Below are 55,914 nucleotides of genomic sequence, written 5' to 3' on the forward strand. Positions count from 1 at the left end.
GTCACCCTGCCCAACACCCAGGCCCTCGCCCTGATGCGGGTACGTCACGCCGCGGGTTCCGCGTCGGCGCTGCTGGGTACCTCGTCCTTCCTGATCGGCGCGATAGCGTCCCCCCTGGTCGGCGTCGCCGGCGAGGACACGGCCGTTCCCATGGCCGTCGTCCAGGTGACCGCGACACTGGTGGCCGCGGTCTGCTTCGTGGCACTGTGCCGTCCCTGGAACAGGCGTACGACGGTGGCTACTTCGAAGGACTTGAAGGACTCGAAGGACTCGAAGGGAACGACGGGCTCGAAGGGAACGACGGGTTCGACGGTGGAGGGAGCGGAGAGCTGAGCGCGCCGAGACTGCGCACGGACACCCCGGAACGGGCCGGACTCGACCCAGCGGAACTGCGCCATCTCACGCGAGAGGTGCGCGCGCTGACGGAGGGCGACACCCCCCGGGCCCCCGCAGCCGTCGTCCTCGCCGGACGCGGCCCCGTCGTGGCCGTCGAGGAGGCCGCGGGCTGGGCCGTCCGCTACGAGGCCTACGACGAGCATGCCGACGCCGGAGTGGAGCTGCCGCCCGACTCCCGGGTCCCGGCGCGGCCGGACACCCCTTTCGACCTGGCCTCCCTCACCAAGCTCTTCACCGCCGTGGCCGCCGTCCAACAACTGGAGCGCGGCACCCTCGGCATCGACGCGAAGGTGGCGGCGTTCCTCCCCGACTTCACGGGCGCCGCCGCGCACGGCCTCACCGTCCGCCACCTCCTCACCCACACCTCCGGGCTGCGCCCCGAACTCCCGCTGTACGACTGCCCGTCGCCGGCCGCCCGCCTGGCGATGCTTCGCGCGGAGGCCCCGACGGCGGCCCCCGGCACGGCCCACGTCTACTCCGACCTGAACCTCCTGCTCCTCCAGCACGTCCTGGAACGCCTCACCGGCCGGACCCTCGACGCGCTGATCCGCGACGGCATCACCCACCCCCTGGGCATGGCGTCGACGACCTTCGGCCCCTGCCCGGCCGCCGCGGCGACGGAGGACCAGCGCCGGCCCTGGGCGAAGGCGGAGCGGGGCATGATCCGCGGCCGGGTCCACGACGAGAACGCCTGGTCCCTCGGCGGGGTCGCCGGTCACGCGGGTCTCTTCTCCACCGCCCGTGACCTCGCCGTCTTCTGCCGCACCCTGCTGGCGGGCGGCTCCTACGGCCCCGCCCGCATACTCGGCCCCGACTTCGTCGAGCTGATGCTGACCCCACCGGGCCTCGGCTTCGCCGTCGACCAGCCCTGGTTCATGGGCGAGCTGGCGGGCAGGGGAGCGGCGGGCCACACCGGCTTCACGGGCACGTCCCTGGTCCTGGACCGGGCGACGGACACCTTCCTCATCCTCCTCACCAACGCGGTCCACCCCCGCCGCCGCGACCCGATCAACAGGGCCCGCGCGTCAGCGGGCACCCGCCTGGCCCGTGCGGTAAGGGGGATGTGACGGGGCGGCGCTCGGGGCTGGGCCCCGGCGCCGCAGCCGCCGGCACCCTGGGGCCCGACCCGGGCGGGGGCCGGCCCCGAGGCGCCCGCCGTACTCGCGCCCGCTCGTAGAATCACCCCGTGAACGCCCCCGCCTCCACCCCCTCCTCGCCGTCCTCCTCGGCCGACACCCTCCGCACCGCCCTCGCCGGCCTGCTCGACGGGTTGCCGCCGAAGTCGGCCACGCAGGCGGTCGAGCGGCTGATCGCGAACTACCGGGGGCGGACGCCGACGGACGCGCCCGTGCTGCGGGACCGCTCGGACGTCGTCGCGTACGCGGCCTACCGGATGCCGGCGACGTTCGAGGCCGTGTGCTCGGCGCTGGAGGCGTTCGCCGCGGCGGTGCCCGGGTGGGCGCCCGGCGGTCATGTGGACGTCGGCGGGGGCACGGGCGCGGCGACCTGGGCGGTGAACGCGACCTGGGAGGGCACGCGGCCGGTCACCGTGCTCGACTGGGCGGAGCCGGCGCTCGCGCTCGGGCGGGAGATCGCCGCGGCGAACCCGGAACTGAAGACCGCCGAGTGGCAGCGCTCCCGCATCGGCTCGGCGCTCACCATCGAGGACACCGACCTGGTCACCGTCTCCTACGTCCTGGGCGAGCTGACCGCGGCCGACCGCACGGCCGTCGTCGAGGCGGCCGCGACCGCCGCCAGGGCCGTCGTGATCATCGAGCCCGGCACCCCCGACGGCTACGCCCGTGTCATCGAGGCCCGCGACCGGCTGATCGCCGCCGGTTTCCACATCGCCGCGCCCTGTCCGCACAGCGCCGCCTGCCCCATCGTCCCCGGCGAGGACTGGTGCCACTTCTCGGCCCGGGTCAGCCGCTCCTCCCTGCACCGTCAGGTCAAGGGCGGCTCCCTGCCGTACGAGGACGAGAAGTTCAGCTACGTCGCCGCCACCCGCTTCCCCCCGGCCCCGGCCCCCTCCCGTGTCGTCCGCAGGCCCCAGATCCGCAAGGGCCAGGTCCTCCTCGACCTCTGCCAGTCCGAGCCGTCCCTCAGCCGCACCACCGTCACCAAACGCCACGGTCTCCTCTACCGTGCGGCCCGCGACGCGGACTGGGGCGATGCCTGGCCACCGGCCGTGGGCGACGACGACCAGGTGTCCTGAGGCCCACCACAGGGGCCCCGCGATCGAAAAACAGTTGCGCCGTCCATGCGGCCTCCGGCTATGTCTTCGATCATGTCCACCACCCCGCACCTGGCCGAGATATCCCCCGCCAACCTCGACGCCGCGCTCGGCGTACGCGTCCGCCCCGACCAGGAACACCTGGTCGAGCCGGTCGTGCAGTCTCTTGCCGAGGCGTACGTCCACCCCGGGGTCGCCTGGCCCCGGCTCATCATGGACGGCGACCGCGCCGTCGGCTTCCTGATGGCCTTCCTCGACATCGACTGGAAGGGCGACGGCTCGGGCACCGACATCCGCTCCGGGCTCTGGCGGCTCAACATCGCCGCCGACGAGCAGGGGAGGGGCTACGGCCGCTTCGCCGTCGAGTCCGTGGCCGCCGAGATCCGCCGCCGAGGCGGAGACCGCGTCCACGTCACCTGGCACCCCGGCCCCGACGGCCCGGAGCCCTTCTACCTCGGCCTCGGCTTCCGCACGACGGGGGAGACCAGCGGGGGCCAGACGGTCGGTGTGCTGGAGATGGCCGGACCTGAGCCGACCGCACCGGAGCCGACCGCGTCTGAGTCGACGGCGCCCGAGTCGACCGGACCGGAGTCGACGGCAGCCAAGTCGAGCGGACCCGAGCCGACCGCACCGGAGTCGAGCGGATGACCGCCCGTCCCGGTTCCCCCGGCGGTTTCTGCTGGATGGACCTCAAGACCCGTGACCTGCCCGGCACCGCCGCCTTCTTCGCCGCCACCCTCGGCTGGCAGTTCGCGGTGGACGAGCAGGACTCGCGTCGGTCCACGAAGATCACCACCGGGACCGGCCATCGGATCGGCGGTGTGAGCGACCTTGCGCATCCCGTTTACCCGCCGGAGACCCCGGCCCAGGTCGCCCCGCGTTGCGGCTGACCAGCCCGGAAGGGCTCACCCTCCGGGCCGTCCAGCTCCACCACCGCCTCGGGGACCGCTGAGACAGCGGTCCCCCGGCCGGTTCACGACGACTCGTCGGCCGTACGGTCCTCCGCCGTACCGTCCGTAGCCGTAGCCGCCCGTCCTTCCTGCCGTTTCTCCTGCAGCTTGCGCAGCAGTTCCCGCTTCTGGGCCTGGGGGTCGAGGCCACCGCCGACGCGGCCGCCCGCGGGGCCGCCGCGCAGGGCCTCGCGGCCCAGGTGCCGACGGGCGCCGCCCACTCCCAGCATGTTTCCTGCTCCACCTCGGGTCATGACGGTCTCCCTTCCAGAGACGAGACGGTGCGTCTCGTCGACGTTCCACCACCATGCGGCGAGACGCACCGTCTTGTCAACCTGATAAATTCGCGGCATGGCCAAGAAGACCGCCCCTGATTCCGCCCGGCGCAGCGAGAAGTCGCGTCGCGCCATCTACGACGCCGCCCTCGCCCTCGTCGGGGAGGTCGGATACCAGAAGACGACGATCGAGGGCATCGCCGCCCGCGCCGGCGTCGGCAAGCAGACGATCTACCGGTGGTGGTCCTCGAAGGCGGAGGTCCTGCTGGAGGCGTTCCTCGATCTGAGCAACCAGGCGGCGGAGGCGGCCGCCCGGCCCGAGGTGATCGGTGAGCACGCCGAGTACGAGATCCCGGACACCGGGGACCTCGAAGCCGACCTCAAGGCCGTCCTGCGTGCGACCGTCGACGAACTCCTCGACCCCAAGTTCGAGGTCCCCTCCCGCGCCCTGGCCGCCGAGGGGGTGGTCAACCGGGAGCTCGGCGTCGAGTTCGTCGGCAAACTGCTGGAACCCCAGCTCCAGTTGTATGTGAAGCGCCTGCGCGCGGCCCAGGAGCAGGGCGCCGTGCGCCCCGACATCGACCCGCGGATCGCCCTGGAGCTCTTCGTCTCCCCGCTCGCCCAGCGCTGGCTGCAGCACACGGGCCCCATCTCCCACGCGTACACGGACGCCCTCGTCGAGTACGCCCTGCACGGCCTCGCGCCCCGCTGAGCCGGCGACCCCGCCCGGGTGTGACCAAGGCGACCCGGTGCCGATCGGGCGGGGCCGGCACGTGGACGGTAAATCACCTCAAAGCACGGGATAACCCGTCATCCCTGTCCGCGCTCCGGCATCGCCCCACGTACCCCGGATGTGGGCTCCGGCCACCCGCGGCGCAGGATGGTGGGACCATGGGGACATGCTGTCCGCACCACAGCGAGGCGAGGCGATAGATGAGCGCGACGTTCGGCGGCCGGACCGGTCGGCAGGGCAGGTTCTCCGAGTGGCTGCGTGCCCGGCGTACCGGCCGCCCGCTCGACCAGGCCGCCGACGACACCGGCCGTGAGGAGCTGCTGCTCGCCGCGGCCTCCGCCGGACTCCCGCTCGCGCCCGCCGCGTACCCCTCGGGCTTCCGGTGTTCGTGCGACCGCGTCGGCTGTCCCACCCCCGCCCGGCACCCGGTGTCGTTCGCCTGGCAGACGCAGTCCACCACCGACCGCGGCCAGATCGAGCGCTGGGCCCGGCACCAGCCGCAGGCCAACTTCATCACCGCGACGGGCATGGTCCACGACGTGCTGGACGTCCCGCTCGCCGCCGGACGCGAGGCCCTGGAGCGGCTGCTCGCAGCCGGGATCGAGGTGGGCCCCGTAGCGGAGTTCGAGTCCGAGTCCGACGACGGACGGCTCCTCTTCTTCACCCTCACCCGGGGCACCCCCGAGGACGAGGACGAATGGTGGCCCTGCGAGCTGGACTGCCACCCCGAGACCATGGACGAGCACCCGGGCCTGCGCTGGCACTGCCGGGGGTCCTACGTCCTCGTCCCGCCGGCCCGGCTCCCCGGTGACCTCGGCGTCCACTGGGTACGCGGCCCCGAGCACCCGCTGCCGGACCCGCTCAGCCTGCTGGAGATCCTCACCGACGCCTGCTCACGCCATGTGGGCGAGCAGCCCGACCACGCGAACACGGCCTGGCCCTCCCGCGGTTGACACCCGGACCGCCGGCGGTGCGCCGCCCGGGGCCCCGCGGTCACTCGCCCTTGGCGCCCGTCAGCCCGCCCACCTGGCTCACGACCCGCACCTGCTGGTCGGACTCCGTCTTCGCCGGGTCGAGCACCGCCTGGTTGTACACGAACTCCAGGGTCAGGGACTGCTTCGGCTCGCCCGTCATCAGGGCCCGCACGGCCGCGTCGTTGACGGGGATGCTCACCCCCGGCGCGGCGGTCTGCTTCTGGTAGGTGCGGGTGGTGAAGAAGACCAGCGCCCCGCCGTCCGTGGTGCGCAGCCCCACCGGCGCGTAGTCACCGTTGGTGAGGGCCTCGTCGATGTACTGCCGCGCCAGGCCCGGCTTCTCCGCGTTCCGCTGGCGCCGCGCGCGCTCCTCGGAGGTGTACGGTCCGTCCGCGAAGAGCGCGCTGTCCTCCTCCAGGTACGTCACGTACCGGTCGGGCAACTGCGCCGGTTCCACGGAGAGTTCGGCGTCGTCGGGCCGCACCGCCTGGGCGTAGCCGTCCTCGTCCTTCTTGAACTCGGGCATGTCGGCGGCCGGCACGATCGTGAGGAAGGAGACCTCCCACAGATCGGTCAGCCCGTCCCGGGTGAACACGAACAGCCAGCGGTCCGTCGCGTTGCCCTTGTTGGCGGTGGCGTCGACGACGAACCAGCGCGGCCACGCCGCCTTCTCCGGGATCGTGTACGTGACGTCGGCCAGCTTCAGCGGCACATGGTTCGGATTGCCGCCCGGGTTGAGCTTCGCGCCCGAGCGGAGCTTGCCGCCGTCGATGTCGGCGAGCGCGCCGGTGACCCGGGAGGCGTCCTGGGACTGGTCGTTGGCCTTGTCCGCCTTGTTGTACGCGGTGGTGAAGTCCTGCAGCGCGCGCTCCGCCTCCGCCCGGGTCGCGGCGGGAAGGATCTCCAGGTCGCCCCGGACCACCACGCACCCGCTCGCCGTCAGCGACAGCGCGGTCACCGCCGTGGTCACCAGCGCGCCACGCCCGTACGCGCGAAGCCCGCCCCGGTGACGAACCCCGCCCCGGAGACGAAGCCCGAGGAACCTCCCGACCGTACGAACCGGACGAACCTCACGAAGCCTCAGTGGGCTCCGAACCCCGCGCACCCTGCTCATCAGGAATCTTCACCTTCCCCTTCCCGGAGGCGAACCCTACCGGGGCCAGGAACAGCGCGAGCGTCGGGACCGGATAGAGGACCCAGACCGTGACTTGGAGGACCGTCGGTCGGGCTGGAAGGTGAACACACCCTTCAGGAGCGTGCCGTACCAGCTGTCCGGCGGGATCGTCCCGGGGATGTCGAACGCCTTGTCGGTCAGGCCGGGGACGAAGTCGGCCTCCTGGAGGCCGTGGGAGCCGTACGCGAGGACGCCGGCCGCGCCCGCGCCGCTCTTCTCGGTGCAGCCGGTGACGGCGGCCAGGGCCGCCACGGTCGGTCAGGAACCCCGTCTCGGTGTGATCAGGACAGCACCGGTCCGCGGATGCGGGAACACCTCCACCGGCTGCCGGTACACCTCCGACAGCAGCCCCTCCTCGAAGACGTCGGCCGGCGGCCCGTCCGCCGCGATCCGCCCGTCGCGCAGCACCGCCACCCGGTCCGCGTACGCCGCCGCCAGCCCGAGGTCGTGCAGGACGACGACCACCGCGTCCCCGGCCCCCGCCCGCTCCCGGCACACCCGCAGCACCAACTCCTGGTGCCGGAGGTCCAGCGCGGCCGTCGGCTCGTCCAGCATCAGCAGCGGCGCCCGCTGCGCGAGCACCCGCGCCAGCGCCACCCGGGCGCGCTCGCCGCCGCTCAGCGCGGAGAAGGGCCGCGCCGCGAACCCGGCCACCTCGGTCACCGCCATCGCCTCCGCCACGGCCACGTCGTCGGAGTCCTTCACGCCGCCTCCGCCCGGTTGCCGCGCCCAGGGGGCCCGCCCCATGCGGACGACCTCCTCCACGGTGAAGGGGAACGACAGGGTGGCGGACTGCGGCAACACGGCCCGGCGCAGGGCCAGTTCGGGCGCCGACCACTCACGCACCGGCCGCCCGTGCACCCGTACGACTCCACCGGCCACCGGCAGGTCCGCCGCCAGCGCGCCCAGCAGCGTCGACTTGCCCGCGCCGTTGGGCCCGACCAGCGCGAGCACCTCTCCCGCGCGGGCCGCGACGGACACGCCGCGCAGGACCTCGCGCGCCCCGAGGCGGACGGCGACAGCGTCGGCCTCCGCGAGGACGTCACCGGGGCGGGACGGGGGCGGGGGAGTGGGCGCCCCCGGGCCGAAACGCCCCCGGAGGAGCCGGCGGACGTACCCCGTGCCTGTCGTGGACCCCGCGTCCGATGCCGCCCTCATGCCCAGCCTCCCTGCCTGCGACGGGTCCTGCGGAGCAGCCAGAAGAAGAACGGGCTGCCGATCAGGGCGGTGAGGACGCCCAGGGGCAGCTCGGCCGGCTGGACGATCGTGCGGGCCGCGAGGTCCGCCGCCAGCAGGACGACCGCCCCGGCGAGCGCACTGCCCGGGATCAGGAACCGGTGCCCCGGCCCCGCCGCCATCCGCAGCAGATGCGGCACGACGAGCCCCACGAACCCGATGACGCCCGACACGCTCACGGCGGCGGCGGTCAGCAGCGCGACGACCAGGATCAGCACGACCCGCAGCCGCTCCACGTCCACCCCGAGATGCCGCGCCGGCCGCTCACCGAGCGCGAGCAGGTCCAGCCTGCGGGCGTAGAACGGTGCCACGGCCAGCCCGATCACCGCGCACGGCAGCACGGCCAGCACCTTCGGCCACGTCGACTGCGCGAGCGAGCCCAGCTGCCAGAACGTGATCTGGTTGACGGCCGCCGTGTCCTCCGCGAGGAAGATGAACAGCCCGATCGTGGCACCGGCGAACGCGTTCACCGCGATACCCGTGAGGATCAGCGTCACGACCTCGGTCCGGCCCCCCGACCGCGACATCGCGTACACCACGAACACGGTGATCAGCCCGGCGACGAACGCGAGGACCGAGACCGTCCAGTTCCCGAGGAACGTCATCCCGAACGCGATCGCCGCGACCGCGCCCACCGCCGCGCCCAGCGAGACCCCGATGACACTCGGCTCCGCCAGCGGGTTGCCGAAGACGCCCTGCATCAGCGCCCCCGCGCACCCGAGCGACGCGCCGATCAGCAACGCCAGCACGATCCTCGGGAACCTCACGTTCCACAGCACCGACTCGGGCACGCGTGCCAGCTCCGCCCCGCCGAGCCCGATCCGATGGGCGACCGAGGAGATCACGTCCCCGGTGGGGATCGGGTAGGCCCCGAGCCCGCCGGCGACCGGGATCAACACGAACAGCGCGGCGACGAGACCGACGGTGAGGAGCAGCGGGGCACGCCGACGCCGGGCCCCGTCCGAGTCGCCGGTGTCATCGGTGTCATTGATGCCGTCGGTGTCGTCGGATCTCTCCGGATCAACCGGCTTGTCCAGTACGGTCACTTGGTCCTCTCACGGGTGGGTTCGGGGCTGCCGGTCGTTCCGGCGACGGCGCGGTGACCTGGTACGACCCGGGGCCCGGTTGATGTTTCAATGCGGGGGTGACCGACTTCGATGTGCTGCGGGTGTTCTGCGGACCCCGCGGCGGATACGGCAACGAACTGGGCGTCGTCCGTGAGGGCTCCGTCATGCCCGACCGCACCGAGCGCCAGGAGTTCGCCGCCAAACTCGGCTTCAGCGAGACCGTGTTCGTGGACGACCCCGAGCGCGGTGTCATCGACATCTACACCCCCTCGCAGCGCCTGCCCTTCGCCGGACACCCCTGCGTGGGCGCGGCCTGGCTGCTCGACGCGCCCGAGCTGGTCACCCCGGCCGGACTCGTCGGCGCCCGGCTGGACGGCGAGTTCAGCTGGATCGAGGCCCTGCCGGAGTGGGCCCCGCCCCGCACCTTCCGCCAGTACGCCTCCGCCGCCGAGGTCGACGACCTGCGCATACCGCCCCCCGGCGAGTGGATCTACGCCTGGGCCTGGGAGGATGAGGCCGCCGGCCGTATCCGCGCCCGCGCCTTCCCCGGCCGCGACGACGGCATCGAGGAGGACGAGGCCACCGGCGCCGCGGCCCTCCAACTCACCGCCCACCTCGGCCGAGCCCTGAACATCACCCAGGGCACAGGCTCCCAACTCCTCACGGCCCCGCAGCCGCACGGCTGGGTGGAGGTCGGGGGCAGGGTGTTCTTGGAACGCTAGGGGCGCTCTGGGGAGCTAGGTGGCACCCCCGTTTTTCAGGGGCGCGGGGAACTGCGCGACCAGCCCCCACTCAGCCGCACTGATCCCACGACCTCAGTGCCCCCCGCCCCAGCGAGCGCCGCGCTCACGCACTCAACCGAAACTCGTCCCCCAAGGCAAGAAAGACCGCGGTGTTGAGCGCGAACGCCCGCTTGCACTCACCCACGATCCGCTGCTTCTCCAGCTCGTCGGCCCGCACCCGGTCCAGCAGCTCCCGGTACCCCCGCTTGAACGCGGCCGGGTTGGTGATCTCCTCGAAGACGTAGAACCGCACCCCGTCGCCCTTCTTGGCGAACCCCCACGTCTTCTCGGCCCGGTCCCGGATGATCTGCCCACCCGACAGGTCCCCGAGATACCGCGTGTAGTGGTGGGCCACATACCCGCCGGCCCAGGTACGCGCGCACTCCGCGACCCGCGCCGCGTACTCCTCGGTCGCCGGCAGCGCCGTGAGCGTCGACCGCCAGCCGGGGCCGCGCAGATGCTCCAGGTCCCGCTCCAGCGCGCCCAGCCGCATCAGCTCGGGCTGCACGAACGGTCCCGCGACCGGGTCGTGGGCCAGCCCGGGTGCGGCGCTCTCCAGCGCCTCGTACACGAACCACAGCTGCTCGGTGTAGCGCGTGTACGCCTCGACGCCGAGTTTGCCGCCCAGCATGTCGGCCATGAACGTCGTGCTCTCCGCCTCGGTGTGCTGCTCGTGCGAGGCCGTGCGGATGAGCGTGGAGAACGCCGTGTCCGATGTGACCGACGCGTTCATGGAGGCCTCCGGTGCCGATGGGGTTGGACGCGAACCTGTTGCCAGTTTCTATGGTTAGGCTTACCTAAGTCAACAGGTTCCCGACTCCCTGTCGGTAAAAACGCTACCCCGAATCCCCGCCACTCCCACATGGAATCCGCGCAAGAAAGAACCCGCCGCACGGCGGGAGCCGGCGGCGGGTTGCGTACAGGGCGAAGCGGGGGCGGGGTCCGCAGCGGAGCCGGGACCGGTGGCTCTACGGCAGCGTGAGGATCTCCGCGCCGGTCTCCGTGACCACCAGCGTGTGCTCGAACTGCGCGGTCCGCTTGCGGTCCTTGGTCACGACCGTCCAGCCGTCGTCCCACATGTCGTAGTCGTACGACCCGAGCGTCAGCATCGGCTCGATGGTGAAGGTCATCCCGGTCTGGATCAGGGTGGTGGCGTGCGGGGAGTCGTAGTGCGGGACGATCAGCCCGGAGTGGAACGACGAGTTGATCCCGTGCCCGGTGAAGTCGCGCACGACCCCGTACCCGAACCGCTTCGCGTACGACTCGATGACGCGCCCGATGATGTTGATCTGCCGTCCCGGCTTGACGGCCTTGATGGCACGGGCGAGCGACTCCCGGGTCCGCTCGACGAGCAGTTTCGACTCCTCGTCGACCTCGCCGACCAGGTAGGTGGCGTTGTTGTCGCCGTGGACGCCGCCGATGTACGCCGTCACGTCCAGGTTCACGATGTCGCCGTCGTTCAGCACGGTCGAGTCGGGGATGCCGTGGCAGATGACCTCGTTGACCGAGGTGCACAGCGACTTGGGGAAGCCGCGGTAGCCGAGCGTCGAGGGGTAGGCGCCGTGGTCGCACATGTACTCGTGCGCGACCCGGTCCAGCTCGTCCGTGGTGACCCCGGGGGCGATGTGCTTGGCGGCCTCGGCCATCGCCCGGGCCGCGATCCGGCCGGCGATCCGCATCGCCTCGATCGTCTCCGGGGTCTGCACCTCCGGCCCGGTGTACGGAGTCGGGGCGGGCTTGCCCACGTACTCGGGACGGCGGATGTTCCCCGGTACGGGGCGGGCGGGGGAGAGCTTCCCCGGTGCGAGCAGCGACTGGCCAGACATGCCAGCGAGTTTAACCAGCGGTGGTGGGGGACCATGTCGGTGAGGACTGGCGAAGGGAACTCAGCTCATGCCCCTGTTCAAACGGCGTACGGCCGGCAAGCCCGGTGAGTGGTTCTACTGCCTGGAGCACAAGAAGGTCGAGGAGGGCCCCGACTGCCCCGGCAAGGACCGCATGGGTCCCTATGCCTCCCGCCAGGACGCCACCCGGGCCATGGAGACGGCCCGGGAGCGCAACGAGGAGTGGGAGACGGACCCGCGCTGGCACGACGCCCCGTCCCCGGGGCCGGACGCCTGATCCCGCGGCCCCCTCCTCACCACTCGGTGGGGGCGGAGGTCCTGCCGCCGTGCGGGACCTGGTGCGGTGCGGGGGCGCCGACGCCACCCTCGCGCGGCGCGCGAGCCGCGTGCTCCCAGTCGGCGTCGCCGAGCACCATGTCGGGGTCGAACATGACGACGACGGCGGCGACCAGGAGGACGACGAGCGGGCCCGCGAGCATGGCAAGGAGGAACGACAGCAGGTCGGCGGAGGACTGCGAGACGTCGGACCGGCCCGTCAGGTGGACGGAGACCGAGGCCATGCCCGTGTAGTGCATCCCGGTCACGGCCACACCCATGACCACGCTCGCCCCGATGCTGGCCCACAGCGTGTGGATGGAGACGGCCGCCCACAGGGCGGCCGTGGCCGCCACGACGGCGATCGCGACGGACAGGACCACCGTCGGGATGTCGTAGTGGAGGGTGCCGTTGGTGTGCACGGCGGCCATGCCGAGGTAGTGCATGGCCGCGACACCGAGCCCGGTGACCGTGCCGGCCGTCGCCAGGGTCGGCGCCGAGCCGCCCCGGTAGCCGACGAGGAACACGCCGACCGCGACGACGACGATGGCGACGGCCAGGCTGAGCAGTGTCTTCGACATGTCGTAGTTGACCAGCGCGCCCTGGACGTTGAAGCCGATCATGGCGATGAAATGCATGGTCCAGATGCCGCAGCCGATCGATACGGCCCCCAGGGTCAGCCACCCGGCTCTGTGGTGCGGGCGTCTCAGCGACCGCGTCGCGCACCGCAGCCCGAGCGCCGCCCCGAGGCAGGCCATCAGGTACGCGGCGACCGGGGTCGTGGCGCCGTAGTAGAAGTTGGAGACGGTGGCGTTCATGTAGGGCCCTCCCCTGGCGTACATGAGCTGCGCCTCGGTCCGGTGCGCGTGGGGGCGCGCACGACACCCCCGTTCTGCCGAGGGCGGGGCGCAGGAGACCAAGAGGCGGAAACAAGCCACCTGGCCGAGTTGACGCGATTCAATCACACGGTGCTCACACTTCCTACACACAGGGGTGAAGGTTCGTTGAAACAGGGATCACTGAGGCCCGTGTGGCGAACCGAGGCTCGTGGGGCGACCGGCGTCACCAGTGGGTGGGAGGCGGTGACGTCAGCCGGTCGGTGAGGCGGGAGAGGCGGTCACGGAAGCGGCGCCGCCCCCTCGGCTCCGGCACCGCGTCCTCCCCGGCGGCCGCGCTCACCAGGTGCTGCACGGTGTCCAGGTCGACGACCGGCTCGGCGGGCGCCGCCAACGCCTCGTGGGCCAGCGCGTCGAGCTCCCGGTCGCCGGTGTTCAGCGACAGCACCGTCGCCCCGGCCCGCCGCGCGTCGTGCACCCGCTCCAGCAGGGCGGCTCCCGGCGCGGACGGCGCGACCACCAGCAGGGTCTCGCCCCGCCGCGCCGCCGACACCCGGCCGAGCCCCACCGCCAGGTGCGCGGGGTCCGAGGGCCGCGCGGAGTGCCGTACGAGCGTCGGGGCGAGTTCCGGCGTACCGGACCAGGCCGCCTCGTCGACCAGATGCGCCGCGAGGTGCCACGGCTCGTACTCGGCCGTACCGACGAGCAGCAGCCCACCGCCGTACGACACCACGGATCCCCGCAGCGCCCCCGCGAACCGCCGCGTGGCCCCCAGCCACTCCGTCCCGGCGAGCACCTCACGCAACAACGCGACCCGTACGGCATCCATGCGCCCGCATCCTGCCGCAACCGGAGACTCGTGACCCGGTGTTCACCCCGAATTGGCCCCAGCCGGGCACGCAGGCCGAACAGCGACCGCCACGGACGCACCGCACCACCACCCCACGAGCCGCCCCCCACCCCAGGAGCCCCTCATGACCCCCACGCCCCAGTCCAGCGTCCCCTTCCGGGCCGGCCGCGAAGGCTATGCCAGCTTCCGGATCCCGGCGGTCGTCGCCACCCCCTCCGGCGCCCTGCTCGCCTTCTGCGAGGGACGGGTCGGCGGACGGGAGGACTTCGGGAACATCGACATCGTGGTGAAGCGGTCGACGGACGGCGGCCGGACCTGGGGCCCGCTCCAGGTCGCCGCCGGCAACGGCGACGCCCTCGCCGGCAACCCCGCCCCCGTCGTCCTCGACACCGGCCGGATCCTGCTGGTCCACGTCCGCAACGCCGCCCACGCCACGGAGGACGCCATCCGCCGCGGCGAGGTGAGCGCGGCGGACGGCCGTCGGGTCTGGGTGCGACACAGCGACGACGAGGGACGGACATGGTCCGACCCCAGGGAGATCACCCGGCAGACCAAGAAGCCCGAGTGGCGGTGGTACGCCACCACCCCCGGCCACGCGCTCCAGCTCACCACCGGCCGCGTGGTCGTCCCCGCCAACCACTCCCTGCCTCCCGCCGGCGCGGACGACGGCACGGAGGGCAGGTACAACGGCGGACACTGCCTGCTGAGCGACGACGCGGGCACCACCTGGCGCATCGGATACGTCGACGACAACACCGACGGCTACATCAACGCCAACGAGACCACCGCCGCCGAACTCCCCGACGGTCGGATCTACTTCAACACCCGCAACGACTCCCCGTCCCCCGGCACCCGCGCCGACGCCCACTCCGCGGACGGCGGCGAGAGCCTGGTCAAGCCGTTCCGGCCGCAGGCGGGCATCGTCGGCCCCGTCGTCGAGGGCAGCGTCCTCCAGCTCCGCGACCCCGACCTGCTCCTCCACTCCGGCCCCGCCGACCCCGGCTTCCGCGCACTGATGACCGTCCGCGCCAGCGACGACGGCGGCGTCACCTGGCGCCCCGTCCACACCGTCGACGGACTGCCCGCCGCGTACTCCGATCTCGTACGCGTCGACCGGGACACCGTGGGACTCCTCTACGAGACGGGCGACTTCAGCGCGTACGAGACGATCACGTTCCGCCGGATCCCCCTGACCGCACTCACCTGACCGTCGTCCACGCCGGCCCCGCACGTAAAGTCGGCCCATGACCTCTACTGACAGTGCACAGCAGTTCGCCGCGCAGACCCCCGCGAAGGCCCCCGCCAAGGACCCCTGGGACCTGCCGGACGTCTCGGGGCTCGTCGTCGGCGTGCTCGGCGGCACCGGTCCGCAGGGCAAGGGCCTCGCCTACCGTCTCGCCAAGGCCGGCCAGAAGGTGATCATCGGCTCCCGGGCCGCCGACCGCGCGCAGGGCGTCGCCCAGGACCTCGGGTACGGCGTCGAGGGCGCCGACAACGCCGAGACCGCCCGCCGCAGCGACATCGTGATCGTCGCGGTGCCGTGGGACGGGCACGGCGACACCCTCACGTCGCTGCGCGAGGAACTGGCCGGCAAGCTCGTCGTCGACTGCGTCAACCCGCTCGGCTTCGACAAGAAGGGCGCCTACGCGCTGAAGCCGGAGGAGGGCAGCGCCGCGCAGCAGGCCGCCGCCCTGCTGCCGGACTCACGGGTCACCGCCGCCTTCCACCACCTCTCCGCCGTCCTCCTGGAGGACCCGGAGATCGAGGAGATCGACACCGATGTGATGGTCCTCGGCGAGGAGCGCGCCGACGTCGAGATCGTGCAGGCGCTGGCCGGCCGCATCCCCGGGATGCGCGGCATCTTCGCCGGCCGGCTGCGCAACGCCCACCAGGTCGAGTCCCTGGTCGCCAACCTGATCTCCGTGAACCGCCGCTACAAGGCCCACGCGGGCATCCGCCTCACGGACGTGTAGCCGACGCACGCGGCCCCGGGGCATGGGGGACACTGGACGACGCACAACCTCGTCCGACCGCCTTCCAAGGAGCCGACCCCCATGCCCCCCTTGCTCCCTCCCGGCCCGGCCCGGCGCCTCGCCCTCTACGCGCTCGTCGTCTGTCTCCTCGCGATCACCGCGGCCGTGGTCTCGTTCAGCCGGGGCAGCTGGCTGGGTGTGGTGTGGGTGCTGATGGCAGGGCTGTCGTCCAACATGACCTGGTACTACGTCCGCAAGGCCAGGCAGGGGCGCGAGGCCGTCACATCCCGGTGAGGCAGATGTCGCTGTCCTCGCGCCAGAAGCGGTAGAGCCAGTAGCCGCAGTCGGAGAGCTGGTCCTCGATGCCGAGGCCCCGCATGAACGCGTCGATCACGTCCCAGAACACGCCGTTCACCGCCGGGATCCACAGCACCGCGAAGACCAGCAGCAGCCCGAAGGGCGCCAGCGGCTCCACCTGGCGACGGATCTTGTACGACAGCCAGGGCTCGATGACGCCGTAGCCGTCCAGGCCGGGCACCGGCAGGAAGTTCAGGATCGCCGCCGTGACCTGGAGCATCGCCAGGAAGGCGAGGGCGAAGAGGAAGGCCATCGGCACGCCGTCGGTGACGCCCAGCCAGAAGGGCGCGGTACAGACGGCCGCGAACAGCACGTTCGTCAGCGGGCCCGCCGCCGAGATCAGACTGTGCTTCCAGCGGCCCTGGATCCGGCCCCGCTCGATGAACACGGCACCACCGGGCAGACCGATCCCGCCCATGATCACGAAGACGACGGGCAGCACGATGCTGAGCAGGGCGTGCGTGTACTTCAGAGGGTTGAGGGTGAGATAGCCCTTCGCGCCGATGGAGATGTCACCGCTGTGCAGCGCGGTGCGGGCGTGCGCGTATTCGTGCAGACACAGCGAGACGATCCACGCCGAGGTCACGAACAGGAAGACGGCCAGCCCGGGCTGCTCGGCGAACCCGGTCCACGTGGCCCATCCCGTGACCGCCATGACGGCCACGATTCCCACGAACACAGGGCTGATCCTCCGGTCGCTCCGGCGGGTCGCGGCGGTGGTCATGGGACTCCTAGCTGTGTCGATGCAGACTCGATCACTCGTATGGACGCCCCGACGGTACCGGGACACGGCGAAAACGTCTCGCGATCGCCTTCGAGTTCCTAGCAAGGTGGGGGAATGGCGGGGCATACCCGAACCCCGCCCGGAACTCGAACCCGATTCCGATCCCGACAGAGACAATGGACCTCGTGCGCTACCGCATCCTCGGCACCACCCAGGCCCTGCAGTCCGACGGCACCCCCGTCCCCGTCGGGGGCGCACGCCTGCGTGCCCTGCTGACCGTGCTCGCGCTGCGGCCGGGACGCACGGTGCCCGCGGCCGTCCTCGTCGACGAGGTGTGGTCCGACGACCCGCCCGCCGACGCGCCCGGCGCACTGCAGGCGCTGGTCGGCCGGCTGCGCAGGGCGCTCGGCCCGGACGCGGTCGCCTCGGTGAACGGCGGCTACCGGCTCACGGCCACCCGGGACGACGTCGACCTGCACTGCTTCGAACGCCTCACGGACGAGGGCGCCCGCGCGCTCGCCGACGGTGACCCGGCCAAGGCCGCCGACGTCCTCGACGACGCGCTCGCCCTCTGGCAGGGCCCGCCCCTCGCCGACCTCCCCGACCGCGCCGCCGAGGCGGCCCGCTGGGAGACCCGCCGCCTCGACGCCCAGCGCACCCGTCTCACCGCAGCTCTGGCCCTGGGCCGCCCCGACACCGCCCTCCCCGACCTCACCGCCCTCTGCGACACCCACCCCCTCGACGAACCCCTGCAGGCCCTGCGCCTGCGCGCCCTCCGCGACACCGGCCGCACGGCGGAGGCCCTGGCCGCGTACGAACGGGTACGCCGCCTCCTGGCCGACCGCCTGGGCACGACCCCCGGCCCCGCCCTGCGCAAACTCCACGCGGAACTCCTGAGATTCGACCAACCAGCGCCCCGTCAGGGGCGCGGGGAACTGCGCGACAACCCCCACGAACCGGCACCCGACAACGCACCCATCAACGCACCCCGACACCCCCACCCCACCCGCCCCCCGGGAAACCTCCGCGCCCGCCTCACCTCCTTCGTGGGCCGCGACACCGACATAGACACGATCCGCGACGACCTCACGACCACCCGCCTCGTGACCCTCCTCGGCCCCGGCGGCGCGGGCAAGACCCGCCTCTCCCAGGAGGCCGGCGAGGCACTCGCCCCGGCCCTGCCGGACGGCGTCTGGCTCGCCGAACTCGCCCCCGTCGACGACCCCGCGAACGTCCCGGAGGCCGTCCTCACCGCCCTCGGCGCCCGCGAGACCGTCCTGCGGGGCGCCGGCGCCGAGGAGATGCGCGTCGCGGCGGACCTCCCGGACGACCCCCTGGTCCGCCTCGCCGAGCACTGCGCCGGCCGCCGCATGCTGCTGATCCTCGACAACTGCGAACACGTCGTGGACGCCGCCGCCCACCTCGTCGACCAGCTCCTCCAACGGTGCCCGGGGCTGACCGTCCTGGCCACCAGCCGTGAACCCCTCGGCGTACCGGGGGAGTTGCTGCGCCCGGTGGAACCGCTGACGCAGCCCCACGCGCTGCGCCTGCTCGCCGACCGGGGAGCGGCCGCCCGGCCCGGTTTCACCGTCGAGGCCGACCCGGAGGCCGCCGCCGAGATCTGCCGGCGCCTCGACGGACTGCCGCTCGCGATCGAGCTGGCGGCGGCCCGGCTGCGGATGCTGACGCCCCGCCAGATCGCCGACCGGCTCGACGACCGCTTTCGGCTGCTCACCTCCGGCAGCCGCACCGTGCTGCCCCGGCAGCAGACCCTGCGCGCGGTCGTCGACTGGTCCTGGGAACTCCTCGACGAGGACGAACGGGACGTCCTGCGGCGGCTGTCGGTGTTCGCCGGTGGCTGCGACCTGGCCGCCGCCGAGGCCGTCTGCGGCCCCGCCGCACTGGAGGCGCTCGGCTCCCTCGTGGACAAGTCCCTTGTCGTGGCCGCCCCTTCGGCCGCCACCGACGGCTCCGGCGGCGAGATGCGTTACCGCCTCCTGGAGACCGTCGCCGAGTACGCCGGCGAACGGCTCGACGAGACGGGCACCCGCCCCACCGCCGAACGCGCGCACCTCACCTACTACCGCGAACTCGTCCGCCTCACCGACCCGTTGCTGCGCGGCTCAGGCCAGCGCGCCGCGATCGAGCTGCTGGAGCTGGAGTACGAGAACATCCGCACCGCGCTCAGGCACGCCGTCGCCGAGCGGGACGAGCAGGAGGCGCTCTGCCTGATCCTCTCGCTGTGCTGGTACTGGCAGATGCGCGACCTGAAGACCGACGCCCGGCACTGGTCCGCCCAGGTCAAGGAACTCGGCCCGAACCCGTTCACCGCGCCCGCGCGCCCCGTCCCGGACCTGCGCGAACGTCTCGTCGACCAGCCGCCCCCGATGAGCCCGGCAGTCCTCGACGAGGCCCGGCGCGGGGTGCACCTCGTCCATCTGGCCTGCATGGACATGGAGTTGCCCGCCTGGCAGACCTCCGAGGCACAGGAGAAGCTGCGGGTCATCAGCGCCACCTACCGGCCGGGCCAGCCGCAGACCTGCCGCTTCCCCGGCTTCATGTGGTTCTACGCCGTCCTGCTGACCGGCGACATGGACCGGCTGCGCGCCATCCTGGACGCCAACATCCGTACCTGCCGCGACCTCGGCTACACCTGGGAGCTGGCGCAGACCCTGCAGCTGCGGGCCAACCTCCTGGCCAACCGCTCCGACTGGGCGGGCGACGCGATCACGGACGCCGACGACGCGCTGGAGATCTTCGACCGGCTCGGGGACGCCTGGGGCGCTGCCGAGGCGCTCTCGGCGCGCGGTGAGTCGCTGGAACGCCGGGGCGAGTTCGCGCTCGCCGCCACGGACTACGAACGTGCCATCGAGTACGCCGAACGGCTCGGTGCCAACGCCCAGCTGGGTGTCCTCGGCGTCCGGCTCGGCGGTGTGTACATCGAGAGCGGCGACCCGGAGCGCGGCGAGAAGATGCTGTTCGACGTGCTGGATTCGGGGCGCCGTGCCGCCGCCCGCGAGGCGGTGCCCATCGCCCGCCTCTACCTCGCCGCCCGGCTCGGCCGCACTGGGCGCACGACCGAGGCCAGGGAACAGCTCACCCTGCTGCGCCAGGACTTCCACGCCGCCGACTACGTGCTCTTCGCGGGGTACGTCATCGGCGTCGAGGGCTGGTTGGAGGCGGTGTCCGGACACCACGAGGAGGCGCTGCGGCTGATGCGCAGGGCGCTGGAGCGGAGCCTGGACCGGCTGTCCCTGACGGTCGCGCCCTATATGCCCGCCGTCCATCTGGTGACCGCCGCCATATCCGTCGCGGGCGTCGACGGCGGCGACCGCGCCCGTGAGGCGGCCCGGCTCCTCGGCGCGGCCGACGCGTTGCTGCCGTCCGGACACTTCTCCAGCCCGATGGAGGCCGAGGCCCGGGCCATGGCCGAGGCGATGACCCGGGCCCGGCTGGACGACGAGGTCTACGACACCGCGTACGCCGAGGGCGGCTCCCTCACCCTGGAGGAGGCCGTCGCCCTCGTCTGACCCCTCTGCCGTACCCGTACGGGCCCGGTGGTCAGCTCTTCGTCTTGAACTTGTGGATCGCGATGGGTGCCATCACCGCTGTCAGCGCCACCGACCAGCCGAGGGTGACCAGCAGGTCGTGGGCGATGGGCCCGCCCGTCATCAGCCCGCGCGCGGCGTCCGCGAGGGACGACAGCGGGTTGTAGTCGGTGAACGTCTGCAGCCAGCCCGGCATGGACTGGGTCGGCGCGAAGATCGACGAGCCGAACTGCAGCGGGAACAGCACCAGGAAGCCCATGGCCTGCACGGACTGCGCGTTCTTCATCGTCACGCCGAGCACCAGGAAGATCCACATCAGGGACGAGCCGAAGACGACGGCCAGCCCGACCGCCCCGAACAGCCCGGGCCAGTTGGTGATGTCGAAGCCGATGAGGACACCGACGGTCAGCAGAATCGTCGTGGCGACCAGCATGCGCAGCAGTTCGACGGAGATCTTCGCGAGCAGCACCGAGGACCGGCCGATCGGCAGGGACCGGAACCGGTCCATGACGCCCTTCTGGAAGTCCTCGTTGAAGCCCGTGCCGACGCCCATGGCGATGTTCATGCCCATCATCGCCATCAGGCCCGGCACCACGTACTGCACGTACTGCTCCTGGCCGCCGCCCAGCGCCTGCCCGATGGAGCCGCCGAAGACGTAGACGAAGAGCAGGGTGAACACGATCGGCATCAGCACCGCGTCGAACATCGACTCCGGGTCCTGCCGGATCCACAGCAGATTGCGGCGGACGAGCGCCCCGGTGTGCCGGGCGTGGGCCCGCAGCCCGATCCGGCCGTCGGCCTCGCCCGTGGTGGGCAGGGTGGTGGCACTCATACGGCGGCCTCCTCGTACGCGGGGGTCGGGGTGGTGTCCTGCGGGGCACTGGCCTTGTGACCGGTGAGCGACAGGAACACCTCGTCCAGGCTGGGCAGTTCGGTGCTGATCGAGGCGATGGTGACGCCGCGCGCGGTGATCGCGCCGACGACGGCGGTCAGTTGCTCGTCGCTGAGGATCGGCACGTGGAGGGTGCCGGTCCCGGTGTCCACGGTGGTGGTGGCGAGCCCGGTGATCCCCAGGTCGTCCAGCTTCGTGGCCAGTGGACGCAGGTGCACAGGGTCGGCCGTCCGGACCCGCAGAGTACGGCCGCCGACCTGGGCCTTCAGCTCCTCGATCCGGCCGCCGGCGATCACCTTGCCCCGGTCGATCACGGTCAGCTCGGAGGCCAGCTGCTCGGCCTCCTCCATGTACTGGGTGGTCAGCAGCACGGTCACACCGTCACTGACCATCCGCTTCACCTCGGCCCACACCTCGTTGCGGGTGTGCGGGTCCAGGCCGGTCGTCGGCTCGTCCAGGTACAGCACGGCCGGGCTGCCGATCATGGACGCGGCCAGGTCGAGCCGCCGCCGCATACCGCCGGAGTACGTCCCCGCCGGGCGCCCGGCCGCCTCGGTGAGCGAGAACCGCTCCAGCAGACCGGTAGCGCGGCTCTTCGCCTCCTTGCGGGGCAGGTCGAGCAGACGGCCGATCATGTACAGGTTCTCGAAGCCGGAGAGCTTCTCGTCCACGGACGCGTACTGGCCGGTCAGGCCGATGACCCGACGCAGCTGGCGCGGCTGCCGTACGACGTCGTACCCGGCCACGATCGCGTGTCCCGCGTCCGGTGTGATCAGTGTGGACAGGCACCGTACGAGCGTGGTCTTGCCGGCCCCGTTCGGGCCGAGCACGCCCATCACCGTGCCCTCCCGCACATCCAGGTCGACACCGTCCAGCGCCCTGGTCTCCCCGTAGTGCTTGACCAGCCCCCGCACGGCGACAGCGCCCTTCGCGCCGCTGGCGTTCTTGTCGATTCGTGTCATGAGAACGACGGTCCCAGCCCTCACCGACAAACCACCGACAGGTCGCCGACACGGGGGTAGGGGGCCGGGCGCGGTAGGGGGTGGGGGGTTCGGTTCGTCAGCGGGTGCGGGTGAGTGGGGGCCGTTCGCGCAGTTCCCCGCGCCCCTGAAAAGCAGGGGCTGCGCCCCGTGCTTTTCATCCCGCAGCCCCGTCGCCTTTCAGGCCCGCAGGGCCATGGTCTTTCAGGCCCGCAGGGGCCTGGTCTTTAGGGGCGCGGGGAACTGCGCGAGAAGCCCCACTCACCCGCACCCGCCGACGAAACCGCACCCCCACCCCGCTGGGCCCCCGGCCAAAAACAAAGCTGCGGCCCGCCGACGGGGGAAGATCGGCGGGCCGCAGTCGTACCGCTATGGCTCAGTGAAGTCTCCGCGCCTAGTGGACGGAGTGCTCCTCCAGCGGGAACGTCCCACCCACGACGTCCTCCGCGAACGCCTTCGCCGCGTCGCCCATGACCGTCCGCAGGTCCGCGTACTTCTTGACGAACTTCGGCACCCGCCCACCCGTCAGCCCGAGCATGTCGGTCCACACGAGCACCTGCGCGTCGGTCTCGGGCCCGGCGCCGATGCCGACCGTCGGGATGTGGAGCACCCGGGTGACCTCCGCCGCCAGCTCCGCCGGGACCAGCTCCAGGACGACCGCGAACGCGCCCGCGTCCTGGACGGCCTTGGCGTCGCGCAGCAACTGCTGCGCGGCCTCCTCGCCGCGTCCCTGCACGCGGTAGCCCATCGCGTTGACGGACTGCGGCGTGAGGCCGATGTGGGCCATCACGGGGATGCCCGACTCGACCAGCAGCTCGATCTGGCGGTGCGAGCGCTCGCCGCCCTCCAGCTTGACCGCGCCGACCCCGGCCTCCTTGACCAGCCGGGTCGCCGAGCGCAGCGCCTGCACCGGGCCCTCCTGGTAGGAGCCGAAGGGCAGGTCGCCCACGATCAGGGCGCGGCTGGTGCCCCGTACGACGGCAGCGGACAGCATGGTCATCTCGTCGAGGGTGACGGGCACGGTCGACTCGTACCCGAGGTGGCAGTTGCCCGCCGAGTCGCCGACGAGCATCACCGGGATGCCGGCCTCGTCGAAGACGGACGCGGTCATCGCGTCGTAGGCGGTGAGCATGGGCCACTTCTCGCCGCGCTCCTTGGCGAGGGCGATGTCCCGGACGGTGATACGGCGTGTGCCCTTGCCCCCGTACAGCGCCTTGCTGCCGTCGGAGGGCTTCGTCTGGGCAGCCGAAAGCTGCGTCATCGCTCAGCTCCTTCATGTCATCTCGAGGCACCCTGACGGCGTCCCCGGACCACATCCATGGTGGCACCTAGGACAAGGGAGGGCTAGGGCGGGTACCTGTGACCGTTCAGGCACCGGTGCGGCCGCATGGCGGCGCGGGGGAGCCGGGTGCAAGATTTACGATACGAGACGGTCCCGTATCGAAATAGGTCTAGAGTCGACGACATGACTACCGCAGTCCCTGACTCCCGCATACCGGCGGCCGTGCACCGTCGCCGCTGGGTGATCCTCGGTGTACTGATGCTGAGCCTGCTGATCGTGGTGCTCGACAACTCGATCCTCAACGTCGCCATCAAGACGATCTCCACCCCGGCTCCCACCGGGCTGGGCGCCACCCAGAGCGAGCTGGAGTGGGCGATCAACGCCTACACGCTGGTCTTCGCGGGGCTGTTGTTCTCCGCCGGTCTCCTCGGCGACCGCCTCGGCCGCAAGAAGGTGCTGCTCGGCGGACTCGTCGTCTTCGGCGTCGGCTCGGCGCTGGCCGCCCTGTCGGGCTCCCCGGGCGAGCTGATCGCCTTCCGCGCGGTGATGGGTCTCGGCGCCGCCTTCGTGATGCCCGCCACCCTCGCCGTCCTGATGAACGTCTTCGAGCGCGACGAGCAGCCGAAGGCCATCGGTATCTGGGCGGGCGGCGTGGGCCTCGCCATCGCCATCGGCCCGATCACCGGCGGCCTCCTGCTGGACCACTTCTGGTGGGGCTCGGTCTTCCTGGTCAACGTGCCGATCGTCGTCCTCGCCCTCGGCCTGATGCTCTGGCTGGTCCCCGACTCGCGCGACCCGGACCCCGGCCGGATCGACCCGATCGGCGTCCTGCTCTCCGTCGTCGGTCTCGTCCTGCTGGTCTACGGCATCATCCGCGGCGGTCAGCTCGCCGACTTCACCGACGTCACGGTCCTCGCGACCAGCGCGGCCGGCCTCGCGGTCCTCGCCGCCTTCGTCGTCCACGAGAAGCGCAGCGACCACCCGTCCATCGACATGTCGTTCTTCAGGAACAAGGTCTTCTCGACCGCCATCGGCGTCATCGGCGTGGTCTTCTTCGCGCTGATGGGCGTGACCTTCTTCTCCGTCTTCTACACCCAGACCGTACGCGGCTACTCCCCGCTCCAGACCGGTCTGCTGATGCTCCCGCTGGCCGTCGCGCAGCTCGTCTTCGCGCCCCGCGCACGCCTCGCCGTCGACCGGTTCGGCGACAGCGCGGTGTGCACGGCGGGCATGACGCTGATCGCCGCGATGCTGGCCGCGTTCGCCGTGCTCGACGCGGACACCCCGATCTGGATCCTCGAAGTCGTCTTCTTCCTCATGGGGGTCGGCATGGCCCATGTGATGACCCCGCTGAGCGTCGTCATCATGCAGGCCCTGCCGCGCGAGAAGGCCGGCTCCGCGTCCGCGCTCAGCAACACCTTCCGCCAGGTCGGCGGCGCGCTCGGCATCGCCGTCCTCGGCTCGGTGCTCTCCACCGCCTACCGCGGCGGCATCGAGGACGAACTGCCCGCCGGCGCCCCGCACGCCGCCGCCGAGTCCATCGAGGCCACCCTCGCGCTCGCCGCCCGGCTCGGCGACCGCGGCGAGGCCCTGGTCACCCCGGCCCACGACGCGTTCCTGCACGCCATGCACGTGACCGCCCTGTGCGGGGCCGGAGTCGCCCTGCTCGGCGCGGTGGCCATGGCGGTGTTCCTGCCGGGACGGTCGCGGGGCGGCCAAGAGGGCAAGGAGGAGACGGAGTTGGTGGCCGCCGACCACTGACGGACAATCGGATCGGCGCGCGACCGGGTCGAACCGGCGCGCGAGTGAGCCGCACCGGCCCACGAGCGGACCGGACCAGCACACGAGAGACGGAGTCGACCTTGAGCCTCGCCGAGAGCCACGCCGACGACGGGCGGGTCCGGGACGGCAGCCCCGTACGCGGACGGCCCCGCAGCGAGGCCGTGGAGCGCTCCATCATCGAGGGCGTGATGAAGCTCCTCGAAGAGGGCGTGCCGCTCGCCGAGTTGTCGATCGAGCGGGTGGCGCGCACCGCCGGCGTGGGCAAGGCGACCATCTACCGCCGCTGGAGCGGCAAGGAGGCGCTCTTCGTCGACGTACTGCGTGCCGCCGAGCCCCCGGACCCGGTGCTGCCCGGCACCTCGATGCGCGACGACCTGGTCGTCTTCCTGGAGGCGGCCCGCAGGCGAGGTCTGCTCAACCGGCCCTCGGCGATCCTGTACAACGTCATCGCCCAGATGAAGAGCAGCCCCAAGATCTGGGACGCCTACCACGCGGACGTCGTCGCCCCCCGTCGCCGGGCCCTCGCCGACGTCCTGCGCCGGGGCCGGGACAACGGCGAACTCCGCCCGGACGTCGACATCGACCTCGTCGGCGACCTCGTCTTCGGCCCCATGCTGGTCCGCACCGTCATGCGCCCGGACGCCCCGCTCCCCGAGAGCCTGGCGGAGGACATCGTCGACACGGTGCTCGAAGGGCTGCGTCCGGCTGCGAGGTGAGTCACAGCGATGTGCGCGTTTCGTTACAGACGTCGGGGCCTGTCCACCGGTTCGGAACTCCGAACAGCGGGTTGTGCGTCCTTGTGCCCGTACGACCGCCCGGTGACGGCGGGAACGAAGGCAATCATCCCCTAGGGTCTTCAGAGCGCGGGGGGTAGAAGTGCACGGCAGGCAGTGAGGCGACGGTATGGCGCAGGCGTACATGACGGAGACGGGCGGCGGCGGCACGGGTCAGGGCCGCGAACAATCCCGGTTCCGGCGCCTGTTCGGCCGCCTCTTCGGCGGATGGAGAGGAGACCGGCGGATCTGGCGGCGCGGCATCGTCCTCGCGGTCCTCGCCGTTCTCGTCGCCCTGGTGATGGTGTTGCACGCCCAGGTCCCCAACACCGTGGGCAACCTGGGGAGTCTGACCGAGACGTTCCTGCCCTGGGCCGGTCTCGCGATCCCGCTGCTGCTGATCCTCGCCCTGGTCCGCAAATCGGCCACCGCGCTCATCGCGCTCCTGGTGCCCACGGTCGTCTGGCTGAACACCTTCGGCGGACTGGTCACCAGCAAGACCGGCACCGGCGGTGACCTCGCCGTCGTCACCCACAACGTCAACGCGGACAACACCGACCCGTCCGGCACGGCCCGCGAGGTGGCCGCCTCCGGGGCGGACGTGGTGGCGCTGGAGGAACTCACCGAGCACGCGGTGCCGGTGTACGAGAGGGCGCTCGCGGCGACGTACCCGTACCACGAGGTCGTCGGCACGGTCGGGCTGTGGAGCAAGTACCGGATGAGCGACACCAAGGCCGTCGACATCAAGCTCGGTTGGGAGCGCGCGATGCGCTCGACGGTGGCGGCACCGGACGGGCCGGTCGCCGTCTACGTCGCCCATCTCCCCTCGGTGCGGGTGAAGCTGGAGGCCGGGTTCACCGCCCGCCAGCGCGACAAGAGCGCCAACGCCCTCGGCGAGGCCATCGCCGACGAGCCGATCCAGCAGGTCGTCCTCCTCGGCGACCTCAACGGCACCATGAACGACCGCGCCCTGAACGCCGTCACCGCCCAGATGCGCTCCACCCAGGGCGCCGCGGGCAACGGCTTCGGCTTCAGCTGGCCGGCGTCGTTCCCGCTGGCCCGTATCGACCAGATCATGGTCCGGGGCATGGAGCCGAAGGCGTCCTGGACCCTGCCGGAGACCGGAAGCGACCATCTGCCGGTGGCGGCGCGGGTGACGATCGACACGCCCGGACACTGACGGCGCAGGTGGGGCGGGTGAGGGGCACAGGGGAATACACGCCTGGTTGGAGTTTGTTCCGTCATTGAACATACGATGGAACGGAACCGATTCCTTCCTTTCCTTCCCTCTGCCCTACCGCACCCTTTGAAAGGTCTCTCCGCCATGCCCTTGGCCCTGCTCGCTCTCGCCGTAGGCGCCTTCGGAATCGGCACGACCGAGTTCGTCATCATGGGCCTCCTCCCCGAGGTCGCCGCCGACCTCGGCATCTCGATCCCCGCCGCAGGCCACCTCGTCTCGGCGTACGCGCTCGGTGTCGTCATCGGCGCCCCGCTGCTCGCGGCGGCCACCGCCCGGCTGCCCCGCCGCAAGGTCCTGATCGGGCTGATGCTCCTCTTCGTCGCCGGCAACGCGCTCTCCGCCCTCGCCCCCGACGAGCACTGGCTGCTCGCCGCCCGCTTCCTCAGCGGTCTGCCGCACGGTGCCTTCTTCGGCGTCGGCGCGGTCGTCGCGACCGGCCTCGTGGCGCCGGAACGCAAGGCCCGCTCGGTCTCGCTGATGTTCCTGGGCCTGACGCTCGCCAACGTCGCCGGCGTCCCCGCCGCGACCCTCGTCGGCCAGCACTTCGGCTGGCGGATCACCTTCCTCGGCGTGAGCGCGATCGGCCTGGCCGCCATCGCCTCCCTCGCCCTCCTGCTGCCGAACGACCGCACGGAGGCCCCCTCCGCCGGTCTGCGCGGCGAACTGGGCGCCCTGCGTTCCCTGCCCGTCTGGCTCGCCCTCGGCACGACCGTCGCCGGCTTCGGCGCCCTCTTCTCCGCCTACAGCTACATCACGCCGATGCTCACGGACTCCGCCGGGTTCGCCGAGACCAGCGTGACCATGCTGCTCGCGCTGTTCGGCGTGGGGGCGACCATCGGAAACCTGGCCGGCGGCCGCCTCGCCGACCACTCCCTGCGCGGCACCCTCTTCGGCGGCCTCGCGTCCCTGATCCTCGTGCTGGCCCTCTTCCCGGTGCTCATGTCCGCGCAGTGGAGCGCCGCCCTGGCCGTCCTCCTCCTCGGCGTCGCCGCCTTCGCCACCGGCTCGCCCCTCCAGCTGATGGTCATGGAGAAGGCCGCCGGCGCCCCCTCCCTCGCCTCCTCCGCCAACCAGGCCGCCTTCAACCTCGCCAACGCCGGCGGCGCCTGGATCGGCGGCCTCACCCTGACCGCCGGCCTCGGCACGACGGCCCCGGCGAGCGCGGGCGCGGCCCTCGCACTGATCGGCCTGGCGGTAGCGGCAGCGGCCTACACCGTCGACACCCGCCGGAGCCGGACGACCACTCCCGCCCCGGGACGCGGCCGCGTGGTGGCGTCCCATGTACCGGGGGAGTCGCAGCCGGTACGGGTCTGAAGCGGACGAGACTGAAGCGGTACGAGTCTGCAGCGGTACGGGTGGGTGCGTAAATGCCTCGCCCCGAGCCGCTTCCGGTTCTACCCTCACGGCCATGACGGCACACGACACGACCGAGGACGCGCGGCTCGCCCCCAGCGACGGGACACCGGTGATCAGACGGGAGACCACCGACGACCACCGAGCGGTGCGCGACGTCCACACGCGCGCCTTCGGTGACGACGAGCCGGTTCCAGGGCTCGTGGAGGCGTTGCGCGTCGCGGAGGCCGCGGTGGCGCCGTTGTCGTTCGTCGCCACCGTGGACGGCCGGGTCGTCGGGCACGTGCTGCTGAGCGCGGCGCGCCTGGACGCTCCGCGGCGGATCGTGGACGTCTTCACCCTGTCGCCGCTGGGCGTGCTCCCCGAGTTCCAGCGTCAGGGCATCGGCACCCGGCTCGTCGCGCACGCCCTCGCGGCGGCGGACGTCCGGGGCGTGCCGCTGGTCTTCCTGGAGGGGTCACCGCACTACTACGGCACGCGCGGCTTCGAGGGCGCCGTCGCGGCGGGCTTCCGTCCGCCGTCGCTGCGCATCCCCGAAGCCGCGTTCCAGGTCGCCCGTCTGTCCGCGCACGAGCCGTGGATGACAGGCACCTTCGTCTACTCGGAGCCCTTCTGGGCCCTCGACTGCGTCGGCCTGAGGGACCCCGAGGCCTGAGGGACCTGAATTCTTGACGGACCCGGAGGCCCGAGGGACCCGCCCTCCTCAGGCCTCGGCCCGGCGGCCTGGCGCCCCGGTGCCTACGCCTGCTCGCGCCACCGGTTCGTGATCGGCAGCCGGCGGTCCTTGCCGAAGCCCTTCGGGGAGATCTTCGTGCCCGGCGGGTACTGGCGCCGCTTGTACTCGGCGGTGTCGACCATGCGGAGCGTCCTGGTGACCAGCTCCCGGTCGAAACCGGCGGCGACGATCGCGTCGGCGCCCTGGTCGCGGTCGACGTACAGCGCGAGGATCGCGTCCAGGACCGGGTAGTCCGGGAGGGAGTCCGTGTCGACCTGACCGGGGCGCAGTTCCGCGCTCGGGGGCTTGGAGATGGAGTTCTCCGGGATCGGCGGGGTCTGGCCCCGCTCCACGGCCGCCCGGTTGCGCCACTCGGCGAGGCGGAAGATCGACGTCTTGTACACGTCCTTGATGGGGCCGTACGCGCCCACCGAGTCGCCGTAGAGCGTCGAGTACCCCACCGCCAGCTCGGACTTGTTGCCCGGCGCGAGCACGATGTGGCCCTCCTGGTTGGAGATCGCCATCAGCAGCGTGCCGCGCAGACGCGACTGGAGGTTCTCCTCGGCCAGGCCCGTCAGCTCGGTCGACGCCATATAGGCGTCGAACATGGGCTCGATCGGGACCGTGCGGAAGTTCAGACCCGTCCGCCGCGCCAGCTCCGCCGCGTCACCCTTGGAGTGGTCCGAGGAGTACTTCGACGGCATGGACACGCCGTACACGTTCTGCGCGCCCAGCGCGTCGCACGCGATCGCCGCGACGAGCGCCGAGTCGATACCCCCGGAGAGCCCGATCAGGACCGACGAGAAGCCGTTCTTCGCGGCGTACGCCCGCAGGCCGACCACCAGCGCCGAGTACACCTCCTCGTCGTCGTCGAGGCGCTCCGCGTACCCGCCGGTCAGCTCCGGCTCGTACGCGGGCAGCGGCTCCTCGGAGAGGACGAGCCGGTCGATGCGCAGCCCGTCGTCGACGACCCCCGTCACGGGTTGGGCGGCCGCCGCCGGGAGGTCCAGGTCCAGGACCACACAGCCCTCCGCGAACTGCGGCGCCCGCGCGACCACTTCGCCGTGCCGGTCGACGACGATCGAGTCACCGTCGAAGACCAGCTCGTCCTGGCCGCCGATCATCGCCAGGTACGCGGTGGTGCAGCCGGCCTCCTGGGCGCGCTTGCGCACCAGTTCGAGCCGGGTGTCGTCCTTGTCGCGCTCGTACGGCGAGGCGTTGATGGAGAGCAGCAGCCCTGCCCCGGCGGACCGGGCGGCAGGGACGCGGCCGCCGTCCTGCCAGAGGTCCTCGCAGATGGCGAGGGCGATGTCGACGCCGTGCAGCCGCAGCACCGGCATGGTGTCGCCGGGCACGAAGTAGCGGAACTCGTCGAACACGCCGTAGTTGGGGAGGTGGTGCTTGGCGTAGGTGAGCGCCACCTCGCCCCGGTGCAGCACCGCGCCCGCGTTCCGGGGCGCCCCGGCCGGCTGGCCGTACTTCGGCGCGGCGGACTCGGAACGGTCCAGGTAGCCGACGATCACCGGCAGCTCCCCGAAGCCCTCGTCGGCGAGCCGCGCGGCCAGCGCCTTCAGCGCGGCACGGGACGCCTCCACGAAGGACTGGCGCAGCGCCAGGTCCTCGACGGGGTACCCGGTCAGCACCATCTCCGGGAACGCCACCAGATGCGCTCCCTGCTCGGCTGAGTGCCGGGTCCAGCGGACCACCGCCTCGGCGTTTCCGGCGAGATCGCCGACGGTCGAGTCGATCTGATTCAAAGCGAGACGAAGTTGAGGCACGCGGCCCAGTGTAATCGTCAGAGCGACGCAATGGGGTGTGGGGCGCCCCACGTTCGCGGTCGCCCCACCACCACCACCGCCGCCGCACGGATGGCCCGTCAGGAGCGCGGCGTGGCGCCCCGCTCCTTGAGCATGCCGGTCATCAAGGAGATCTCGGACTCCTGGGCGTTCACCATGCCCTGGGCGAGCTTCTTCTCGACGCCGACGGTGCACTTGGCGACACAGCCCTCGGCCATGTGGATGCCGCCCTTGTGGTGGTCCGTCATCAACTGGAGGAAGAAGACCTCGGCCTGCTTGCCGTTCAGCTTGCCGAGCTTCTCCATCTCGGCGTTGGTCGCCATCCCGGGCATCAGCGAGCCGTCCTCGCCGGAGGCCATGTCACCCATGCCCATCCAGGCCATCGGCTTCTCGGACGACACCTTCGGCAGGCCCCACAGATCGAGCCAGCCGATCATCATGCCGCGCTGGTTGGCCTGCGTCTGCGCGATGTCGTACGCGAGCCGCCGGACCTCCTCGTCGTCCGTCCGGTCGCGCACGATGTACGACATCTCCACGGCCTGCTGGTGATGGACGGCCATGTCCCGGGCGAACCCCGCGTCGGCGGAGTCGGCGGCGGGGGCCTTCAGCCCGGAGTCGTCACCGTCGGCGACCGCGTACGTGATCGCCCCGGCCGCGACGAGCACCGCCGCGGCCCCGGAGGCGATCCAACCGATGTGCTTCATGCTTCCCACTGTGCCAGGCCCGCTGTCGTCACTCACTCGTCACTCGTCACTCGTCACTCGTCGCTCGTCGCTGGTCGGTCGTCGCTCGCCGGCCGTCAGGAGACGCCGTTGGTGCAGGCGGCACCCGGCTCGGGCGTCTGCTCGCCCTGGACGTAGGTCTCGAAGAACTTGTCGACGTTCGGGTCCTTCGCGCTGGTCACCGTGCGCTGGTGGCCCCACGCGCTGAGCATGATCGGGTCCTTCTGGTCCTCGACCGGGCTCATCAGCGTGTACGGGGTCTTCTTGACCTTCTCCGTGAGCGCCTTGACGTCGGCCTCGGAGGCCTTGCTGTTGTACGTCACCCAGACCGCGCCGTGCTCCAGCGAGTGCACGGCGTTCTCGTTCTTGATGGCCTTGTCGTAGACGTCGCCGTTGCAGTTCTGCCAGACCGGGTTGTGGTCGCCGCCCACCGGGGGCGCCATCGGGTACTTCACGGTCTTGGTGACGTGGTTCTGGGAGAGCTTGGTGCTCCAGGTCTTCACGCCGTCCGAGCCGGTCTCCCACTTGCCGGTCGACTTGGAGTCACCGGCCACGCTGTCGCTGCCGTTGTCGTCGGACTGCGAGCGGATCAGGACCGTCCCGCCCACGACGAGGCCGGCGACTATCAGCACGCTGGCGCCGATCGTGAGGATCCGGTTCCGGCGCTCACGGGAACGCTCGGCACGGCGCATCGCCTCGATGCGCGCCTTGCGGTCCCCGCTGCTGTTGGTCTTGGCGGCCATGGGATGTGTCCTTAGTGGGGGATGGGTCGGATGGGACGGTCGGATCGACTGATCGTAATTTGATCCGCTCCCTCTCGTAAACGAGGGATCCCGTCTCCCATGCTGCCCGCAGGCCACGGATGCCGCGCGGTTTCCGGGGCACACGTGACGGGCGTCCGGCGGATGTCGGCCCACTCGGGCGTTACGGATGTCGGCGCGAGCAGGCAAGATGGGCGGCAGAGCGGTTGAGCGGCGGTGCGAGCGGTACACCTGCCGTACGCCGGGCGTTCGACCGGAGGCCGCTCGGTGGATCAAGGTGCGCAACGCGCACGAAATGGTGTTGTGGTGGGATGCTCAGGTGCCCGACCGCCTCCCGTGGCTCGGGAGCAAGGCGGCCTGACCAGCAAGGAATGGGTGGAAGCGGAAGATGGACAAGCAGCAGGAGTTCGTGCTCCGTACGTTGGAGGAGCGCGACATCCGTTTCGTACGCCTGTGGTTCACGGACGTGCTGGGCTTCCTGAAGTCCGTGGCCGTGGCCCCCGCCGAGCTGGAACAGGCGTTTGACGAGGGCATCGGCTTCGACGGCTCGGCCATCGAGGGCTTCGCACGCGTATACGAATCCGACATGATCGCCAAGCCGGACCCGTCGACCTTCCAGGTCCTGCCGTGGCGCGCCGAGGCCCCGGGCACCGCCCGGATGTTCTGCGACATCCTCATGCCGGACGGCTCCCCGTCCTTCGCGGACCCCCGGTACGTGCTGAAGCGGGCCCTGGCCAAGGCCTCCGACCTGGGCTTCACCTTCTACACCCACCCGGAGATCGAGTTCTTCCTGCTGAAGGACAAGCCGACGGACGGCTCCCGCCCGACCCCGGCCGACAACTCCGGGTACTTCGACCACACCCCGCAGAACGTCGGCATGGACTTCCGCCGCCAGGCGATCACCATGCTGGAGTCCATGGGCATCTCGGTCGAGTTCTCCCACCACGAGGGTGCCCCGGGCCAGCAGGAGATCGACCTGCGGTACGCGGACGCGCTCTCCACGGCCGACAACATCATGACGTTCCGCCTGGTCATGAAGCAGGTGGCGCTGGAGCAGGGCGTCCAGGCGACCTTCATGCCCAAGCCGTTCTCCGAGCACCCGGGCTCGGGCATGCACACCCACCTCTCCCTCTTCGAGGGCGACCGGAACGCGTTCTACGAGTCCGGCGCGGAGTACCAGCTCTCCAAGGTCGGCCGCTCCTTCATCGCCGGCCTGCTGAAGCACGCCGCCGAGATCGCCGCCGTGACCAACCAGTGGGTCAACTCCTACAAGCGGATCTGGGGCGGCACCGAGCGCACCGCCGGGGCCGGCGGCGAGGCCCCCTCGTACATCTGCTGGGGCCACAACAACCGCTCCGCCCTGGTCCGCGTCCCCATGTACAAGCCCGGCAAGACGGGCTCGGCCCGGGTCGAGGTCCGCTCCCTGGACTCCGGCGCGAACCCCTACCTGGCCTACGCCATGCTCCTGGCCGCCGGCCTCAAGGGCATCGAGGAGGGCTACGAGCTGCCGCCGGGCGCCGAGGACGACGTCTGGGCCCTCTCGGACGCCGAGCGCCGCGCCATGGGCATCGAGCCCCTCCCGCAGAACCTCGGCGAGGCACTCTCCCTCATGGAACGCAGCAACCTCGTCGCCGAGACCCTCGGCGAACACGTCTTCGACTTCTTCCTGCGCAACAAGCGCCAGGAGTGGGAGGAGTACCGCTCCGAGGTCACGGCCTTCGAACTGCGGAAGAACCTGCCGGTGCTGTAGCCGCAGGTCAGGGCGGGTTTCCCGCTGGGACGGCACGTGGGGCCGACGGTCGTGGACCGTCGGCCCCACGCCGTGGGACGCACCGGTTAGCGCAGCACGCGGTGGCGGAGGTAGACGACCTTCCCGGCGATGGGGCGGGACTCGACGAGTTCCAGGTCCACGCGGCGTTCGTCCCGGGGGAAGAAGGGGATGCCGCCGCCGACCAGCACCGGGTAGACGACGGCCCGGTACTCGTCGATCAGGCCCGCCTCGGCGGCCTGGGCGGCGAGGGTCGCGCCGCCGATCGCGATGTCGCCCTCGCCCGGCTCGGCCCGCAGCCGGGCGATCTCCTCCGCCACACCGCCGGAGGCCAGGCGGGCCTGGCCCTCCACCGCCGACAGCGTCCTGGAGAACACCACCTTCGGGAGCGGATTCCAGAGCGCGATCCATTCGCGCTCCGCGTCGCCGAGCGCGGGGTCCTGGTCGGCGGTCTCCCAGTACAGCATCGTCTCGTACAGCCGCCGTCCCATCAGGTGGACGCCGACGTCCCGGATCTCGTCGATCCAGAAGCGGAAGACCTCCGGTTCGGGCCCCGACCAGTCGAAGCTGCCGTCCGGCCCGACGATGTAGCCGTCCAGGGAGATGTTCATCGAATAGGTCACGCTGCGCATCAGGAGTCCTCCTTGGTGACGGATCCGACAGTACGGCCGGCGGACGCCCCCCGCGATGCACACAGCGATGCACACGGTGATGCACACCGCGAAGGCCGTCGACCGCGAAGGCTGCCGACCGCGAAGGTCGTCGTCGCGTCGCGCCGGGCTCAGCGCGTAGTGCGCAGGCCGTCCAGTGCCGGGGGCAGTGGATAGACGCGTTCGGCGGGGAACAGGCGCTGGGCCTTCGCGGTCTGCCCGGACCGCACCAGGGCCGCGGCCTTGTGGACCCGGGGGGTGAGGTCCGTGAGGCCGACGACCCACTCGTCGGTGAAGGTCCGGATCAGATGGCGGCCGATGCCGACCTGGATGCTGTAGTGGTTCAGCGCGGCCCCACGCGCCGAACGCTCCGGGTCCCACTGGACATGGACGGCGGCCCGGGCCACCGCCGCCGGGTCCGCCGTCGTCAGCACCGCCCGTGACAGCGCCTCCTCCCACCCCTCGCGGCTGAGCCGCACCGCGAGCACCCGCTCCTGGCCGGACTTGCCGGCCCAGTTGCTGCGGTGCATCAGCCACAGGAACGACGGCTTGATCCACGTCATCCGGCGGAACGAGAACGGCTCGACGAACCGGCCCGCCCGCAGCGCCGCGTCGGCGATCGCGGGCGCGTACGCCTGGTACACCACGATTGTGCGGGCGTCGTAGTCGGCACGGATCTCGTACGGGGGAGCCATGCCCGGCACCCTGCCAGCCGCCGGGCGGCGGCCGCGAGCGAATATCCCCGCCCGGCGGCCGCGGCCGGGCTACTGACGGTCCGCCAGCTCCGCCAGCACCTGGTGCAGCGGCTCCGTGGCCCTGCGCCGGTACTCCTGGATCGACCAGCCGTTGCCGTCCGGGTCCTTGAAGTACATGAAGGTGGCGCCGTCGTCGGGGGTGTACTGGACGGGATCGGAGACGTCGAGGCCGCGTTCGCGGAGCTCGGCGTGGGCGGCCTTGATGTCGGCGACGCAGAGCTGCAGGCCCTGGTAGGAGCCGGGGGTCGGCGTGGTCTCGCCCTGTGCCATGTCCCAGATGGCGTCGCCGAGGGCGATCGAACAGCCGGAGCCCGGGGGAGTCAGCTGGACGATACGCATCCCCGGCATGACCTCCTGGTCGATGTCGACGTGGAAACCGACCTTGTCCCGGTAGAAGTCCCGGGCCCGGTCGATGTCGCTCACCGGCAGCGGAATCACTTCGAGCGTGTACTGCATCCCTCGTCCTCCAAGTCGCCTTCGACTTCTCGCCTCGGCCGTACCGCCATCGCGTCCGGAGGTACGGCTCCCCCTACCGAAGCCGAAAACCGCGCCGGGCGCCACCGAGAACCCGAAAGCCCGCCCCCGCCGCGCCGCCCACGGCCACGAATGCTCGTGCTCCATTGGCGGGGCTCGCGTGGCTCACCCCCCGTAGAACAGCTCGTCCACCACCGCCCGAGCCCGTCGTGTGATGCGGCGGTAGTCGTCGAGCATGTCGCCCACATGGCCGGGACCGTACCCCAAGTACCGGCCCACGGCGGCGAGTTCGCGGCCATGGGAGGGGAACGTGTCGCCCGCGCGGCCCCGTACGAGCATCACCGCGTTGCGGACGCGGGTGGCCAGGACCCAGGCCTCGTCCAGGATGGCCGCGTCCTCGGCGCCCACCAGGCCGGCCTCGCGGGCGGCGGCCAGGCCCGCGCGGGTACGGGTCGTGCGCAGGCCCGACTCGCGGTGGCCGTGCTGGAGTTGGAGCAGCTGGACGGTCCACTCGACGTCGGAGAGGCCGCCGCGGCCGAGCTTGGTGTGCAGGGTCGGATCGGCACCGCGCGGCATCCGCTCCGACTCCATGCGGGCCTTGATGCGCCGGATCTCGCGCACGGCGTCGTCGCCGAGTCCGTCCGCCGGGTAGCGCAGCGGATCGACGAGGTCGATGAAGCGGCGGCCCAGCTCCGCGTCCCCGGCGACCGGTTCGGCGCGCAGCAGGGCCTGCGACTCCCACACCAGGGACCACCGGCGGTAGTAGGCCTCGTACGACTTCAGCGTCCGTACGAGCGGGCCGGTCTTGCCCTCGGGGCGCAGGTCCGCGTCGATGAGGAGGGGCGGGTCGGCGCTCGGGAGCTGGAGCAGGCGGCGCATCTCAGAGACGACCGCGTTCGCGGCGCGGGAGGCCTCCTGTTCGTCGGTGCCCTCGCGCGGCTCGTGGACGAACAGGACGTCGGCGTCGGAGCCGTAGCCCAGTTCGTGACCGCCGAAGCGGCCCATGCCGATCACCGCGAAACGGGTGGGGAGCGTGTCGCCCCAGCCCTCGCGGACCACGGCTCGCAGGGTGCCGGCGAGGGTCGCGGCCGTGAGGTCGGAGACCGCGCCGCCGACGAGGTCCACGAGGGCACCCTGGTCGGCGGTCGCCGGCGTCGACTCGGTGCCGTAGGAGCCGACGATGTCCATGGCGGCCGTACGGAACAGTTCCCGGCGGCGGACGCCACGCGCGGCCGTGACGCCCTGCTGGGCGCCGTCGGCCCGGCCGACGGCGGCGAGGATCTCCTGCTCCAGGTGGGCGCGCTCACGGGCTTCGAGACCGCCGGCGCCACCGGCGACCCCGTCCCCGTCACCGAGCAGCGAGACCGCCTCGGGGGCGCGCAGGAGCAGGTCGGGTGCCAGGCGCCCCGCGGACAGCACGCGCGCCAGGTTCTCCGCCGCCGCGCCCTCGTCCCGCAACAGCCGGAGATACCAGGGGGTTCGGCCGAGCGCGTCGGAGACCTTGCGGAAGTTGAGCAGGCCGGCGTCCGGGTCGGCGGAGTCGGCGAACCACCCCAACAGCACGGGCAGCAGCGTGCGTTGGATGGCCGCCTTGCGGGAGACGCCGGAGGCCAGGGCCTCCAGGTGGCGCAGGGCCGAGGCCGGGTCGGCGTAGCCGAGGGCGACGAGGCGCTCGCGGGCCGCGTCGGCGCTCAACCTGGTCTCACCGGGGGCGAGTTGGGCGACGGCGTCGAGGAGCGGGCGGTAGAAGATCTTCTCGTGCAGCCGTCGTACGACGGCCGCGTGGCGCCGCCACTCGCGGTTCAGCTCGGCGACCGGATCGGTGCGCAGACCGAGGGAACGGCCGATCCGCCGCAGGTCGTCGTCGCCCTCGGGGACGAGGTGGGTGCGGCGCAGCCGGTAGAGCTGGATACGGTGCTCCATGGAGCGCAGGAAGCGGTAGGCCGCGTCGAGTTGGGCCGCGTCCGCCCGCCCCACGTATCCGCCGGCGGCCAGCGCGCCCAGCGCGTCGAGGGTGGTCCCGCTGCGCAGGGAGGTGTCCCCGCGCCCGTGCACCAGCTGGAGCATCTGGACGGCGAACTCGACGTCCCGCAACCCGCCCGGCCCGAGCTTGAGTTGCCGGTCGACCTCGGCGGCCGGGATGTTCTCCACCACCCGGCGCCGCATGCGCTGCACGTCGGTGACGAAGTTCTCCCGCTCGGCCGCCTTCCAGACGAGCGGTTCGAGCGCGGCGACGTATTCCTCGCCCAGTTCGAGGTCGCCCGCGACCGGCCGGGCCTTGAGCAGCGCCTGGAACTCCCAGGTCTTCGCCCACCGTTGGTAGTAGGCCAGATGGCTGCTGAGCGTCCTGACGAGCGGGCCGTTGCGCCCCTCCGGCCGCAGGTTGGCGTCGACCGGCCAGATGCTGCCCTCGACGGTCGTCTCGGAGCAGACCCGCATCATGTGCGAGGCGAGCCGGGTGGCGGCCCGGATCGCCTTCTGCTCGTCGGCCCCGTCCGCCGTCTCCCCGACGAAGATGACATCGACGTCGGAGACGTAGTTGAGTTCGTGGCCGCCGCACTTGCCCATCGCGATCACCGCGAGCCGGCACAGCGCCGCGTCCTCCGGCGCGGCGGCGCGGGCGATCGCGAGGGCGGCGCGCAGCGTGGCGGTGGCGAGGTCGGCCAGCTCGGCGGCGGTCTGGGCGACGTCCGTCGTACCGCAGACGTCGCGGGCGGCGATGGAGAGCAGGCAGCGGCGGTAGGCGACCCGCAGGGAGACGGGGTCGGTGGCCTCCGCGAGCCCCCGTTCGAACTCCTCGACGCCCGGGTGCAGATCCCGCGGCTCGTACGTCACGAGCGCCTGCCAGTCCTGCGCGTGCCGGGTCAGATGGTCACCGAGCGCGGCGGACGCGCCGAGCACTCCCAGCAGCCGGTCCCGCAGCGGCTTGGCCGCTATCAACGTGTCCAGCACCGCCTGCCGGGCCGTGCCGTCCGGTTGCGCCTCCAGCAGCCGTACGAGGCCCAGCAGGGCGAGGTCGGGGTCGGCGGTCGCCCCGAGCGCGTCCAGCAGGACCGGGTCGTTCCGTACGGCCCACAGCTCCTCGCTCTCCAGCAGCCGCTCGGCGGCGCCGGCATCGGTGAAACCGTGCCGCAGCAGTCGCGAGTACGTACTGCTCCTGCGCCCCGGCGCCGTCATCCCAGGCCTCCCGTCGGATCAAGCCCGCTCGTCCACACGTCCGCCCACCCGATCGCCCGACTCCGCCGATCAAGGCCGTACGGGCACGAGCCTAGCCGCAGTACCTGCGAGAAGCGCCGCTCGGCCGGGGCGGGCCCGGCCGGTGCCGCAGTCCGGGCCGGCGGCTCGGCGTCACCATCCGGACCGTCCCCCCGACCACCGACCAGGGCATCGGACTCGTGGTCGGCTATCGGGTGCGGGTGGGTGGGGGCTGGTCGCGCAGTTCCCCGCGCCCCTTAGAACCATGGGGTGAGCCCGGGTGACCAAGGGGCACGGGGGAACTGCGCGAGAACCCCCGACAACCCGCACCCGACGACGCACCCCACCCAGCCGCACCCGACCACCTACCCCGACAACCCGCACGGGGGTCCGGGATGCGCCCCTCACCGCTGCTGAACCGCCCGGTCGGCGGGAACCGGCGTCCGCCCGGGCGACGTACGGCCCACCGGGGCCCGCCGCGGCCTGGTCAGCGCGACCCCCGCCAGGACCACCACCATTCCCGCGAGCACCCGGGGCCCCACCCGCTCGTCGAGAAACAGTGCCCCCAGGGCGACCGACACCACCGGCAGCAGATAGCCGACCGTCGCCGCGCTCGTCGCTCCCTCGTCCGCGATCAGGCGGTAGTTGAGGTAGAAGGTGATCCCCGTCCCGAAGATCCCCAGGACGGCCACCGCGAGCAGGGCGGTCAGGTCGACGGACGAGCCCGCGCCCCCGGCGGCCGGGGCGTCCGCCGCCGGTCCGGTCGTCGCCCACGCCGTCGTCGCCAGCCCGGTCGCGGCCCATCCCGTCGCCGCCAGCAGCTGCGCGGCGGAGACGGCGAGCGGGGCGTCGCGGCCGGTCAGGTGACGGCCCATGTACGCGAACGCCACCGCGTAGCTGACGGCCGCCCCGAGGAGCGCGAGCGCGCCCCCGGTCATCAGCCCCGCCCGCTGCCACGGCGCGAAGATCAGCAGGACTCCGGTGAAGCCGAGGAGCAGACCGGCGAGGCGGGCGGGGGAGAGGGGGCGGTCGGTGCCGAGGGCGAGGCCGAGGAGCAGGGCCCACAGCGGGGTCGTCGCGTTGAGGACACCCGCCGTGCCCGAGTCGACGGTCTGCTCGCCGATCCCGAAGAGCACGAACGGCAGGGCGTTGCAGAGGAAGGCGGCGACCAGGAGATGGGCCCAGGTCCGCCGGTCGCGCGGCAGGCGCTGGCGGGCGGCCAGGGCGAGCACCAGCAGCACCCCCGCGCCCAGGGCGCAGCGCGCGACCGTGATCTGGAGCGGGGACAGGCCGTGGTTGAGGGCGAGTTTGATCCAGAGGAAGCCCGAGCCCCAGAGAAGGGCGAGGAGGGCCATACGGAGCGTGGACGCGAGAGGCATGGGCTCCACGGTCCGGCACCGAACACGTAAGGACAAGCGAAGAATAGTTCAGAACCTTTAAGCTGAACTGCATGATGGATGTGCGACGGATGCAGGTGCTCAGGACCGTGGTGACCAGCGGCTCGGTGACGGCCGCCGCGACCGCCCTCGGCTACACCCCGTCGGCGATCAGCCAGCAGATCGCCGTGCTGGAGAAGGAGGCCGGGATCGCGCTGCTGGAGCGGGTCGGGCGCGGGGTACGGCCCACGGAGGCCGGGCTGCTGCTCACCGAGTACGCGGATGCGATCGGGCGGCAGGTCGCGGAGGCGGAGACCGCGCTGGCCGATCTGCGGGCCGGTCGCACGGGCCGGCTGGCGGTGCGGTACTTCGCCACGGCCGGCGCAGCCCTGGTGGCCCCCGCCGTCGCCCGGCTGCGTGCCGAGCACCCCGGCGTGCGGATCGAGCTGCGGCTCATCGATCCCGACGACCCGCTCCCGGCGGTCAGGGAGGGGCGGGCCGACCTCGCGCTCGTCGTGCGGCCGCGCGGCGCCGACCCCGACGGCGTACGACTGCTGCACCTGCTCGACGACGCCTACCTCGCCGTACTGCCCGCCGGGCACCCCCTCGCCGAGCGGCCCGATCTCACGCCGGGCGACCTCGCCGACGAGCCGTGGGTGGGCAGCGAATGGCCGGGGCCCTGTCTGGACGCCCAGCTGGAGGCGTGCGCGGAGGCCGGCTTCAGGCCCCGGTTCGTGGTGGAGAGCGAGGACTACGCGACCGCGCAGGGCTTCGTCGCCGCGGGTCTGGGCGTCGGCCTCATCCCCCGGCTCGGCCTGGGTGCCGGAACCCACCCGGACGTCGTCGTACGCCGGTTCACGGGCCCGGAGCCCCGACGCCGCATCCACGCGGCCGTACGCGCGACGGCCCCACCCCAGCCCGCCCTGCGTACGTTCGTCGGAGCGCTGAGGCAAGCGGCCGACGCCTCGCGGTCCCGGCGACCGGCACCCGCCGCCGACACCCCGGGCACGTGAGCTGTCGGGTGCGGGTCCGGTGGGGGCTGGTCGCGCAGTTCCCCGCGCCCCTTGAGGGCCTCCGGCCACTCACGGGCGAAAAGCCAGGGGCGCAGCCCCTGCTTCTCAGGGGCGTGGGGAACTGCGCGAGAAGCCCCACCGGGCCGGCACCCGACAACGCACACCCGCCCCGCACACCCTTCGTCAGGGCCCCGCGGGGAACCGCCGACGCCCCGGCCGGGGCTGCGCCTTGACCGGTTCCAGTTCCGGTTCCCGGATGCTCCCCGTCACCTGGCGTGGCAGCGCGTACGGCAGGGCGCCGTACCAGACGCGGGCCACGCCGTAGCCGAAGGCCAGGCAGAGCATGCCGCCGACCGCGTCCAGCCAGAAGTGGTTGGCGGTGGCGACGATGACGACGAGGGTCAGCGTGGGGTAGAGCAGGCCCAGCACCCGCACCCACGGCACCGACGCCAGCGCGAAGATCGTCAGCCCGCACCACAGCGACCAGCCGATGTGCATGGACGGCATCGCCGCGTACTGGTTGGACATGTTCTTCAGATCGCCGGAGGCCATGGAGCCCCAGGTCTGGTGGACGACGACCGTGTCGATGAAGTTCTCGCCGTTCATCAGCCTCGGCGGGGCCAACGGGTAGAAGTAGTAGCCGACCAGGGCCACGGCGGTGGTCGCGAAGAGGACCAGACGTGTCGCCGCGTAACGCCCCGGATGACTACGGTAGATCCACACGAGGACACCGAGCGTGACGATGAAGTGCAGGGTCGCGTAGTAGTAGTTCATGCCGACGATCAGCCATTCCACCGAGTTCACGGAGTGGTTGATCGTCTCCTCGACCGCGATCCCGAGGTGGTGCTCCACCTTCCAGATCCAGTCGGCGTTCTTCAGCGCCTGCGTCTTCTGCTCCGGGACCGCGTTGCGGATCAGGGAGTACGTCCAGTAACTCACCGCGATCAGCAGGATCTCGAACCACAGACGCGGCCTGCGCGGGACCCGCAGCCGGTGCAGGACCCTCTGCTCCGGCGCGCCCGTGACGGACCGCGGAGCGGCCTGCTCCCGGCCTTCCTCCAGTGTCGTCACGGTCGTTTCACCCATGGGCACAGAGTCTGCCAGAAATCCGGTACCCCACCGATCATCCTCTGGTCGGGTTCGTCACGCACGTCCGTCGGGGTTGCGCCGAGGGCCTTGTCCTCCGCACGTACCGCATTGTTCCCCCATATCTCCGCCTCAGGTACGAGAGCGGTCCCCAGGCGCCGAGGCGGTCGACCCCCGCACCACCAGTTCCGGCATGAACACGAACTCGCTGTGCGGCGCCGGAGTCCCCCCGATCTCCTCCAGCAACGTCCGCACCGCCGCCTGTCCCATCGCCGGCACCGGCTTGCGGACGGTCGTCAGCGGTGGGTCGGTGAAGGCGATCAGGGGGGAGTCGTCGAAGCCGACGACCGAGATGTCGTCCGGGACCTCCAGCCCCCGCTGCCGGGCCGCCCGGATCGCGCCGAGCGCCATCATGTCGCTCGCGCACACCACCGCCGTGCAGTCCCGGTCGATGAGCGCCATGGCCGCCGCCTGGCCGCCCTCCAGCGTGTAGAGGGAGTGCTGGACGAGTTCGGACTCGACGGTCGCGGCCTGGAGCCCCAGCTGGTCCTGCATCGTGCGGACGAAACCCTCGATCTTGCGCTGCACCGGCACGAACCGCTTCGGGCCCAGCGCCAGACCTATCCGGGTGTGCCCGAGCGAGACCAGGTGCGTCACCGCGAGCGACATCGCCGCCCGGTCGTCCGGCGAGATGAAGGGGGCCTGCACCTTCGGGGAGAAACCGTCGACGAGGACGAACGGCACGCCCTGGGCGCGCAGTTGCTCGTAACGCTGCATGTCGGCGGAGGTGTCGGCGTGCAGACCGGAGACGAAGATGATGCCGGCGACCCCCCGGTCGACCAGCATCTCCGTCAGCTCGTCCTCCGTCGATCCGCCGGGGGTCTGGGTGGCGAGCACCGGGGTGTACCCCTGCCGGGTCAGCGCCTGGCCGATGACCTGCGCCAGGGCCGGGAATATGGGGTTCTCCAGCTCCGGGGTTATGAGGCCCACCAGGCCCGCGCTGCGCTGCCGCAGCCGGACCGGCCGCTCGTAGCCCAGCACGTCGAGGGCGGCCAGAACGGACTGGCGAGTGGTCGCGGCGACGCCCGGCTTCCCGTTCAGGACGCGGCTGACAGTCGCCTCGCTGACCCCCGCCTGGGCTGCGATGTCGGCAAGCCGTGTGGTCACAGCACCGGACTGTACCGGCCGGACCTGCGCTTGCCCACCGGCCCGGCGTCGGGGGCGGGCGGGGATGCGGCCCGGCGCGGGCTGCTGCGTCATCGCGGTCCCTCGTGATTCTGGTCGGTGTCCGTGGGGGCGCCCGTGTGCGGAGGGGGTGGGCTTCGCAAGGCGCTGACAGGGTGATGATGGCCGCCCAGGCCAGTGGTGGCAAGAGCTTGCAGAGTCTTGCACAGCCGCCCGAACACCCGCTGAGCAGCTCTGATAGCAAGTTTCGGCCAAGTCGAGCGCAGGTTACGGGCCGATAACCATCACCCCTCGTTGCAATTTTTTGCAGCAAGGTCTTTCGTCGCGCTTACAACGCTGTTACGTTCGGCCTCGCCCGGCGGCGGCGACGGCGCGGCCGGAACCCGGCAGGAGCGGCAGACGGGGCCCTCTGCCCGGTACACGGGCTTTCACCCTCAAGGAGATCTCATGCGGCGTGGCATAGCGGCCACCGCGCTGGTGGCGTCGATCGCCCTCACGGCGACGGCCTGCGGCGGAAGCGACAGCGGCGAATCGGCCGACGGTCCGGTCACCATCACCTGGTGGGACACCTCCAACGCCACCAATGAGGCGCCGACGTACAAGGCCTTGGTCAAGGAGTTCGAGGCCGCCAACAAGGACATCAAGGTCAAGTACGTCAACGTGCCCTTCGACCAGGCGCAGAACAAGTTCGACACCGCCGCCGGCGCCACGGGCGCGCCGGACATCCTGCGCTCCGAGGTCGGCTGGACGCCCGCCTTCGCCAAGAAGGGCTTCTTCCTGCCGCTGGACGGCACCGAGGCCCTCAAGGACCAGGACAAGTTCCAGCCCAGCCTGGTCAAGCAGGCCCAGTACGACGGCAAGACCTACGGCGTCCCGTTCGTCACCGACACCCTCGCGCTGGTCTACAACAAGGAGCTCTTCGAGAAGGCCGGCATCACCGAGGCCCCGAAGACCTGGGACGACCTGAAGAAGGCCGCCGCCACCATCAAGGGCAAGACCGGCGTCGACGGCTACTGGGGCTCCACCCAGGCCTACTACGCCCAGTCCTTCCTCTACGGCGAGGGCACCGACACCGTCGATGTCGCGCAGAAGAAGATCACCGTGAACTCCGCCGAGGCCAAGAAGGCGTACGGCACCTGGCTCGGCCTCTTCGACGGCAAGGGCCTGCACAAGGCGGACACCACGGCCGACGCCTACGCCCACATCCAGGACGCCTTCGTCAACGGCAAGGTCGCCTCGATCATCCAGGGCCCGTGGGAGATCACGAACTTCTACAAGGGCTCGGCGTTCAAGGACAAGGCCAACCTGGGCATCGCCACCGTCCCGGCCGGCTCCACCGGCAAGGCGGGCGCCCCGACCGGCGGCCACAACCTCTCCGTCTACGCCGGCTCGGACAAGGCGCACCAGGAGGCGTCGCTGAAGTTCATCAACTTCATGACCTCGGCGAAGTCCCAGGAGACCATCGCCCTGAAGAACTCCACGCTGCCCACGCGCGACGACGCCTACACCGCCGAGGTGAAGGCCGACCCGGGCATCGCCGGCTACCAGACCGTGCTCGCCGCCGCCCAGCCGCGCCCCGAGCTGCCCGAGTACAGCTCCCTGTGGGGTCCGCTGGAGACCGAGCTGCTCGCGATCGCCGGCGGCAAGGAGTCCCTGGACAAGGGCCTGGGCAACGCGGAGACCGCGATCGCCAAGCTGGTCCCGGACTACAGCAAGTGATCCCGGGTGGCCGCCGTGTCCCACCCTCCCGGCCGCGGCCGGGGGACGGAGACGGCGGCCACCGGCCCGGTCCCCGGGCAGCCCGGCCCCCGATCTTCCAGTGATCTTCCAGAAGGTGTCGAACGATGACAGTCGCCATCGACCGAGCGACCGGCCAACGCCGAGGTGAACCGGGCGGGCGCCCGGGCCCGCTGTCGCGCCTGAAGCAGTCGTACCAGCGGTACTGGTACGCGTACGCGATGATCGCCCCGGTGGTCGTCGTGCTCGGCGTCCTGGTGCTGTATCCGCTGGCGCGCGGGCTCTACCTCACCCTCACCAACGCCAACAGCCTCAACTCGGCGCGCACGATCGGCGCCAACCACATCGAGGCCACCTACGAGTTCATCGGCTTCGACAACTACGCCGACATCCTCTGGGGCCCGACGTCGTACGACCGCTTCTGGTCGCACTTCATCTGGACGATCGTCTGGACGGCGCTCTGTGTCGCCCTGCACTACTTCATCGGCCTCGGCCTCGCGCTGCTGCTCAACCAGAAGCTGCGCGGCCGCACCCTCTACCGGCTGATCCTGGTCCTGCCGTGGGCCGTGCCGACCTTCGTCACCGTCTTCGGCTGGCGGTTCATGCTCGCCGACGGCGGTGTCATCAACGCCGGCCTCGAAGCACTGCACCTGCCGGCACCGCTGTGGCTGGAGGACACCTTCTGGCAGCGGTTCGCCGCGATCATGGTCAACACCTGGTGCGGTGTGCCGTTCATGATGGTCTCGCTGCTCGGCGGCCTGCAGTCCATCGACTCCTCGCTGTACGAGGCGGCGGAGATGGACGGCGCGAGCGCCTGGCAGCGCTTCCGCTACGTCACGCTCCCGGGCCTGCGCTCGGTCAGCTCCACCGTCGTACTCCTCGGCGTCATCTGGACGTTCAACCAGTTCGCCGTCATCTTCCTGCTGTTCGGCGACACCGCGCCCGAGGCACAGATCCTCGTGACCTGGGCCTACTACCTCGGCTTCGGGCAGCAACCGCGTGACTTCGCGCAGTCGGCGGCCTACGGCATCCTGCTGCTGGCCATCCTGATCGTCTTCACCTCCGTCTACCGCCGCTGGCTGAACCGCGATGAGCAGCAGCTCGCGATCTGAGGCAGGAGCCCCCATGAGCACCACGACGCCCACGACGACCGGCAGGGCCACCACGGCCGCCGAGGACCGGCCGACCGCGCCGACCCCCTCGGCGCCCAGGACCCGCCGACGCGGCGAGAACAGCCTCGCCGGCTCCCTCGCCTCCCACGCGATCCTCATCGTCGCGAGCCTGGCCGCGCTCTTCCCGATCGCCTGGCTGGTCTTCCTGTCCCTCGGACCGGACAAGGACGATTACCTGCATCCCGGGCGCATCTTCGGCAAAATGACCTTTGCCAACTACTCGCACGTGCTTCAGGAGACACCGTTCTTCGACTGGCTGATCAGCACCCTCGTCGTCTCGCTCGGCACCACCGTCCTCGGGGTGCTGATCGCGGCGACCACCGGTTACGCCGTCTCCCGCATGCGCTTCCCGGGCTACCGCAAGTTCATGTGGGTCCTCCTGGTCACGCAGATGTTCCCGGTGGCCGTCCTGATGGTGCCGATGTACGAGATCCTCTCGGAACTGCGGCTCGTCGACAGCTACCTCGGCCTCGTCCTCGTCTACTGCTCGACGGCCGTGCCGTACTGCGCCTGGCTGCTCAAGGGCTACTTCGACACGATCCCCTTCGAGATCGACGAGGCGGGCCGCGTCGACGGGCTCACCCCCTTCGGCACCTTCGCGCGGCTGATCCTGCCGCTCGCCAAGCCGGGCCTCGCGGTCGCCGCGTTCTACAGCTTCATCACCGCGTTCGGGGAGGTCGCCTTCGCCTCGACGTTCATGCTGTCCGACACGAAGTACACCTTCGCCGTCGGTCTGCAGAGCTTCGTCAGCGAACACGACGCCCAGCGCAACCTGATGGCGGCCACCGCCGTGCTGGTCGCGATCCCCGTCTCCGCGTTCTTCTACCTCGTGCAGAAGAACCTGGTGACCGGACTGACCGCGGGGGGCACGAAGGGGTGACGCTCCGCTGGGAGGGGCGCGCGGGGTCGTCCGTTGTCTGCGGCTCCGGTGGGGCTTCTCGCGCCCCGCGGCGGAGCCGCTGATGTCAGAGCCCCGCGCCCCTGAAGGGGCGCGCAGGCCCCCACTCCCGAGAACCCGAGGCGGTCGTGGTGACCATCCGACCCCGCTGTCACCGCGGCCGCCTCGTCCCCCTTCCCGTCCTCATCCTTCTGCCCAGATGACCCGTCACGCATCAAGGACGTCATGAGCCACCAGCACTCCACCACCACCCCCACCGCGACCCCCGCCGAGGCACAGCGCAGCGATTGGTGGCGCGACGCGGTGATCTACCAGGTCTATCCGCGCAGCTTCGCCGACAGCAACGGCGACGGCATGGGCGACCTGGAGGGCGTACGTTCCCGACTCCCGTACCTGCGCGACCTCGGCATCGACGCCGTGTGGCTCAGCCCGTTCTACGCCTCCCCGCAGGCCGACGCCGGCTACGACGTCGCCGACTACCGTGCCGTGGACCCGATGTTCGGATCGCTGCTCGACGCGGACGCCCTGATCCGCGACGCCCACGGGCTCGGCCTGCGCATCATCGTCGACCTGGTCCCGAACCACTCCTCCGACCAGCACGAGTGGTTCAAGCGGGCGGTGGCGGAGGGTCCCGGTTCGCCGCTGCGCGACCGCTACCACTTCCGCCCCGGCAAGGGCGCGGACGGTGAACTCCCGCCCAACGACTGGGAGTCCATCTTCGGCGGCCCGGCGTGGACGCGGGTGACGGAACCGGACGGCACCCCCGGCGAGTGGTACCTGCACCTCTTCGCCCCGGAGCAGCCCGACTTCAACTGGGACCACCCGGCGGTCGGCGACGAGTTCCGCTCCATCCTCCGCTTCTGGCTGGACATGGGCGTCGACGGCTTCCGTATCGACGTCGCCCACGGCCTGGTCAAGGCGGACGGCCTCCCGGACCTCGGCGCCCACGACCAGCTGAAGCTGCTGGGCAACGATGTCATGCCCTTCTTCGACCAGGACGGCGTCCACGCGATCTACCGCGAATGGCGCCTGGTGCTGGACGAGTACGCGGGGGACCGCATCTTCGTCGCGGAGGCCTGGACCCCGACGGTCGAACGCACCGCGAACTACGTCCGGCCGGACGAGCTCCACCAGGCCTTCAACTTCCAGTACCTGGGCACCGACTGGGACGCGGCCGAGCTGAAGGTCGTCATCGACCGCACACTGGACGCCATGCGCCCGGTGAACGCCCCCGCGACCTGGGTGCTGTCGAACCACGACGTGACCCGCCACGCCACCCGCTTCGCCAACGAACCGGGCCTCGGCACGCAGATCCGCCTCGCGGGCGACCGCGCGCTGGGCCTGCGCCGCGCCCGCGCCGCCTCGCTCCTGATGCTGGCGCTGCCCGGCTCGGCCTACGTCTACCAGGGCGAGGAACTCGGTCTCCCCGACGTCGTCGACCTGCCGGACGAGGTCCGCCAGGACCCCGCGTACTTCCGGGGCGCCGGCCAGGACGGCTTCCGCGACGGCTGCCGGGTGCCGATCCCGTGGACCCGCGCCGGCTCCTCGTACGGCTTCGGCACCGGCGGCTCCTGGCTGCCGCAGCCCGCCGCATGGGCCGACCTGAGCGTCGAGGCACAGACGGGCGTCGCGGAGTCGACCCTGGAGCTGTACCGCACGGCCCTGTCCGTCCGCCGCGAACAGCCCGGCCTCGGCGCGGGCGACTCGGTGGAGTGGCTGAAGGCCCCCACCGGCGTCCTGGCCTTCCGCCGGGGCGACTTCGTGTGCGTCGCCAACACCACGGGCGAGGCGGTCCGCATCCCCGCGTACGGCCGGGTCCTGGTCGCCAGCGGCGAGGTGACGGTGGCCGACGACGAGGCGAAGCTGCCGGGGGACACGACGGTGTGGTGGACGACCGGCTGAGCTCCACCGCGAGGCAGCGGCGGCGACGTCGCCGCGGTCGACCGTCAGGGCCCGTCACCCCAGCCCGGGGTGACGGGCCCTGACGCGTCCCGGTGTACGGGCGCGGCCGGTCCGACCGGTCGAGGTGCGTGCCGGGAACCGCGGGAGGACAGTGGAAAGGGGCGGGGACGTTTCGGGGGCGCCGAGGGAGATCGGTCAACACCGGGATGTGAGCTAGATGGTTGACGGTGCAACGAGCGGTCGGGACGCGGCGCACGGAGAGGCGGAGCGCGACACGGACGACCCGCGCCGCCACGATTCCCGCGGCCGTGACTCCGGCCGTGGTGACTCCCGCCGTCACGACAGGTCTCGCCACCGGGTCCGTATCCCCGGCTTCGCCGCCCCCGACGACGCGGGGATCGGACTGGGCGATGCCCTCGCCCGAGTGACCACCGCGATGGGGGTCCGGCCCTGCGGCGGCTGTGGGCGCAGGGCCGAGGCGTTGAACCGGTGGATGACGATCGGTGGCGGGCGAGAACACTAGCCAGAGCGTGCGTGAGGAGTGACTGACCCATGGACCCCGAGATCACAGACGGCGCCACGGACACGAGCCCTCCGCCGGAGGCCGGAACCGCAACCGGGACTGGGACCGGGACACGGACCGCGCCCGCTCCGCCCCCCGCGTCGTTCGATCCGGACGACGTCCGCCCGGTACCCGCCGAGTCCGCTGTCACCCAGGCATGTTGCGGTTGCGCCGGGTCCGGCTCCCACGACGGGGGCGGAACGGAGCGCGCCAACACCGCGCCCGGTTACGTCTATGTCCTCGGCCAGGTGCGTGCCGTCTTCCCCGATCTCTCGGTCCAGCACGAGTTCTCGCAGGTGGCCGCGGCCGGTGGAGCCCGTGACCCCAGTGATGCCGACACGGTCTACCGTGTGCTGTCCGCCCCCGAGAACCGCTACCTGGCCCGGCAGATGTGCTACGTCCTGTCCGTGCAGGGACTCGACACCTATGTGCTGCAACCCGTCGACCCGGCCGACCTGGACGACCTGGTGCAGGCCCTGCGCCCCGTCCGGGACGACCGCGGCCTCGCCGTCGTCGTCGGCGTCCTCGGCCCCCTCGTGCCGCCGGGTGCGTGCCAGGGACTCTCCGTGCCGGTCGTCCACGTCGAGAAGATCTGGGCCTTCGACACGAGAGAGCTGATCGAGGCGATCGACCGCCCCGACGACACCTCCCGCAAGGGATTCGAGAAGACCGCCAGGGAGGTCCTCGACCGGGTGCTCCAGCTCAACGACAACATGGGGCTCGACCCGGCCCACCGGGCCCTCAACTACCTGACGGTGCGGGAGCAGGAGATCTACCGCAAGACCAGTGAGATGCGCTCCGCAGGCTTCGCCCTGTCCGCGGTCGAGACGGGTCCCTCCCGGCTCAGCGCGGGGGCGCAGAACGTCATCTCGGTCGTCTTCTCGTACACCCACCGCCAGACCAATGTCACCGAGCAGTTCTTCGTCCGAGTCGGTCTCTCGGGGCTCTTCCCCTTCCGGGTGACACCCGTCCAGCGCTACTACCCCCGGTGAGCGACACCACGACACGAGAGAGGAAAGAGGCGAAGGGACATGCGTATCCCCGGATTCGCCGTCGAACCGGCGGCACCCGGAGCGCACGCCGGTGACCTGATGGTTCCTCAGCACTTCACCTGTGAGGAGGAGCTGAGGCCGGTCTGCCGCCACCACTGCCGGCGCGCCCACGATCCCCGTGCATGCGTGCGCAAGTGCCTGGCGACGCTCTGCGAGGAGATGTGGGAGAGGTGACCCGAGATGAGCCTGCCAGGATTCACCCTGACGAACTCGCCCGCCCCGGTCGGTGACCGGGTCGTGGCCCAGTTCTTCACCTGTGAGGAGGAACTCAGGCCGGTGTGCCGGATGCAGTGCAGGAACTCCTGGAACCCCGCCGCCTGCGTGCGGGACTGCATCGCGGAGAACTGCTCCGGCCCCTATGAGACGACATGACGCTTCCCGGATTCGTCCCCGCGGTCCCCGTCCCGCGCGTCCGGCGGGGCGGGGCCGGTGACCGGCTGCATGCCCAACTCGACATGTACTGCGCCACGTTGTGCTCGCACCTCTGTTCCGACGTCTGCCGGGACGTGCCGTCCTACGAGGTGGGCGAATGTCTGAACCGTTGCGCGGAGGAGTGCCTCGGCGCCTGTGGCCCGCCGGAGCCCCTGGCTCCGTGAGCGGGTCGATCCGTGAGCGAGGGCGTCCGTGAGCGAGTGAGCCCGGGAGTAAATGAGTCCCTGAGCGGGTGAGTCCGGCCGTCCCGTCGGGCGGGCCGGGGAGAGGGGCGTGGCATGGACCCGTTGGAACTCGTGGGGCTCCCCCCGCTCATGGCGCGCACCTCGGGCCGGCCCTCGGTCGTCATCGGTCTGATCGACGGCCGCGTCGCCCCGGACCACCCCGCGTTCGCGGCCCGCTCGGTGCGGGAACTGCATCCGCCGACCGCCGGTGCGGGAGGCTGCCGCCGCACCGACGTCTGCTGCGCGCACGGCACCGCCGTGGCCGGGATCCTCGTCGCGGACGGGGGCGTCGCCCCCCGCTGCACCTTGCTGTCACGGCCCCTCTTCACGGACCACCCGGCCGACGGCGGCCCCGCGACCTGCCTCTCCGGCGTACGGACCGCGGAACTGGCCCGGGCGCTCACGGAGATCGTCGACGCGGGTGCCCACGTCGTGAACCTGAGCATGGCCCAGCCCGCCCCCTCCGGCGTCCGCGACCACGCGCTGGAGGAGGCCCTCGGCCACGCCGCCGCCCGGGGGGTGATCCTCGTGGTCGCCGCCGGCAACCAGGGCAGGCTGGGCTCCTCCGTCCTCACCGACCACCCGTGGGTCGTTCCGGTGACCGCCTACGACCGGGCCGGGCACCCCATGCCCCAGTCCAACCTGGGTACGTCCGTCGGCCGCCACGGAGTCGGTGCCCCCGGTGACCGCGTCCGGGGCCCGGTCACCGACGGTCACCCGCTCGTCCTGAGCGGTACGAGCGCCGCCGCGCCCTTCGTCACGGGCACGGTCGCCCTCCTGTGCTCGGCGTTCCCCGAGGCCACCCCGGCGGCCGTACGCTACGCGGTCACCCATGGCCCCGGCCGCCGCCGTTCGGTCACGCCACCGTTGCTGAACGCCTGGGCCGCGTACACGGCACTCCGCGACGGGAGCGGCATCCAGGGAGGCCGGTCCAAGTAGGCCACCGACGCCCAACACCCTTGCCTGTGAAGAGATTTCGTGCGTGTGAAGAAGGTGTGTCCGGAGGGTTGACCGTCCGGCAAGTGGACTCGTACTTTCCTCTCGGTTGAAAGTTTTCAGCCATCTTGCAGCAAGAATCAGCAACGGATCTTGCCGCACGGGCCCCTCACGGCCCGCGGACCCTCCCCATCGGCTCCCTTCAACGGAGAAGGACCCCACACATGGCCAGCAGAACCCTCTCCGGCGCGCTCGCTCTCGCGGCGGGCGCGTCGATCGCGCTCGCGGTGCCCACGACGACCGCGTACGCCTCACCCCCGGGCACCAAGGACGTGACCGCCGTCCTGTTCGAGTGGAACTTCGCCTCCGTCGCCAAGGAGTGCACCAACACCCTCGGCCCCAACGGGTACGGCTACGTCCAGGTCTCGCCGCCCGCCGAGCACATACAGGGCTCGCAGTGGTGGACGTCGTACCAGCCCGTCAGCTACCGGATCGCCGGGCGGCTCGGGGACGCCACCGCCTTCAAGAACATGATCGACACGTGTCACGCGGCCGGCGTCAAGGTCGTCGTCGACACGGTCGTCAACCACATGTCGGCCGGCAGCGGAACCGGCACCGGCGGCTCGTCGTACTCGAAGTACACCTACCCCGGCCTCTACTCCTCCTTCGACTTCGACGACTGCACCGCCACCATCAGCGACTACGGCAACCGCGCCAACGTCCAGAACTGCGAACTCGTCGGGCTCGCCGACCTGGACACCGGTGAGGGGTACGTCCGGTCGGCCATCGCCGGGTACATGAACACCCTGCTCGGGTACGGCGTCGACGGCTTCAGGATCGACGCCGCCAAGCACATCCCGGCCGCCGACCTGGCCAACATCAAGTCACGGCTGAACAACCCGTCCGTGTACTGGAAGCAGGAGGCCATCTACGGCTCCGGGGAGGCCGTCCAGCCGAGCGAGTACACCGGCAACGGAGACGTACAGGAGTTCCGGTACGCCTTCGACCTCAAGCGGGTCTTCAACAACGAGAACCTCGCCTACCTGAAGAACTACGGCGAGGGCTGGGGGTACATGAACAGCTCGGTCGCCGGTGTCTTCGTCGACAATCACGACACCGAGCGCAACGGCTCCACGCTCAGCTACAAGGACGGCGCCAACTACACCCTGGCCAACGTCTTCATGCTGGCCTACCCGTACGGCGCGCCCGACATCAACTCCGGCTACGAGTTCACCGACCACGACGCCGGCCCACCCAACGGCGGTGCGGTCGGCGCCTGTTGGCAGAACGGGTGGAAGTGCCAGCACGCCTGGCCGGAGATCATGCGCATGGTCCCCTTCCGCAACGCCACCCGCGGCGAGGCCGTCACCAACTGGTGGGACAACGGGGGCGACGCGATCGCCTTCGGCCGCGGCAACAAGGGCTTCGTCGCCATCAACCACGAGTCGGGCAGCCTCAGCCGCACGTACCAGACCTCCCTCGCGGCGGGCACCTACTGCAACGTGCAGAACAACACGACGGTCACCGTGAACGGCTCCGGCCAGTTCACCGCGACCCTCGGCGCCAACACGGCTCTCGCCCTCTATGCGGGCAAGAGCAGCTGCTGACGGCTCACTGTAAGCCGTTACCGTTACTTTCAAGCCTCTTGCTGAAACGCTTTCGGCGGCGATACGGTCGCGCGGGGTCGGACCCACCAGAGCCGTCATCGCAAGGAGCCCATCTGTGATACCGAGATGGCCGACGCCGTCGAGGCGCCGCACCGCCCACGCCGGACGGACCGCCGTGGTCGGCGCGGTCACCGTGACCGCGCTGACCGCGGCGCTCGTCCAGCCCCTGGCCGCCGGGGCCGCCACACCGCCCGCACCGCCGTCCGACGCGAAGCTGGCGAAGAGCGCCGCACGTCACGACCTCACCCGCGAGCAGTTCTACTTCGTCCTGCCGGATCGTTTCGCCAATGGGGACAGGGCGAACGACAAGGGCGGGCTGACCGGTTCGCGCCTCGCCACCGGTTACGACCCCACCGACAAGGGCTTCTACCAGGGCGGTGACCTCAAGGGCCTGACCAGGAAGCTCGACTACATCAAGGGCCTCGGCACCACCGCCATCTGGATGGCCCCGATCTTCAAGAACCAGCCCGTGCAGGGGACGGGGGCCGACGCCTCCGCCGGCTACCACGGTTACTGGATCACGGACTTCACCCAGGTCGACCCGCACTTCGGCACCAACAAGGACCTTGAGACCCTGATCTCCAAGGCCCACGCCAAGGGCATGAAGGTCTTCTTCGACGTCATCACCAACCACACCGCCGACGTCGTCGACTACGACGAGAAGTCCTACGACTACCTCTCCAAGGGCGCCTTCCCCTACCTGACCAAGGACGGGAAGCCCTTCGACGACGCCGACTACGCGGACGGCAGGAAGAACTTCCCGTCCGTCGACCGGGACTCCTTCCCCCGGACCCCCGTCGTCCCGGCCGCCGAGAAGAACGCCAAGGTCCCCTCCTGGCTGAACGACCCGACGATGTACCACAACCGGGGCGACTCCACCTGGGCCGGAGAGTCCGCCACCTACGGCGACTTCGTCGGGCTGGACGACCTGTGGACCGAGCGCCCCGAGGTCGTCTCCGGGATGGAGAAGATCTACGAGAAGTGGGTCAGGGACTTCGACATCGACGGCTTCCGGATCGACACCGTGAAGCACGTGAACATGGAGTTCTGGACGCAGTGGGCCACCGCCCTCGACGCGTACGCCGCGAAGAAGGGCCGCGACGACTTCTTCATGTTCGGCGAGGTGTACTCCGCCGACACCGCCGTGACCTCCCCGTACGTCACCCAGGGGCGCCTCGACTCCACGCTCGACTTCCCCTTCCAGGACGCGGCACGGTCGTACGCCTCCCAGGGCGGCAGCGCGAAGAGGCTGGCCTCGGTCTTCGGC

Annotated in this window: 52 protein-coding genes and 2 pseudogenes (2 of these 54 cut by a window edge); 31 read left to right on the forward strand and 23 right to left on the reverse strand. The window is 71.3% G+C overall.

The genetic code is table 11. From position 1 onward, the window contains the following. The 5 genes and pseudogenes from ACZ9QC_RS30360 to ACZ9QC_RS30380 form a co-directional block, all read left to right on the forward strand. Positions 1-333, forward strand: partial view of a multidrug effflux MFS transporter gene (locus ACZ9QC_RS30360; protein ID WP_472916025.1) — the 3' portion only. It extends 1,266 nt beyond the left edge of the window; the window shows 333 of its 1,599 coding nt (coding positions 1,267-1,599); its start codon lies off the left edge, out of view; it ends in the stop codon at positions 331-333. A 77-nt stretch (positions 334-410) separates the two neighbouring features. Then, the gene (locus ACZ9QC_RS30365; RefSeq protein ID WP_472916026.1) at positions 411-1,463 is read left to right on the forward strand and encodes a serine hydrolase domain-containing protein; all 1,053 of its coding nucleotides are present in this window, start codon (positions 411-413) and stop codon (positions 1,461-1,463) included. 119 nt (positions 1,464-1,582) lie between these two features. Beyond that, the gene (locus tag ACZ9QC_RS30370; RefSeq protein WP_472916027.1) at positions 1,583-2,611 is read left to right on the forward strand and encodes a small ribosomal subunit Rsm22 family protein; all 1,029 of its coding nucleotides are present in this window, start codon (positions 1,583-1,585) and stop codon (positions 2,609-2,611) included. Between the two features lie 72 nt (positions 2,612-2,683). After that, a pseudogene (locus ACZ9QC_RS30375) lies at positions 2,684-3,148 on the forward strand (GNAT family N-acetyltransferase); the annotation flags it as partial. Between the two features lie 125 nt (positions 3,149-3,273). Next, entirely contained in the window at positions 3,274-3,519 is a 246-nt protein-coding gene (locus ACZ9QC_RS30380; protein WP_472916028.1) for a VOC family protein, read from the forward strand. An 83-nt stretch (positions 3,520-3,602) separates the two neighbouring features. Here ACZ9QC_RS30380 and ACZ9QC_RS30385 read toward each other — a convergent pair whose 3' ends face one another. Continuing rightward, on the reverse strand, positions 3,603-3,809 hold the full coding sequence (locus ACZ9QC_RS30385) for a DUF6243 family protein (RefSeq protein ID WP_472916029.1): 207 nt from the start codon (positions 3,807-3,809) through the stop codon (positions 3,603-3,605). 121 nt (positions 3,810-3,930) lie between these two features. On the opposite strand from ACZ9QC_RS30385, the gene ACZ9QC_RS30390 reads away from it, so the two are divergent. After that, positions 3,931-4,566 (forward strand): TetR/AcrR family transcriptional regulator, encoded by a 636-nt coding sequence (locus ACZ9QC_RS30390; protein WP_472916030.1) that lies wholly within the window; start codon positions 3,931-3,933, stop codon positions 4,564-4,566. Between the two features lie 221 nt (positions 4,567-4,787). Next, positions 4,788-5,540, forward strand: a complete 753-nt coding sequence (locus tag ACZ9QC_RS30395) for a bifunctional DNA primase/polymerase (RefSeq protein WP_472916031.1) — start codon at positions 4,788-4,790, stop codon at positions 5,538-5,540. 40 nt (positions 5,541-5,580) lie between these two features. On the opposite strand, the gene ACZ9QC_RS30400 is transcribed toward ACZ9QC_RS30395, so the two are convergent. The 4 genes and pseudogenes from ACZ9QC_RS30400 to ACZ9QC_RS30415 all read right to left on the reverse strand — a co-directional run bounded on the left by ACZ9QC_RS30400 (position 5,581) and on the right by ACZ9QC_RS30415 (position 8,906). Beyond that, a complete protein-coding gene (locus ACZ9QC_RS30400; protein ID WP_472916032.1) occupies positions 5,581-6,675 on the reverse strand; it encodes an SCO2278 family lipoprotein in 1,095 nt (364 codons plus the stop codon). Next, positions 6,632-6,936 (reverse strand): annotated as a pseudogene (locus ACZ9QC_RS30405) (FTR1 family protein); the annotation flags it as partial. The pseudogene ACZ9QC_RS30405 and the gene ACZ9QC_RS30400, both read right to left, overlap by 44 nt. Before the next feature lie 57 nt (positions 6,937-6,993). Beyond that, positions 6,994-7,893, reverse strand: a complete 900-nt coding sequence (locus tag ACZ9QC_RS30410) for a heme ABC transporter ATP-binding protein (protein WP_472916033.1) — start codon at positions 7,891-7,893, stop codon at positions 6,994-6,996. Beyond that, positions 7,890-8,906, reverse strand: a complete 1,017-nt coding sequence (locus ACZ9QC_RS30415; protein ID WP_472921854.1) for a FecCD family ABC transporter permease — start codon at positions 8,904-8,906, stop codon at positions 7,890-7,892. The genes ACZ9QC_RS30410 and ACZ9QC_RS30415 overlap by 4 nt, the downstream gene beginning before the upstream one ends. Positions 8,907-9,115: 209 nt before the next feature. Between ACZ9QC_RS30415 and ACZ9QC_RS30420 the strand changes: the two genes are divergently transcribed. Then, the gene (locus ACZ9QC_RS30420) at positions 9,116-9,760 is read left to right on the forward strand and encodes a PhzF family phenazine biosynthesis protein (protein ID WP_472916034.1); all 645 of its coding nucleotides are present in this window, start codon (positions 9,116-9,118) and stop codon (positions 9,758-9,760) included. Positions 9,761-9,884: 124 nt separating this feature from the next. Here ACZ9QC_RS30420 and ACZ9QC_RS30425 read toward each other — a convergent pair whose 3' ends face one another. Together ACZ9QC_RS30425 and map are read right to left on the reverse strand one after the other, a co-directional pair. Then, complete coding sequence (locus tag ACZ9QC_RS30425; protein WP_472916035.1) at positions 9,885-10,553, reverse strand: biliverdin-producing heme oxygenase; 669 nt, start codon at positions 10,551-10,553, stop codon at positions 9,885-9,887. Between the two features lie 235 nt (positions 10,554-10,788). Next, positions 10,789-11,646: a type I methionyl aminopeptidase gene (gene map / locus ACZ9QC_RS30430; protein ID WP_472916036.1), complete on the reverse strand. Its 858-nt coding sequence runs from the start codon at positions 11,644-11,646 to the stop codon at positions 10,789-10,791. A gap of 67 nt (positions 11,647-11,713) precedes the next feature. Between map and ACZ9QC_RS30435 the strand changes: the two genes are divergently transcribed. Next, a complete protein-coding gene (locus ACZ9QC_RS30435; protein ID WP_467293145.1) occupies positions 11,714-11,941 on the forward strand; it encodes a hypothetical protein in 228 nt (75 codons plus the stop codon). A gap of 16 nt (positions 11,942-11,957) precedes the next feature. Here ACZ9QC_RS30435 and ACZ9QC_RS30440 read toward each other — a convergent pair whose 3' ends face one another. Both ACZ9QC_RS30440 and ACZ9QC_RS30445 read right to left on the reverse strand, forming a co-directional pair. Then, a complete protein-coding gene (locus tag ACZ9QC_RS30440) occupies positions 11,958-12,797 on the reverse strand; it encodes an MHYT domain-containing protein (RefSeq protein WP_472916037.1) in 840 nt (279 codons plus the stop codon). Positions 12,798-13,041: 244 nt separating this feature from the next. Then, entirely contained in the window at positions 13,042-13,644 is a 603-nt protein-coding gene (locus ACZ9QC_RS30445) for a hypothetical protein (protein WP_472916038.1), read from the reverse strand. A 145-nt stretch (positions 13,645-13,789) separates the two neighbouring features. Between ACZ9QC_RS30445 and ACZ9QC_RS30450 the strand changes: the two genes are divergently transcribed. The 3 genes from ACZ9QC_RS30450 (at position 13,790) to ACZ9QC_RS30460 (ending at position 15,932) form a co-directional block, all read left to right on the forward strand. Continuing rightward, positions 13,790-14,872: a sialidase family protein gene (locus ACZ9QC_RS30450; protein WP_472916039.1), complete on the forward strand. Its 1,083-nt coding sequence runs from the start codon at positions 13,790-13,792 to the stop codon at positions 14,870-14,872. Between the two features lie 37 nt (positions 14,873-14,909). Further along, positions 14,910-15,638: an NADPH-dependent F420 reductase gene (npdG, locus tag ACZ9QC_RS30455; RefSeq protein ID WP_472916040.1), complete on the forward strand. Its 729-nt coding sequence runs from the start codon at positions 14,910-14,912 to the stop codon at positions 15,636-15,638. 81 nt (positions 15,639-15,719) lie between these two features. Then, positions 15,720-15,932, forward strand: coding sequence for a hypothetical protein (locus ACZ9QC_RS30460; protein ID WP_472916041.1), 213 nt, complete (start codon positions 15,720-15,722; stop codon positions 15,930-15,932). Here the strand turns inward: ACZ9QC_RS30460 and ACZ9QC_RS30465 are convergent. Next, positions 15,919-16,719 (reverse strand): site-2 protease family protein, encoded by an 801-nt coding sequence (locus ACZ9QC_RS30465; RefSeq protein WP_472916042.1) that lies wholly within the window; start codon positions 16,717-16,719, stop codon positions 15,919-15,921. The genes ACZ9QC_RS30460 and ACZ9QC_RS30465 overlap by 14 nt on opposite strands. A gap of 176 nt (positions 16,720-16,895) precedes the next feature. Between ACZ9QC_RS30465 and ACZ9QC_RS30470 the strand changes: the two genes are divergently transcribed. Beyond that, positions 16,896-20,249 carry an AfsR/SARP family transcriptional regulator gene (locus ACZ9QC_RS30470; protein ID WP_472916043.1) on the forward strand — a complete coding sequence of 1,118 codons (3,354 nt, stop codon included), beginning with the start codon at positions 16,896-16,898 and terminating at the stop codon, positions 20,247-20,249. 31 nt (positions 20,250-20,280) lie between these two features. Here the strand turns inward: ACZ9QC_RS30470 and ACZ9QC_RS30475 are convergent, their stop codons facing one another. The 3 genes from ACZ9QC_RS30475 to panB all read right to left on the reverse strand — a co-directional run bounded on the left by ACZ9QC_RS30475 (position 20,281) and on the right by panB (position 23,400). After that, the gene (locus tag ACZ9QC_RS30475) at positions 20,281-21,099 is read right to left on the reverse strand and encodes an ABC transporter permease (RefSeq protein WP_215454931.1); all 819 of its coding nucleotides are present in this window, start codon (positions 21,097-21,099) and stop codon (positions 20,281-20,283) included. Beyond that, a complete protein-coding gene (locus ACZ9QC_RS30480; protein ID WP_472916044.1) occupies positions 21,096-22,121 on the reverse strand; it encodes an ATP-binding cassette domain-containing protein in 1,026 nt (341 codons plus the stop codon). Before ACZ9QC_RS30480 ends, ACZ9QC_RS30475 begins: the two co-directional genes overlap by 4 nt. 412 nt (positions 22,122-22,533) lie before the next feature. Beyond that, complete coding sequence (gene panB / locus ACZ9QC_RS30485) at positions 22,534-23,400, reverse strand: 3-methyl-2-oxobutanoate hydroxymethyltransferase (RefSeq protein ID WP_472916045.1); 867 nt, start codon at positions 23,398-23,400, stop codon at positions 22,534-22,536. 204 nt (positions 23,401-23,604) lie between these two features. Here panB and ACZ9QC_RS30490 point away from each other — a divergent pair, with 204 nt between their 5' ends. From ACZ9QC_RS30490 to ACZ9QC_RS30510, 5 genes are all read left to right on the forward strand, one after another. Continuing rightward, a complete protein-coding gene (locus tag ACZ9QC_RS30490) occupies positions 23,605-25,182 on the forward strand; it encodes an MFS transporter (protein WP_472916046.1) in 1,578 nt (525 codons plus the stop codon). 101 nt (positions 25,183-25,283) lie between these two features. Further along, positions 25,284-25,919 (forward strand): TetR/AcrR family transcriptional regulator, encoded by a 636-nt coding sequence (locus ACZ9QC_RS30495; protein WP_472916047.1) that lies wholly within the window; start codon positions 25,284-25,286, stop codon positions 25,917-25,919. A 187-nt stretch (positions 25,920-26,106) separates the two neighbouring features. Beyond that, the gene (locus ACZ9QC_RS30500; RefSeq protein ID WP_472916048.1) at positions 26,107-27,156 is read left to right on the forward strand and encodes an endonuclease/exonuclease/phosphatase family protein; all 1,050 of its coding nucleotides are present in this window, start codon (positions 26,107-26,109) and stop codon (positions 27,154-27,156) included. Positions 27,157-27,300: 144 nt separating this feature from the next. Further along, positions 27,301-28,530: an MFS transporter gene (locus ACZ9QC_RS30505; RefSeq protein WP_472916049.1), complete on the forward strand. Its 1,230-nt coding sequence runs from the start codon at positions 27,301-27,303 to the stop codon at positions 28,528-28,530. Between the two features lie 151 nt (positions 28,531-28,681). Further along, positions 28,682-29,224: a GNAT family N-acetyltransferase gene (locus ACZ9QC_RS30510; protein WP_472921855.1), complete on the forward strand. Its 543-nt coding sequence runs from the start codon at positions 28,682-28,684 to the stop codon at positions 29,222-29,224. An 83-nt stretch (positions 29,225-29,307) separates the two neighbouring features. On the opposite strand, the gene ACZ9QC_RS30515 is transcribed toward ACZ9QC_RS30510, so the two are convergent. The 3 genes from ACZ9QC_RS30515 to ACZ9QC_RS30525 all read right to left on the reverse strand — a co-directional run bounded on the left by ACZ9QC_RS30515 (position 29,308) and on the right by ACZ9QC_RS30525 (position 32,545). Next, a complete protein-coding gene (locus tag ACZ9QC_RS30515) occupies positions 29,308-31,062 on the reverse strand; it encodes an NAD+ synthase (RefSeq protein WP_472916050.1) in 1,755 nt (584 codons plus the stop codon). A gap of 98 nt (positions 31,063-31,160) precedes the next feature. Further along, positions 31,161-31,784, reverse strand: a complete 624-nt coding sequence (locus tag ACZ9QC_RS30520; RefSeq protein WP_472916051.1) for a DUF305 domain-containing protein — start codon at positions 31,782-31,784, stop codon at positions 31,161-31,163. A gap of 95 nt (positions 31,785-31,879) precedes the next feature. Further along, positions 31,880-32,545, reverse strand: a complete 666-nt coding sequence (locus ACZ9QC_RS30525) for a DUF3105 domain-containing protein (RefSeq protein ID WP_472916052.1) — start codon at positions 32,543-32,545, stop codon at positions 31,880-31,882. 406 nt (positions 32,546-32,951) lie between these two features. Here ACZ9QC_RS30525 and ACZ9QC_RS30530 point away from each other — a divergent pair, with 406 nt between their 5' ends. After that, a complete protein-coding gene (locus ACZ9QC_RS30530) occupies positions 32,952-34,313 on the forward strand; it encodes a glutamine synthetase family protein (RefSeq protein WP_472916053.1) in 1,362 nt (453 codons plus the stop codon). An 86-nt stretch (positions 34,314-34,399) separates the two neighbouring features. Here ACZ9QC_RS30530 and ACZ9QC_RS30535 read toward each other — a convergent pair whose 3' ends face one another. From ACZ9QC_RS30535 to ACZ9QC_RS30555, 5 genes are all read right to left on the reverse strand, one after another. After that, on the reverse strand, positions 34,400-34,963 hold the full coding sequence (locus tag ACZ9QC_RS30535) for a dihydrofolate reductase family protein (RefSeq protein WP_472916054.1): 564 nt from the start codon (positions 34,961-34,963) through the stop codon (positions 34,400-34,402). A gap of 149 nt (positions 34,964-35,112) precedes the next feature. Continuing rightward, positions 35,113-35,676, reverse strand: coding sequence for a DUF4291 domain-containing protein (locus tag ACZ9QC_RS30540; RefSeq protein WP_472916055.1), 564 nt, complete (start codon positions 35,674-35,676; stop codon positions 35,113-35,115). A 69-nt stretch (positions 35,677-35,745) separates the two neighbouring features. Further along, positions 35,746-36,192 (reverse strand): VOC family protein, encoded by a 447-nt coding sequence (locus ACZ9QC_RS30545; RefSeq protein ID WP_472916056.1) that lies wholly within the window; start codon positions 36,190-36,192, stop codon positions 35,746-35,748. 183 nt (positions 36,193-36,375) lie between these two features. Then, a complete protein-coding gene (locus ACZ9QC_RS30550) occupies positions 36,376-39,387 on the reverse strand; it encodes a bifunctional [glutamine synthetase] adenylyltransferase/[glutamine synthetase]-adenylyl-L-tyrosine phosphorylase (RefSeq protein ID WP_472916057.1) in 3,012 nt (1,003 codons plus the stop codon). 422 nt (positions 39,388-39,809) lie between these two features. Further along, positions 39,810-40,784 carry a DMT family transporter gene (locus ACZ9QC_RS30555; protein WP_472916058.1) on the reverse strand — a complete coding sequence of 325 codons (975 nt, stop codon included), beginning with the start codon at positions 40,782-40,784 and terminating at the stop codon, positions 39,810-39,812. A gap of 71 nt (positions 40,785-40,855) precedes the next feature. Between ACZ9QC_RS30555 and ACZ9QC_RS30560 the strand changes: the two genes are divergently transcribed. After that, positions 40,856-41,794: a LysR family transcriptional regulator gene (locus tag ACZ9QC_RS30560; RefSeq protein WP_472916059.1), complete on the forward strand. Its 939-nt coding sequence runs from the start codon at positions 40,856-40,858 to the stop codon at positions 41,792-41,794. Between the two features lie 183 nt (positions 41,795-41,977). Here ACZ9QC_RS30560 and ACZ9QC_RS30565 read toward each other — a convergent pair whose 3' ends face one another. Then, a complete protein-coding gene (locus ACZ9QC_RS30565; protein ID WP_472916060.1) occupies positions 41,978-42,880 on the reverse strand; it encodes a phosphatase PAP2 family protein in 903 nt (300 codons plus the stop codon). Between the two features lie 132 nt (positions 42,881-43,012). Continuing rightward, positions 43,013-44,047: a LacI family DNA-binding transcriptional regulator gene (locus ACZ9QC_RS30570; protein WP_316729113.1), complete on the reverse strand. Its 1,035-nt coding sequence runs from the start codon at positions 44,045-44,047 to the stop codon at positions 43,013-43,015. A 465-nt stretch (positions 44,048-44,512) separates the two neighbouring features. Between ACZ9QC_RS30570 and ACZ9QC_RS30575 the strand changes: the two genes are divergently transcribed. From ACZ9QC_RS30575 to pulA, 11 genes are all read left to right on the forward strand, one after another. Further along, on the forward strand, positions 44,513-45,784 hold the full coding sequence (locus ACZ9QC_RS30575) for an extracellular solute-binding protein (protein ID WP_472916061.1): 1,272 nt from the start codon (positions 44,513-44,515) through the stop codon (positions 45,782-45,784). A 125-nt stretch (positions 45,785-45,909) separates the two neighbouring features. Beyond that, on the forward strand, positions 45,910-46,914 hold the full coding sequence (locus tag ACZ9QC_RS30580; protein ID WP_184894944.1) for a carbohydrate ABC transporter permease: 1,005 nt from the start codon (positions 45,910-45,912) through the stop codon (positions 46,912-46,914). 13 nt (positions 46,915-46,927) lie between these two features. Beyond that, the gene (locus ACZ9QC_RS30585) at positions 46,928-47,854 is read left to right on the forward strand and encodes a sugar ABC transporter permease (RefSeq protein ID WP_472916062.1); all 927 of its coding nucleotides are present in this window, start codon (positions 46,928-46,930) and stop codon (positions 47,852-47,854) included. 243 nt (positions 47,855-48,097) lie between these two features. After that, a complete protein-coding gene (locus ACZ9QC_RS30590) occupies positions 48,098-49,774 on the forward strand; it encodes a glycoside hydrolase family 13 protein (RefSeq protein ID WP_472916063.1) in 1,677 nt (558 codons plus the stop codon). Positions 49,775-50,326: 552 nt separating this feature from the next. Further along, on the forward strand, positions 50,327-51,328 hold the full coding sequence (locus ACZ9QC_RS30595) for a cyanobactin maturation protease PatG family protein (protein WP_472916064.1): 1,002 nt from the start codon (positions 50,327-50,329) through the stop codon (positions 51,326-51,328). A gap of 39 nt (positions 51,329-51,367) precedes the next feature. Next, positions 51,368-51,562, forward strand: a complete 195-nt coding sequence (locus ACZ9QC_RS30600; RefSeq protein WP_472916065.1) for a hypothetical protein — start codon at positions 51,368-51,370, stop codon at positions 51,560-51,562. A gap of 6 nt (positions 51,563-51,568) precedes the next feature. Then, on the forward strand, positions 51,569-51,760 hold the full coding sequence (locus ACZ9QC_RS30605; protein ID WP_472916066.1) for a hypothetical protein: 192 nt from the start codon (positions 51,569-51,571) through the stop codon (positions 51,758-51,760). Next, positions 51,757-51,984, forward strand: a complete 228-nt coding sequence (locus tag ACZ9QC_RS30610) for a hypothetical protein (RefSeq protein ID WP_472916067.1) — start codon at positions 51,757-51,759, stop codon at positions 51,982-51,984. Before ACZ9QC_RS30605 ends, ACZ9QC_RS30610 begins: the two co-directional genes overlap by 4 nt. A 114-nt stretch (positions 51,985-52,098) precedes the next feature. Continuing rightward, a complete protein-coding gene (locus ACZ9QC_RS30615; protein ID WP_472916068.1) occupies positions 52,099-52,983 on the forward strand; it encodes a S8 family peptidase in 885 nt (294 codons plus the stop codon). A gap of 221 nt (positions 52,984-53,204) precedes the next feature. Further along, positions 53,205-54,587 (forward strand): alpha-amylase, encoded by a 1,383-nt coding sequence (locus ACZ9QC_RS30620; RefSeq protein WP_472916069.1) that lies wholly within the window; start codon positions 53,205-53,207, stop codon positions 54,585-54,587. 115 nt (positions 54,588-54,702) lie between these two features. Next, positions 54,703-55,914 carry the start of a pullulanase-type alpha-1,6-glucosidase gene (gene pulA, locus ACZ9QC_RS30625; RefSeq protein WP_472916070.1) on the forward strand. It continues 4,215 nt past the right edge of the window, so the window shows 1,212 of its 5,427 coding nt (coding positions 1-1,212); its start codon is at positions 54,703-54,705; its stop codon lies beyond the right edge, outside the window.

The organism is Streptomyces sp. HUAS MS02 (genome assembly GCF_055702265.1).

What these genes read in the sequence shown, in the direction of transcription:
- ACZ9QC_RS30505 (WP_472916049.1), top strand. Translation starts at nt 27,301, where the DNA reads ATGCCCTTGGCCCTGCTCGCTCTCGCCGTAGGCGCCTTCGGAATCGGC.
- ACZ9QC_RS30555 (WP_472916058.1), bottom strand. Translation starts at nt 40,784, where the DNA reads ATGCCTCTCGCGTCCACGCTCCGTATGGCCCTCCTCGCCCTTCTCTGG.
- ACZ9QC_RS30380 (WP_472916028.1), top strand. Translation starts at nt 3,274, where the DNA reads ATGACCGCCCGTCCCGGTTCCCCCGGCGGTTTCTGCTGGATGGACCTC.
- ACZ9QC_RS30615 (WP_472916068.1), top strand. Translation starts at nt 52,099, where the DNA reads ATGGACCCGTTGGAACTCGTGGGGCTCCCCCCGCTCATGGCGCGCACC.
- ACZ9QC_RS30560 (WP_472916059.1), top strand. Translation starts at nt 40,856, where the DNA reads ATGATGGATGTGCGACGGATGCAGGTGCTCAGGACCGTGGTGACCAGC.
- ACZ9QC_RS30525 (WP_472916052.1), bottom strand. Translation starts at nt 32,545, where the DNA reads ATGGCCGCCAAGACCAACAGCAGCGGGGACCGCAAGGCGCGCATCGAG.
- ACZ9QC_RS30390 (WP_472916030.1), top strand. Translation starts at nt 3,931, where the DNA reads ATGGCCAAGAAGACCGCCCCTGATTCCGCCCGGCGCAGCGAGAAGTCG.
- ACZ9QC_RS30490 (WP_472916046.1), top strand. Translation starts at nt 23,605, where the DNA reads ATGACTACCGCAGTCCCTGACTCCCGCATACCGGCGGCCGTGCACCGT.
- ACZ9QC_RS30465 (WP_472916042.1), bottom strand. Translation starts at nt 16,719, where the DNA reads ATGACCACCGCCGCGACCCGCCGGAGCGACCGGAGGATCAGCCCTGTG.
- ACZ9QC_RS30425 (WP_472916035.1), bottom strand. Translation starts at nt 10,553, where the DNA reads ATGAACGCGTCGGTCACATCGGACACGGCGTTCTCCACGCTCATCCGC.
- ACZ9QC_RS30460 (WP_472916041.1), top strand. Translation starts at nt 15,720, where the DNA reads ATGCCCCCCTTGCTCCCTCCCGGCCCGGCCCGGCGCCTCGCCCTCTAC.
- ACZ9QC_RS30600 (WP_472916065.1), top strand. Translation starts at nt 51,368, where the DNA reads ATGCGTATCCCCGGATTCGCCGTCGAACCGGCGGCACCCGGAGCGCAC.
- ACZ9QC_RS30530 (WP_472916053.1), top strand. Translation starts at nt 32,952, where the DNA reads ATGGACAAGCAGCAGGAGTTCGTGCTCCGTACGTTGGAGGAGCGCGAC.
- ACZ9QC_RS30440 (WP_472916037.1), bottom strand. Translation starts at nt 12,797, where the DNA reads ATGAACGCCACCGTCTCCAACTTCTACTACGGCGCCACGACCCCGGTC.
- ACZ9QC_RS30445 (WP_472916038.1), bottom strand. Translation starts at nt 13,644, where the DNA reads ATGGATGCCGTACGGGTCGCGTTGTTGCGTGAGGTGCTCGCCGGGACG.
- ACZ9QC_RS30535 (WP_472916054.1), bottom strand. Translation starts at nt 34,963, where the DNA reads ATGCGCAGCGTGACCTATTCGATGAACATCTCCCTGGACGGCTACATC.
- ACZ9QC_RS30395 (WP_472916031.1), top strand. Translation starts at nt 4,788, where the DNA reads ATGAGCGCGACGTTCGGCGGCCGGACCGGTCGGCAGGGCAGGTTCTCC.
- ACZ9QC_RS30545 (WP_472916056.1), bottom strand. Translation starts at nt 36,192, where the DNA reads ATGCAGTACACGCTCGAAGTGATTCCGCTGCCGGTGAGCGACATCGAC.
- ACZ9QC_RS30435 (WP_467293145.1), top strand. Translation starts at nt 11,714, where the DNA reads ATGCCCCTGTTCAAACGGCGTACGGCCGGCAAGCCCGGTGAGTGGTTC.
- ACZ9QC_RS30450 (WP_472916039.1), top strand. Translation starts at nt 13,790, where the DNA reads ATGACCCCCACGCCCCAGTCCAGCGTCCCCTTCCGGGCCGGCCGCGAA.
- ACZ9QC_RS30590 (WP_472916063.1), top strand. Translation starts at nt 48,098, where the DNA reads ATGAGCCACCAGCACTCCACCACCACCCCCACCGCGACCCCCGCCGAG.
- ACZ9QC_RS30605 (WP_472916066.1), top strand. Translation starts at nt 51,569, where the DNA reads ATGAGCCTGCCAGGATTCACCCTGACGAACTCGCCCGCCCCGGTCGGT.
- ACZ9QC_RS30480 (WP_472916044.1), bottom strand. Translation starts at nt 22,121, where the DNA reads ATGACACGAATCGACAAGAACGCCAGCGGCGCGAAGGGCGCTGTCGCC.
- ACZ9QC_RS30550 (WP_472916057.1), bottom strand. Translation starts at nt 39,387, where the DNA reads ATGACGGCGCCGGGGCGCAGGAGCAGTACGTACTCGCGACTGCTGCGG.
- ACZ9QC_RS30580 (WP_184894944.1), top strand. Translation starts at nt 45,910, where the DNA reads ATGACAGTCGCCATCGACCGAGCGACCGGCCAACGCCGAGGTGAACCG.
- map (WP_472916036.1), bottom strand. Translation starts at nt 11,646, where the DNA reads ATGTCTGGCCAGTCGCTGCTCGCACCGGGGAAGCTCTCCCCCGCCCGC.
- ACZ9QC_RS30400 (WP_472916032.1), bottom strand. Translation starts at nt 6,675, where the DNA reads ATGAGCAGGGTGCGCGGGGTTCGGAGCCCACTGAGGCTTCGTGAGGTT.
- ACZ9QC_RS30470 (WP_472916043.1), top strand. Translation starts at nt 16,896, where the DNA reads ATGGACCTCGTGCGCTACCGCATCCTCGGCACCACCCAGGCCCTGCAG.
- ACZ9QC_RS30540 (WP_472916055.1), bottom strand. Translation starts at nt 35,676, where the DNA reads ATGGCTCCCCCGTACGAGATCCGTGCCGACTACGACGCCCGCACAATC.
- ACZ9QC_RS30500 (WP_472916048.1), top strand. Translation starts at nt 26,107, where the DNA reads ATGGCGCAGGCGTACATGACGGAGACGGGCGGCGGCGGCACGGGTCAG.
- ACZ9QC_RS30610 (WP_472916067.1), top strand. Translation starts at nt 51,757, where the DNA reads ATGACGCTTCCCGGATTCGTCCCCGCGGTCCCCGTCCCGCGCGTCCGG.
- ACZ9QC_RS30585 (WP_472916062.1), top strand. Translation starts at nt 46,928, where the DNA reads ATGAGCACCACGACGCCCACGACGACCGGCAGGGCCACCACGGCCGCC.
- ACZ9QC_RS30385 (WP_472916029.1), bottom strand. Translation starts at nt 3,809, where the DNA reads ATGCTGGGAGTGGGCGGCGCCCGTCGGCACCTGGGCCGCGAGGCCCTG.
- ACZ9QC_RS30575 (WP_472916061.1), top strand. Translation starts at nt 44,513, where the DNA reads ATGCGGCGTGGCATAGCGGCCACCGCGCTGGTGGCGTCGATCGCCCTC.
- ACZ9QC_RS30520 (WP_472916051.1), bottom strand. Translation starts at nt 31,784, where the DNA reads ATGAAGCACATCGGTTGGATCGCCTCCGGGGCCGCGGCGGTGCTCGTC.
- ACZ9QC_RS30475 (WP_215454931.1), bottom strand. Translation starts at nt 21,099, where the DNA reads ATGAGTGCCACCACCCTGCCCACCACGGGCGAGGCCGACGGCCGGATC.
- panB (WP_472916045.1), bottom strand. Translation starts at nt 23,400, where the DNA reads ATGACGCAGCTTTCGGCTGCCCAGACGAAGCCCTCCGACGGCAGCAAG.
- ACZ9QC_RS30620 (WP_472916069.1), top strand. Translation starts at nt 53,205, where the DNA reads ATGGCCAGCAGAACCCTCTCCGGCGCGCTCGCTCTCGCGGCGGGCGCG.
- ACZ9QC_RS30565 (WP_472916060.1), bottom strand. Translation starts at nt 42,880, where the DNA reads ATGGGTGAAACGACCGTGACGACACTGGAGGAAGGCCGGGAGCAGGCC.
- npdG (WP_472916040.1), top strand. Translation starts at nt 14,910, where the DNA reads ATGACCTCTACTGACAGTGCACAGCAGTTCGCCGCGCAGACCCCCGCG.
- ACZ9QC_RS30595 (WP_472916064.1), top strand. Translation starts at nt 50,327, where the DNA reads ATGGACCCCGAGATCACAGACGGCGCCACGGACACGAGCCCTCCGCCG.
- ACZ9QC_RS30410 (WP_472916033.1), bottom strand. Translation starts at nt 7,893, where the DNA reads ATGAGGGCGGCATCGGACGCGGGGTCCACGACAGGCACGGGGTACGTC.